General features: G+C 71.7%; 46 protein-coding genes (1 of these 46 only partly in view). 19 read left to right on the forward strand and 27 right to left on the reverse strand.

Features of this window, described 5'->3' with window-relative positions:
- Window positions 1-559 precede the first annotated feature (559 nt).
- Window positions 560-892: an STAS domain-containing protein gene (locus tag ACIBW6_RS09380; RefSeq protein ID WP_399058425.1), complete on the forward strand. Its 333-nt coding sequence runs from the start codon at window positions 560-562 to the stop codon at window positions 890-892.
- A 183-nt stretch (window positions 893-1075) separates the two neighbouring features.
- On the forward strand, window positions 1076-4903 hold the full coding sequence (locus ACIBW6_RS09385) for a GH92 family glycosyl hydrolase (protein ID WP_399058427.1): 3828 nt from the start codon (window positions 1076-1078) through the stop codon (window positions 4901-4903).
- A gap of 106 nt (window positions 4904-5009) precedes the next feature.
- On the opposite strand, the gene ACIBW6_RS09390 is transcribed toward ACIBW6_RS09385, so the two are convergent.
- The 4 genes from ACIBW6_RS09390 to ACIBW6_RS09405 form a co-directional block, all read right to left on the reverse strand.
- Complete coding sequence (locus tag ACIBW6_RS09390; RefSeq protein WP_399058429.1) at window positions 5010-6590, reverse strand: ABC transporter substrate-binding protein; 1581 nt, start codon at window positions 6588-6590, stop codon at window positions 5010-5012.
- A complete protein-coding gene (locus tag ACIBW6_RS09395) occupies window positions 6587-8794 on the reverse strand; it encodes an ATP-binding protein (protein WP_399058431.1) in 2208 nt (735 codons plus the stop codon). Before ACIBW6_RS09395 ends, ACIBW6_RS09390 begins: the two co-directional genes overlap by 4 nt.
- 90 nt (window positions 8795-8884) lie before the next feature.
- The gene (locus tag ACIBW6_RS09400) at window positions 8885-12094 is read right to left on the reverse strand and encodes an NACHT domain-containing protein (RefSeq protein ID WP_399058433.1); all 3210 of its coding nucleotides are present in this window, start codon (window positions 12092-12094) and stop codon (window positions 8885-8887) included.
- A gap of 24 nt (window positions 12095-12118) precedes the next feature.
- Window positions 12119-12580 carry an ATP-binding protein gene (locus ACIBW6_RS09405; protein ID WP_399058435.1) on the reverse strand — a complete coding sequence of 154 codons (462 nt, stop codon included), beginning with the start codon at window positions 12578-12580 and terminating at the stop codon, window positions 12119-12121.
- A gap of 114 nt (window positions 12581-12694) precedes the next feature.
- On the opposite strand from ACIBW6_RS09405, the gene ACIBW6_RS09410 reads away from it, so the two are divergent.
- The 5 genes from ACIBW6_RS09410 to ACIBW6_RS09430 all read left to right on the forward strand — a co-directional run bounded on the left by ACIBW6_RS09410 (window position 12695) and on the right by ACIBW6_RS09430 (window position 15314).
- Entirely contained in the window at window positions 12695-13519 is an 825-nt protein-coding gene (locus tag ACIBW6_RS09410; protein WP_399058437.1) for a Scr1 family TA system antitoxin-like transcriptional regulator, read from the forward strand.
- Window positions 13516-13755: a DUF397 domain-containing protein gene (locus ACIBW6_RS09415; protein WP_399058439.1), complete on the forward strand. Its 240-nt coding sequence runs from the start codon at window positions 13516-13518 to the stop codon at window positions 13753-13755. The genes ACIBW6_RS09410 and ACIBW6_RS09415 overlap by 4 nt, the downstream gene beginning before the upstream one ends.
- Before the next feature lie 179 nt (window positions 13756-13934).
- A complete protein-coding gene (locus ACIBW6_RS09420; protein ID WP_399058441.1) occupies window positions 13935-14699 on the forward strand; it encodes a GNAT family N-acetyltransferase in 765 nt (254 codons plus the stop codon).
- Window positions 14699-14917, forward strand: coding sequence for a translation initiation factor IF-1 (gene infA, locus ACIBW6_RS09425; protein WP_356492940.1), 219 nt, complete (start codon window positions 14699-14701; stop codon window positions 14915-14917). The genes ACIBW6_RS09420 and infA overlap by 1 nt, the downstream gene beginning before the upstream one ends.
- Before the next feature lie 58 nt (window positions 14918-14975).
- Entirely contained in the window at window positions 14976-15314 is a 339-nt protein-coding gene (locus ACIBW6_RS09430; protein WP_399058443.1) for a lysine transporter LysE, read from the forward strand.
- A gap of 100 nt (window positions 15315-15414) precedes the next feature.
- On the opposite strand, the gene acnA is transcribed toward ACIBW6_RS09430, so the two are convergent.
- Entirely contained in the window at window positions 15415-18129 is a 2715-nt protein-coding gene (acnA, locus tag ACIBW6_RS09435) for an aconitate hydratase AcnA (RefSeq protein ID WP_399058445.1), read from the reverse strand.
- Window positions 18130-18520: 391 nt separating this feature from the next.
- Here acnA and ACIBW6_RS09440 point away from each other — a divergent pair, with 391 nt between their 5' ends.
- Window positions 18521-18730: a DUF4236 domain-containing protein gene (locus ACIBW6_RS09440; RefSeq protein WP_399058447.1), complete on the forward strand. Its 210-nt coding sequence runs from the start codon at window positions 18521-18523 to the stop codon at window positions 18728-18730.
- 113 nt (window positions 18731-18843) lie between these two features.
- Entirely contained in the window at window positions 18844-20373 is a 1530-nt protein-coding gene (locus tag ACIBW6_RS09445) for a helix-turn-helix domain-containing protein (protein WP_399058449.1), read from the forward strand.
- Window positions 20374-20836: 463 nt separating this feature from the next.
- Here the strand turns inward: ACIBW6_RS09445 and ACIBW6_RS09450 are convergent, their stop codons facing one another.
- The 6 genes from ACIBW6_RS09450 to ACIBW6_RS09475 all read right to left on the reverse strand — a co-directional run bounded on the left by ACIBW6_RS09450 (window position 20837) and on the right by ACIBW6_RS09475 (window position 28379).
- The gene (locus ACIBW6_RS09450; RefSeq protein ID WP_399058451.1) at window positions 20837-21790 is read right to left on the reverse strand and encodes a PfkB family carbohydrate kinase; all 954 of its coding nucleotides are present in this window, start codon (window positions 21788-21790) and stop codon (window positions 20837-20839) included.
- Window positions 21791-21808: 18 nt separating this feature from the next.
- A complete protein-coding gene (locus ACIBW6_RS09455) occupies window positions 21809-24010 on the reverse strand; it encodes a carbamoyltransferase C-terminal domain-containing protein (protein WP_399058798.1) in 2202 nt (733 codons plus the stop codon).
- Window positions 23986-25005: a hypothetical protein gene (locus ACIBW6_RS09460; protein ID WP_399058453.1), complete on the reverse strand. Its 1020-nt coding sequence runs from the start codon at window positions 25003-25005 to the stop codon at window positions 23986-23988. The genes ACIBW6_RS09455 and ACIBW6_RS09460 overlap by 25 nt, the downstream gene beginning before the upstream one ends.
- Before the next feature lie 732 nt (window positions 25006-25737).
- Window positions 25738-26859: a hypothetical protein gene (locus tag ACIBW6_RS09465; RefSeq protein ID WP_399058455.1), complete on the reverse strand. Its 1122-nt coding sequence runs from the start codon at window positions 26857-26859 to the stop codon at window positions 25738-25740.
- Between the two features lie 219 nt (window positions 26860-27078).
- Window positions 27079-27795 (reverse strand): isochorismatase family protein, encoded by a 717-nt coding sequence (locus ACIBW6_RS09470; protein ID WP_399058457.1) that lies wholly within the window; start codon window positions 27793-27795, stop codon window positions 27079-27081.
- Entirely contained in the window at window positions 27795-28379 is a 585-nt protein-coding gene (locus ACIBW6_RS09475; protein ID WP_399058459.1) for an isochorismatase family protein, read from the reverse strand. Before ACIBW6_RS09475 ends, ACIBW6_RS09470 begins: the two co-directional genes overlap by 1 nt.
- 155 nt (window positions 28380-28534) lie before the next feature.
- On the opposite strand from ACIBW6_RS09475, the gene ACIBW6_RS09480 reads away from it, so the two are divergent.
- Window positions 28535-29533 carry a GlxA family transcriptional regulator gene (locus tag ACIBW6_RS09480; protein WP_399058461.1) on the forward strand — a complete coding sequence of 333 codons (999 nt, stop codon included), beginning with the start codon at window positions 28535-28537 and terminating at the stop codon, window positions 29531-29533.
- A gap of 67 nt (window positions 29534-29600) precedes the next feature.
- Here ACIBW6_RS09480 and ACIBW6_RS09485 read toward each other — a convergent pair whose 3' ends face one another.
- Window positions 29601-30032, reverse strand: a complete 432-nt coding sequence (locus ACIBW6_RS09485) for a RidA family protein (RefSeq protein ID WP_399058462.1) — start codon at window positions 30030-30032, stop codon at window positions 29601-29603.
- Window positions 30029-31228, reverse strand: coding sequence for an acyl-CoA dehydrogenase family protein (locus tag ACIBW6_RS09490; RefSeq protein ID WP_399058464.1), 1200 nt, complete (start codon window positions 31226-31228; stop codon window positions 30029-30031). Before ACIBW6_RS09490 ends, ACIBW6_RS09485 begins: the two co-directional genes overlap by 4 nt.
- Before the next feature lie 149 nt (window positions 31229-31377).
- Here ACIBW6_RS09490 and ACIBW6_RS09495 point away from each other — a divergent pair, with 149 nt between their 5' ends.
- Together ACIBW6_RS09495 and ACIBW6_RS09500 are read left to right on the forward strand one after the other, a co-directional pair.
- Window positions 31378-33096: an AMP-binding protein gene (locus tag ACIBW6_RS09495; protein ID WP_399058466.1), complete on the forward strand. Its 1719-nt coding sequence runs from the start codon at window positions 31378-31380 to the stop codon at window positions 33094-33096.
- Window positions 33097-33100: 4 nt separating this feature from the next.
- On the forward strand, window positions 33101-33967 hold the full coding sequence (locus tag ACIBW6_RS09500; protein ID WP_399058468.1) for a PaaX family transcriptional regulator C-terminal domain-containing protein: 867 nt from the start codon (window positions 33101-33103) through the stop codon (window positions 33965-33967).
- A 332-nt stretch (window positions 33968-34299) separates the two neighbouring features.
- On the opposite strand, the gene ACIBW6_RS09505 is transcribed toward ACIBW6_RS09500, so the two are convergent.
- Window positions 34300-36588 carry a bifunctional salicylyl-CoA 5-hydroxylase/oxidoreductase gene (locus tag ACIBW6_RS09505; RefSeq protein ID WP_399058470.1) on the reverse strand — a complete coding sequence of 763 codons (2289 nt, stop codon included), beginning with the start codon at window positions 36586-36588 and terminating at the stop codon, window positions 34300-34302.
- A gap of 7 nt (window positions 36589-36595) precedes the next feature.
- Entirely contained in the window at window positions 36596-37426 is an 831-nt protein-coding gene (locus ACIBW6_RS09510) for an enoyl-CoA hydratase family protein (RefSeq protein WP_399058472.1), read from the reverse strand.
- A gap of 310 nt (window positions 37427-37736) precedes the next feature.
- Here ACIBW6_RS09510 and ACIBW6_RS09515 point away from each other — a divergent pair, with 310 nt between their 5' ends.
- Window positions 37737-38189 carry an ATP-binding protein gene (locus ACIBW6_RS09515; protein ID WP_399058474.1) on the forward strand — a complete coding sequence of 151 codons (453 nt, stop codon included), beginning with the start codon at window positions 37737-37739 and terminating at the stop codon, window positions 38187-38189.
- Window positions 38190-38246: 57 nt separating this feature from the next.
- On the opposite strand, the gene argF is transcribed toward ACIBW6_RS09515, so the two are convergent.
- The 5 genes from argF to ACIBW6_RS09540 form a co-directional block, all read right to left on the reverse strand.
- Window positions 38247-39263 (reverse strand): ornithine carbamoyltransferase, encoded by a 1017-nt coding sequence (argF, locus tag ACIBW6_RS09520; protein WP_399058476.1) that lies wholly within the window; start codon window positions 39261-39263, stop codon window positions 38247-38249.
- A 93-nt stretch (window positions 39264-39356) separates the two neighbouring features.
- The gene (locus tag ACIBW6_RS09525; protein WP_399058478.1) at window positions 39357-40586 is read right to left on the reverse strand and encodes an arginine deiminase; all 1230 of its coding nucleotides are present in this window, start codon (window positions 40584-40586) and stop codon (window positions 39357-39359) included.
- A 225-nt stretch (window positions 40587-40811) separates the two neighbouring features.
- Window positions 40812-43406, reverse strand: a complete 2595-nt coding sequence (locus ACIBW6_RS09530; RefSeq protein ID WP_399058480.1) for a polynucleotide kinase-phosphatase — start codon at window positions 43404-43406, stop codon at window positions 40812-40814.
- Entirely contained in the window at window positions 43403-44956 is a 1554-nt protein-coding gene (locus ACIBW6_RS09535) for a 3' terminal RNA ribose 2'-O-methyltransferase Hen1 (protein WP_399058482.1), read from the reverse strand. Before ACIBW6_RS09535 ends, ACIBW6_RS09530 begins: the two co-directional genes overlap by 4 nt.
- Before the next feature lie 187 nt (window positions 44957-45143).
- Window positions 45144-46064 carry an LLM class F420-dependent oxidoreductase gene (locus ACIBW6_RS09540; RefSeq protein ID WP_399058484.1) on the reverse strand — a complete coding sequence of 307 codons (921 nt, stop codon included), beginning with the start codon at window positions 46062-46064 and terminating at the stop codon, window positions 45144-45146.
- Between the two features lie 248 nt (window positions 46065-46312).
- Here ACIBW6_RS09540 and ACIBW6_RS09545 point away from each other — a divergent pair, with 248 nt between their 5' ends.
- Window positions 46313-46570, forward strand: a complete 258-nt coding sequence (locus ACIBW6_RS09545) for a hypothetical protein (RefSeq protein WP_399058486.1) — start codon at window positions 46313-46315, stop codon at window positions 46568-46570.
- 31 nt (window positions 46571-46601) lie between these two features.
- Here ACIBW6_RS09545 and ACIBW6_RS09550 read toward each other — a convergent pair whose 3' ends face one another.
- The 7 genes from ACIBW6_RS09550 to ACIBW6_RS09580 all read right to left on the reverse strand — a co-directional run bounded on the left by ACIBW6_RS09550 (window position 46602) and on the right by ACIBW6_RS09580 (window position 52607).
- Window positions 46602-47093: a DUF6099 family protein gene (locus tag ACIBW6_RS09550; protein WP_399058488.1), complete on the reverse strand. Its 492-nt coding sequence runs from the start codon at window positions 47091-47093 to the stop codon at window positions 46602-46604.
- 118 nt (window positions 47094-47211) lie between these two features.
- On the reverse strand, window positions 47212-47607 hold the full coding sequence (locus ACIBW6_RS09555; protein WP_399058490.1) for a nucleotide pyrophosphohydrolase: 396 nt from the start codon (window positions 47605-47607) through the stop codon (window positions 47212-47214).
- Window positions 47604-48773 (reverse strand): AAA family ATPase, encoded by a 1170-nt coding sequence (locus tag ACIBW6_RS09560; protein ID WP_399058492.1) that lies wholly within the window; start codon window positions 48771-48773, stop codon window positions 47604-47606. The genes ACIBW6_RS09555 and ACIBW6_RS09560 overlap by 4 nt, the downstream gene beginning before the upstream one ends.
- A 182-nt stretch (window positions 48774-48955) precedes the next feature.
- On the reverse strand, window positions 48956-49342 hold the full coding sequence (locus tag ACIBW6_RS09565; protein WP_399058494.1) for a cell division protein SepF: 387 nt from the start codon (window positions 49340-49342) through the stop codon (window positions 48956-48958).
- A gap of 95 nt (window positions 49343-49437) precedes the next feature.
- Window positions 49438-50775, reverse strand: coding sequence for an FtsX-like permease family protein (locus tag ACIBW6_RS09570; RefSeq protein ID WP_399058800.1), 1338 nt, complete (start codon window positions 50773-50775; stop codon window positions 49438-49440).
- A gap of 12 nt (window positions 50776-50787) precedes the next feature.
- Entirely contained in the window at window positions 50788-51633 is an 846-nt protein-coding gene (locus ACIBW6_RS09575) for an ABC transporter ATP-binding protein (protein ID WP_399058802.1), read from the reverse strand.
- Window positions 51634-51776: 143 nt separating this feature from the next.
- Window positions 51777-52607: an ABC transporter ATP-binding protein gene (locus ACIBW6_RS09580; RefSeq protein WP_399058496.1), complete on the reverse strand. Its 831-nt coding sequence runs from the start codon at window positions 52605-52607 to the stop codon at window positions 51777-51779.
- A 178-nt stretch (window positions 52608-52785) separates the two neighbouring features.
- Between ACIBW6_RS09580 and ACIBW6_RS09585 the strand changes: the two genes are divergently transcribed.
- From ACIBW6_RS09585 to ACIBW6_RS09605, 5 genes are all read left to right on the forward strand, one after another.
- Window positions 52786-54945 carry an MMPL family transporter gene (locus ACIBW6_RS09585; RefSeq protein WP_399058498.1) on the forward strand — a complete coding sequence of 720 codons (2160 nt, stop codon included), beginning with the start codon at window positions 52786-52788 and terminating at the stop codon, window positions 54943-54945.
- 4 nt (window positions 54946-54949) lie between these two features.
- Entirely contained in the window at window positions 54950-56149 is a 1200-nt protein-coding gene (locus ACIBW6_RS09590) for a sensor histidine kinase (protein WP_399058500.1), read from the forward strand.
- A complete protein-coding gene (locus tag ACIBW6_RS09595) occupies window positions 56146-56802 on the forward strand; it encodes a response regulator (protein WP_399058502.1) in 657 nt (218 codons plus the stop codon). Before ACIBW6_RS09590 ends, ACIBW6_RS09595 begins: the two co-directional genes overlap by 4 nt.
- Before the next feature lie 95 nt (window positions 56803-56897).
- Complete coding sequence (locus ACIBW6_RS09600) at window positions 56898-57596, forward strand: FadR/GntR family transcriptional regulator (RefSeq protein ID WP_399058504.1); 699 nt, start codon at window positions 56898-56900, stop codon at window positions 57594-57596.
- On the forward strand, window positions 57593-57671 hold the start of the coding sequence (locus ACIBW6_RS09605; RefSeq protein ID WP_399058506.1) for a creatininase family protein. The gene runs 695 nt beyond the window's last position; 79 of the gene's 774 nt are visible here — the first part of the coding sequence; its start codon is at window positions 57593-57595; its stop codon lies beyond the right edge, outside the window. The genes ACIBW6_RS09600 and ACIBW6_RS09605 overlap by 4 nt, the downstream gene beginning before the upstream one ends.

The raw sequence follows: 57671 nt of genomic DNA on the forward strand, positions 1-57671 counted from the left end.
GTTTGGGCGTCGGTCTTTTCCGAGTTGAGACCTCCCGGAAATAAGCCGCAGCCCGGTAGATGTCGTTCTCCGCAACTCCGCTGCCTACAAAGCATGTAGTGGCAGGGCGCGAGCCAGAAGCCGCCGACGCGTCCAGGTGGGGAGAAGCGGCGCGAAAACATATCCGTGGGGCATCTCGGCGCACTTTCCGGGCCCCTTGCGTTCGGGCAATGAACGAACGGCGGGGAATCCTAGAGGTGTTCCGGCCAACTTGGCCGTCGCTTCCCGCACCCCCCATATCACCCCTCCCCCGCAGAACCGCGCAGGTGTTCTGGACCCAGCAGGACTATCCGGGCACCACCCGGCACCGGTACGCTCCGTAGCAGTCCGTGGACTCTTTGTCGCCGTCAGCGCGGTGGCACCCGTCCGGCGACCACTCGGGCCAGGGAGGCCCCTCACGCCAGCGGCTGCCTTTCGCGGGTACTCGAACCCGCTCCATACGTGCCGTTCGCCGACGGGCCCGGTCCAGCCGGCTCATCTCGCTCCCGGCCGGACGGCGCACGGCCCCCGGGACCCCCGCATGCGCGGCTATTTCGTCGACGAACTCCTGCTCATCACCCCCCTCCGCCACGTCCCCGGCGTCCGCCTCTCCGGCGAGCTCGTCGGGGCCCACAAAGCCCCCCTGGCCGTCGCCGTGGCCGAGGTCGCCCGCGACGCCGAGGAGGTCACCATCGACCTGACCCAGGTCAAGTACCTCGCGAACAGCGCCCTGGAGACCATCGTCGCGCTCGCGCGCAACCTGACGCCTCCGCAGTACCTGAAAGTCCTGGCCGCGCCCGAACTGCGCGTCCAGGAAAGGCTCGCGGCCGCGGAGTGGGACCGGATCGAGACGCTGCGGCTCAGCCCCGCGTGACGGCGCACTCCCCGCCGCCGCGGCGGCGGGGACGCCCGTCCCTGCGGGCCGTGCGGAGGAATCGGCCCCTGCCTGCTCCCGGCACACGCCAACACCCTTGACACCACTGTCCCCTTGGCTCCCTACTGGACGTTGCGCAACGAACTGACAACGTTGTCGGAAGCTCCGGGAGGGTGCTCACCCATGCAGGGCAGATCGATCCGATCCAGACACAAACTCGCCAGTACGGCGGCCCTGGGGGCGGCCGCACTGGTACTGACCGCGGTCGGCCAGGGGGCGGCGGCCGCGAGCCAGGCCCACAAGCCGCGGCCCGCAACGGAGTTCAGCTCCTCCTTCGAGGAGGGCCAGCCCGCCCCGGACTGGCTGAACACCGTCGACACCGCCCCGGACGGCGGCAAGCGGGCGAGCGGCGTCGACGGCGGCTACAGCGGCGGCATCCCCGGCAGCGTCAACAGCCACGTCACGGAGGTCCGCGCCAGCGACGAGAACGCGGGCGGCGGCGAGACCAAGGAGAACCTGCTCGACGGCGAGTCGAGCAGCAAGTGGCTGGCGTTCACCCCGACCGCCTGGGTCGAGTACGACCTGGACGAGCCGGCCGAGGTCAGCCAGTACGCGCTGACCTCCGCCAACGACCACGACGAGCGCGACCCGAAGGACTGGACCCTCAAGGGCTCGGCCGACGGGACGGAGTGGACCACGCTGGACACGCGCGCCGGCGAGACGTTCGACAAGCGGTTCCAGACGAAGACGTACACGATCGCCAAGCCGGCCAAGTACGCCCACTTCCGCATCGAGTTCACCAAGAACAACGGCGCGGCCGACGCCACCCAGCTCGCCGACCTCCAGCTGTCGACCGGGGGCGACCAGGCGCCCGCGCCCGAGGACATGCTGTCGCTCGTGGACCGCGGGCCGAGCGGCTCGCCCACGGCCAAGGCGAGCGCCGGCTTCACCGGCAAGCGCGCGCTGCGCTACGCGGGCACGCACAAGGGTGACGGGCGCGCGTACTCGTACAACAAGGTCTTCGACGTCGACGTGGCGGTGCGCAAGGACACCGAGCTGTCGTACAAGGTCTTCCCGCAGATGGCCGACACGGACCTGGACTACGACGCCACGAACGTCTCCGTCGACCTCGCCTTCACCGACGGCACGTACCTGAGCGACCTGAAGGCCGTCGACTCCAACGGCGGGCTGCTGACGCCGCAGGGCCAGGGCGCGGCCAAGCGGCTGTACGTGAACCAGTGGAACGCGGTGCGCTCGGGCATCGGCTCGGTCGCCGCGGGCAAGACCATCGACCGGATCCTGGTCGCGTACGACTCCCCGAAGGGGCCCTCGAAGTTCCGCGGCTGGGTCGACGACATCAGTGTCGACCAGGCCGAACCGGTGCGTCCCAAGGCGCACTTGAGCGACTACGCGTCCACGACGCGGGGCACCAACTCCAGTGGCGGCTTCTCGCGCGGCAACACCTTCCCGGCGACGGCCGTGCCGCACGGCTTCAACTTCTGGACGCCGGTGACCAACGCCGGTTCGCTGAGCTGGCTGTACGACTACGCGCGGGACAACAACGCGGACAACCTGCCCACGATGGAGGCGCTGGCGGCCAGCCACGAGCCGAGTCCGTGGATGGGTGACCGGCAGACGTTCCAGATGATGCCCTCGGCCGCGGCCACGGTGGACACCTCCCGCACCGGTCGCGCGCTGCCCTTCAAGCACGAGAACGAGACGGCGAAGCCGTACTACTACGGCGTGCGGTTCGAGAACGGCGTGAAGGCGGAGATGACGCCGACCGACCACGCCGCCGCGCTGCGCTTCAGCTACCCGGGCGACGACGCGAGCGTGGTCTTCGACAACGTCTCCGAGCAGGGCGGCCTCACGCTCGACAAGGCCAACGGGGTCGTCACCGGCTACTCGGACGTGAAGTCGGGCCTGTCGACGGGCGCGACGCGGCTGTTCGTCTACGGCGTCTTCGACAAGCCCGTCAAGGACGCCGAGTCCTCCGGCGTGAAGGGGCACTTCACCTTCGACGCGGGCAGGGACCGCACGGTCACGCTGCGCCTGGCGACCTCGCTGATCGGCCTGGACCAGGCGAAGGCCAACCTGGCGCAGGAGCTGCCGCAGAAGAAGTCCTTCGACTCCGTGCGGAACGCGGCGCGCGCCCAGTGGGACGCGCTGATGAACAAGGTGGAGGTGGAGGGTGCCACCGAGGACCAGCGGACCTCGCTGTACTCCTCGCTCTACCGGCTGTACCTGTACCCGAACTCCGGTTTCGAGCAGGTCGGTTCCAAGTCGCAGTACGCCTCGCCGTTCTCGCCGATGACGGGCCCCGACACGCCGACACACACCGGCGCGAAGATCGTCGACGGCAAGCCGTACGTCAACAACGGCTTCTGGGACACCTACCGCACCACCTGGCCCGCGTACTCGCTGCTGACGCCGGACAAGGCGGGTGAGCTGGTCGACGGGTTCGTGCAGCAGTACAAGGACGGCGGCTGGATCTCGCGCTGGTCCTCGCCCGGTTACGCGGACCTGATGACCGGCACGTCCTCGGACGTCGCCTTCGCCGACGCGTACGTCAAGGGCGTCGACTTCGACGCGGAGGACGCGTACAAGGCGGCGGTGAAGAACGCGACCGTGGTGCCGCCGCAGTCGGGTGTGGGCCGCAAGGGCATGGAGACCTCGCCCTTCCTCGGCTACACGAGCTCCGACACGCACGAGGGCCTGTCGTGGGCGCTGGAGGGCTACCTCAACGACTACGGCATCGCGCAGATGGGCCAGGCGCTCTACAAGAAGACGGGCAAGAAGCAGTACAAGGAGGAGTCGGAGTACTTCCTCAACCGCGCCCGTGACTACGTGAACATGTTCGACGACAAGGCCGCCGGGACGGGCTTCTTCCAGGGCAAGGACGCCAAGGGCGACTGGCGCGTGGCCTCCGACAAGTTCGACCCCGCCATCTGGGGCTACGACTACACGGAGACCAACGCCTGGGGCTACGCGTTCACCGCCGTCCAGGACAGCAAGGGCCTCGCGAACCTCTACGGCGGCCGCGGCGGCCTGGCGAAGAAGCTCGACACGTACTTCTCCACGCCGGAGACCGGCTCGTCGGACGTCGCCGGTTCCTACGGCGGTGTCATCCACGAGATGACCGAGGCGCGGGACGTGCGGATGGGCATGTACGGCCACTCCAACCAGGTCGCGCACCACGTCACGTACATGTATGACGCGGCGGGCCAGCCGTGGAAGACGCAGGAGAAGGTCCGCGAGGTCCTCTCCCGGCTCTACACGGGCAGCGAGATCGGCCAGGGCTACCACGGCGACGAGGACAACGGCGAGCAGTCGGCCTGGTACCTCTTCTCCTCTATGGGCTTCTACCCGCTGGTCATGGGCAGCGGCGAGTACGCCATCGGCTCCCCGCAGTTCACGAAGATGACGCTGCACCTGGACAAGGGCAAGAAGCTCGTCATCAAGGCGCCGAAGAACAGCGCGAAGAACATCTACGTGCAGGGCCTGAAGGTCAACGGCAAGGCGTGGAACAAGACGTCGCTGCCGCACTCCGTCGTCGCCAGGGGCGGGGTCATCGAGTTCGCGATGGGCTCGAAGCCGTCGGCGTGGGGCACCGGCAAGGACGCGGCGCCGACCTCGATCACGCAGGACGACAAGGTGCCCTCGCCGCGCAAGGACGCGATCACCGGGTCGGGGGCGCTGTTCGACAACTCCTCGGCGACGAGCGCGAGCGTGGCGCAGCCGGTGGAGCTGCCGGTCGGCGCGGACGGCACGAAGGCCGTGCAGTACACGCTGACCTCGGCCGACAAGGCGAAGGCCCCCACGGCCTGGACCCTGGAGGCCTCGGACGACGGCACGTCCTGGAAGCCGGTGGACAAGCGCTCCGGCGAGTCCTTCGCGTGGGACAAGCAGACGCGGGCCTTCACGGTCGCGGCGCCGGGCGCGCACCGGCACTACCGCCTGGTCTTCACCGGGGACGCGCCGACGGTGGCGGAGGTGGAGCTGCTGTCGTGACGCGCTCGCCGTGAGCGCGTGAGGTGGGTCCAGGGGCGGGCGTGGCGGGTCCACGTCCGCCTCTGGCGTGCGTGCGGGGGCGGACGGGCTGCGGGCCGCAGAGACCTCAGGAGGGGCAGGCGCCCGCCTTGTCGCCGCGGTACGTCCGGTACGGCGCGCGCCGCTTCGAGGCGGCGGTGTCCGGCGCCGGGGGGAACGTGACGACCGGGACGGGCTTGCAGAGCGCCCACTGATTGTTCTCCCCCGGGCCCGTGAAGCCGTAGGTGCCGCTCGCGCCCACCAGGCAGCCGCTGCACGTCGCCTTGTCGACGGTCGACGTGGTCAGGGTGCTGTACACGTCTTTGGCCGTCGGGAGCCGGGTGGGCGCCGGGGTCGCCGGCCCGCCCTCGTAGATCTCCCGGTAGGTGCGGTCGACGGCGCCGGCGAGCAGGCCGAAGCCGTCGTAGTACATCGCCGCGTAGCCGTCAAAGAGCGCTGAGCGGCCGAGGCCGTGGGCGGCGGCGAGCTGCTGGAAGCGGGTCAGGAAGGCGGCGGAGCCCCGGGGCGGGTCGCCCTTGCCGTCGGCCCAGGCGGGGTCGTAGGCGGCGGCGTCCACGATCGTCGCGTGGACGGTGTCCAGGCTGTGCTCGATGGCGTCCGTGCTCAGCGTGGGTTCGAGGCCGATGCCGATCTTCAGGATGCGCAGCTTCCAGCTCCCGTCGCAACTGCCGGTCTGTGCCAGGCGGTCGATGAACGCGGGCAGGTCCTGGTCGCGGCCCGCGAAGAAGACGGTGTCCACCCGGCTGCGGCAGATCTTCTCGGCCGCGTCGGCGAACCGCTGCGGGATGCCCTGGTCGTCGCCGGAGGAGCCGATGAAGTGGGACGTGTTCGTCCTGAGGTCGTAGGCGGCGTCGAAGCGCTCCTCGAAGACGGCCCGCAGGTTCTGTGAGTAGACGTCTCCCTCGTGGCTGTCCCAGACGAGGAAGCCGCGGCGCTTCTCCGGGTGCGCCGTCAGGTACCGGGCGAGGGCCTCGGCGAACTGCTCGTTGTTGGGCGAGGTCTTGAAGAAGTACGCGGAGTTCATCGAGGCCGCCGTGATCACGGGCCCGACGGTGGGGATGGCGCGGGCGGACAGCTCGGCGACGGCCTCCTTGGTCTCGGTCGTGCTGCTGGGGATGCCGGTCACGCCGACCAGCGGCGCCTTCTCGTCGCGGGTCAGCGCGTCGAGGCGGTCGACGAGCTCCTCCCACCGGTCGAGGTCGCGGCCGTCGGGGGCGAGGAGCAGCTGGTAGTGCGGGCCCGCGGCCCGGTTCGCCTGCTGCTGCGCGGCGAGGGCCCCGGCCAGGCCGCGCTGGATCATCTCGCGGGTCATGGCGCTGGTGGAGTCCGAGGTGAACGGCATCATGAGCGCGATCCGCACGTACGGGATGCGGGCCGCGCCGTCCTGGGGGTCCTCCCACTGGCGGCGCACCCGCGCGTTCTCGTCGGCCACCGCGTCCACGAGCCGGTCGGTGGTGGCGTCGCCGGTGTCGAAGGCCCGCTCGGTGACGCCGACGCAGTCGTCGCCGCGCAGGTCCATGCCGTCGCCGCACGGGCCCGGCCGGGTCTGCTGCCACAGGACGACGCCGCCGGTCAGCGCGAGGACGACGACCAGGGCGACGCACCAGTCGAGCGGGCCCCACTCCTTGGGCCGGCCACTGAACATCATGATCCTTCGCTGCCGGGGACGGGCAGGGGCTGTTTCCTGCGGGCGGCGGGCGGCCAGTCGCGGGCGCCCCTGCCGAGCGCCGCGTACCACGTGGGGTGGCGCCGGGAGAGGAAGCCGAGTTCGTCGCCGACGGCCTGGCAGAGCAGCTCGGCGTCGGGGTCGATGGCCGCGTCGGCGTACGGCTCGGAGAGGTACCACAGGGCGTGCAGGAGCCGGTTGATGCCCCGGCCCGCCTCGTCGAGGTGGGTGTAGCGGGCGGCGTGCTCGCCGAGCGCGATCTCCACGCGCTGGTCGGTCCACGGGGTGCCGCCGTCGGAGGCGCTGCCCGGGGGCGGTGTCGGGGCGCCGGCGCAGCGCCGCAGGCACCTCAGCCAGTGCTCGACGCTCTGTTCGGCCTCCTCCGCGCCGAACTCGTCGGCGAGCATGTCCACCACCTGCGCCGCGTCCCCGGCGGCCAGGCTGTGCCGCAGCGCGTCGGCCTCCCCGGTGTCGGCGCGCCGCACATGGTGCAGGTGCAGGAAGCGGTGGATCTCGTGCCAGCTGTGCGGCGCGCCGCCGGCCGGCAGGCTCCGCCGGGCCTCGTGCACGAGCACCGTCTGGAGCAACGCGTGTGCCACGAGCGGCTGTTCGGGCGGTACGGGATGCTGCCAGCGCCGCTCCACGAGGTAGCGGGCCGCCGCGTTCACCGGCAGCTGTTCGGGGCCGTCGAGGCCCAGGTCCTCGGCGAGCGCCTCGGCGGCCCGGTGGTCCCGGGCGAGGCAGAGGACGACGAGCCGCTCGCGCCGGCGCCGGTCGGGGAGCAGGTGTTCCAGCAGGACCTGCGTGACGGGCCGGCCGCTCGCGGTGCGCAGGTCCAGCAGGTCCTTGGGGGTGACGGTCCGGTCCTCGCCCGCGGCGTGCACCACCGCGTCGCACAGCACCGTCGCGGCCAGCGGGTGGCCGCCGGTCAGCGCGTGCAGCGCGGAGGCCAGATGGGGGTGGAGCAGCCGGGGCGAGGCGCGGTCGAGCATGGCCAGGACGTCGTCGCGGCCGAGCGGGGTGAGCGGCACGACGAGCAGTCCGGCGGACGGATCGTGGCCGGTGCGCCGCCAGACATGCGCGGTGTGGCCGCGGCCCGGGCCGCCGGCCGGGGGCAGCAGGTCGTCGAGGCCGCGGCGCACGGCGTGCGGGGCCTCTTCCTCGGGCACCTCGCCGAGGCGGGTGGCGACGAGCGTGATCCGGTCGCGGACGGGGCGGCCCGGCGCGGCCCGGTGGTCCAGGAGCAGTTCGAGGAAGCGCCGGCCCGCGGCGGTGTGCGCCTCGTCGAGCAGGATCAGCGGCCAGGGCTCGCGGTTCCAGCGGCGCACCCCGCTGTAGGCGGCGGCGACCTCCTGGAGGAGGGCGGCCATGAGGTCGTGCTCGGCGGCGCGCCGGTAGTCGCCGCCGCGGTGGAAGCGCCGGCCCAGCTCGACCAGCGCGTCCCGCGGGTCCGCGGCGGCGCCGGACGGGACGCGGCGGCGCTCGTACCACTGGCGGGCGGGGCCCAGCGGGCGCAGCGTCTCCAGCTGCCGCAGGATCGCCCGGGTGACGGGGAGGGAGTCCGCTTCGTCGGCCGCGTCGGCCGCGGGGGCTTCGCGGGCCCCGTCGGCCGCGGAGGTCGCGTCGCCGGTGGTCCCGGCGTGCGCGGCGATGTCGGCCTCCACCTGGGCGGCCCAGGCGCGGGCCACCTGCCGCTCGTCGCCGGTGCGCAGGCCGCAGGCGATGAGCAGGCGGGCGTGGCGGGCGCAGACGGCGTCCCGCTCCTCGGCGTCGCCCGCGTGCCAGCCGGAGACGGCGAAGAGACCGGGCTGGAGCACGGGGAAGCGGCCGAGGGCGGCGAAGGCGCACACCAGCTGCTCCATGATCTCGACCAGGTCCGCGGCGCGCGCCGCTTCCGGGCCGCCCGCGGGGACGGGCCGCGCGTCCCGCGGCTCGCCGGGGGTGCCGGCGGGGGCGATCCGGACGTGGGCGAGGGGCAGACGCCGGTGGTAGTGGCGGGCCAGGGCTTCGAGGACGGCGCTGCGGCCGGTGCCGTGCTGGCCCGTGAGCAGGACGACGGGCACGTCGTCGCCGAACTCCCGCTTGCTGCGCGCCCGTTCGGCGTAGGCGAGACCGGTGAGCGAGGGGACGAGCCAGCGCACCACGGGGTCGCGTGCGTACAGAACTGGCCCTGCCGACCTGCTCATCAGAGTGCCCCGGTTCCCCTCGGTCTGCTCCGGCCCGCCCAACTGCCGTGTACATGGATGAACTTACCGGTGGGGACGGATCCCCGGCGGTCACGGTTGCGGATAGACCTCCAGGGCGACCCCGGCGGGCAGGTGTTCGGCCGCGCTCACGCCGCGGGTGTAGGCGAGTCGTACGCGGCGCAGGGCGCCCATGGCCTTCAGGGACGACAGGTCGATGTCGCTGCCCTGGGTGACGTGCAGCTCCACCAGGTTCGGCAGCCGGCGGGCGATGCGCCGCAGCGAGACGGGGGCGCCGGGTCTGGCGTACACGTACAGGTGGGTGACGGCGGGCAGTTGGGTGGGCCGGCCGAAGAGCAGCACGCTCAGCTGCTCCGCCGAGAGGGTCAGGGTGCGCAGGGCCGCGGCCCGGGCCAGCGCCCCGCCCCAGTCGTCGGGGGACAGCTTGTCGCCTGCCTCGTGCAGGCGCAGCTCCACCAGGTGTGTGCCGCGGGCGATGTCGCCGAGTTCGACGGTGCCCGGGGGCAGCGCGAGGGTCCGCAGCCGGTCGAGGTAGGGCAGGTCGGCGATGCCGCGCCAGGGGACCTCGGCGCCGACGTGCAGGGCGTCGAGGCGGCGGCAGCCGGTCAGGTCCGACAGCGGTTCGAACTGCGGCAGGTCGGCGAGGGCCAGGCTCCGCAGCCGGGGCAGCCGGGTGAGCGGGGCGGGGTCCGTGAGGTTGCGGCAGCCTTGCAGGGTCAGCCCTTCGAGGGCGGCGAAGTCGCCGAGGAAGGTCAGCTCGGTCAGGCGCGGTGCGCCGCGCAGCCGCAGTTCGCGCAGGCGTCCCGGGTCGAGGGCGGCGCGCACGGCCGCGGGGTCGAAGTCGCCGTGGACGCCGACGTGCGCGCAGCCGGGCATGGTGGCCAGGGCGGCCAGCTCGGCCGCCGAGCGGACGGTGACCGGCTCGTGCGGGCCGGTGGCGAGCAGCGGGCGGATGATCTCGTCCGCGTAGGTGTCGGTGTCGAAGCGGTCCCAGTGGCCGAGGAGCTGCGCCCGCACGGCGGACTGGCCGGTGGTGAGGAACTCGCGCAGCCGCGGGATGGCGGCGTCCCCGCCGATCTGGCAGATCGCGTGCACGGTGGCCAGTTCCTCGTCGCCGTCGAGTTCCGCGGCGCCGGGCAGCAGGCCGAGCAGGAGCGGGCCGGTGCGGGCGAGCACCCGGGCCTGGCGCAGGCTGCGGGGCGGCAGCAGGCGGGCCGCCTCGGTCTCGATGGTGCGCCGGACGGCGGGTTCCAGGCGGGTCGCCTGCTCCAGGGAGGCGAGGGCGAGCAGCCGCAGCCGGGTCTGGACGGTGACGTCCTTCTCGCGGCTGCCGCGGTCGCTCAGCCGCATCAGCAGGTCGGCGCGGCCGTTGTGATCGGCCTGGGCGACGGCCATCTGCACCACGTCCTCCCACTGGTCGGCGTGGGCGTTCTTCACCAGCAGCCCGAAGTCCCGCTCCTCCAGTACGGCCTTGGCGCCCAGGTAGTCCTGGAACGTCCGGTGCACGAAGTCGACCGCGCCGACGGCGGGTTCGTGCAGCAGCCCGGAGCGCTCCAGCAGGTACTGGAGGGCGTCCTCGGGCGCGCCGAGACCGCCGAGGCTCGGTACCTGGGGCTGGAGGCGGCGCACCACCTCCACGGCGTCGGCCCGCTCGATCTGCGTGCGTTCGTTGCGGATCAGCCAGTACGCGAGGCGCTTCAGCGGCTCGGTGGCGGCCTCCTCGTCCAGCTCGGGGGCGCCGCCTCGGCCGTACACCTCCCGCTCCATGTCGCGCCGTTCGAGCAGCATCGACAGGGCCGCTTTGTAGAGGGCGGCGCGGCCGCGCGGCAGGAAGCCGCGGCGCTCGCGGTGCAGGGCGCAGATGAGGCTGCACATCAGCGGGTTGGTGGCGAGCCGGCTCAGGCCGGGTCCGGCGCGCAGGGCCTGGATCAGCTCCTCGTCGAGGCCGGGGCGGGCGCCCGCCGCCGCGTGCCAGCGCCGGATGAAGTGCCGCAGGTCGCCGGGGCGCAGCGCGTCCAGGGTGATCTCGTGGAACCCTTCGGCGCTCAGCCAGCCGGGGCCGAGCGCGGCGGGACGGGTGGTGGCGAGCCACAGGTTGCCGGGGAAGACGCCGAGCAGTTCGCGCAGCCAGGTGCGGGTGCGGGCCCGGTCGTCCCTGGGGATCTCGTCGAGGCCGTCGATGAGGAGCAGCCCCCGGCCGTTCAGCAGGACGCGGGTGGCCCAGCCGTCGGGCGCGGTGCCCACCAGCGGGCAGTCCATCCAGCGCAGGAAGTCGTCGGGCAGCGGGAGCCGGGCGCCGTCGCGGGCGAGGGTGCGCAGCGGCAGGACGAAGGGGACGCGGCCCAGAAGCTGGGGCAGGTGGCCCGGCACGCTGTCCTGCTGGGCGGTGGTGAGCGCGAGCCACTGCACGAGGGTCGTCTTGCCGGTGCCCGCGAGGCCGTGCAGCAGGACGCGTCCGCGGGTGGCGAGGGCGGCTTCGACGCTCTCCTCCGCGCCGCTCCCCCGCTCGTCGTCGGGTGCCTCGGAGGTGCCGTCGTCGGGGGCCGGGGTGGCGACGGCCCGCAGGCTCAAGTAGGCGGACTCCAGGGGCCATTCCTGGCCTCCGGGGTCGCGCAGGTCGATGCCGTGGATGGTGAGCCTGCCGTGCCGCCGGACGACGTAGCGCGCGTAGTCCTCCTCGAAGCGGGCGTCGGCCGCGGCGTGGTCGTCGCCGGAGACGCGGCGCAGCACGACGTCCAGGGTGGCGTGGATGTCGCGCAGTTCGCGGGAGTCCTCCAGCCGGGCCCGCGCCTCGAAACCGGGCCGCTGGGTGAAGAACCGCACCAGGTGGACGCAGGCCGTCTCCAGGAGCCGGTCGTGGAAGAGCGCGGCGTCCTGGGTGAGCAGCCTGCGGGTGTCGGGCCCGGCCTGCCGGGAGAGGGCGGCGGCGAGTTTCGCCGGCCCGAGCAGGAAGACGCCCACGTCGTCCATGTCCAGCTCGCCGAAGGCGTACAGGGTGCGGGTCAGGGCCTGGCCGACGGCGTCATGCTCGTCGTCCTGCACGGGCCGCTCGTGCGGTCCCGCCGCGCGCACCGCGCGCCGTACCAGTTCGCGGGCGAGCCGGTGCAGGTCGTCGCGGCTGACCGTCGGGTGGTCGCCCACGAAGGAGAGCACGTGCCGGATGCGGACGGGCCGCTCGGTGAACTCGGCCCCCGGCGCCGCGGGCGGCGGCAGCACGAGCCGCTTCAGCAACGGCACCACCACCGCGGACGCGATCCGCAGCCCCACCGCACCCGGTTCCACCGCCCACCCCCGTCGGCGCGCGCCTCAGGGTGCACACGCACGCCGTCCACCATAGGGCCCCGCACCGTCGGTCGCGGGCGACCGCGCGGACCGGCCGGCGGGGCCGAACACGCACCACACCACCTTGCCGGGGTCCCGCTCCCCCACGCCCCACGCGTCGGCCAGCGCCGCCACGAGCAGCAGCCCGCGCCCGTGCTCGGCGGTGGCGCTCCGCCGGGGGACGGCCGGGGTTCCGGTGCCGCTGTCGTGGACCTCCACGCGGACGGAGCCGTCGGCCTCGTCGCGCGTGATCCGCAGCAGGAAGCCCCGGCCGGGCGGTACGCCGTGGAGCAGCGCGTTGGTGGTGAGTTCGCTGACGCAGAGCAGGATGTCGTCCGCGCGGGCCGTCTCTCCCCAGGCGGTGAGGGCGGCTCGGGTGAACTCCCGGGCCGCGGGGACCGATTGACGTTCACGGCGGTAGAAGCGCTCGCGGGTTGGCTCGTTCATGGGCGCCAATGTCGCGGAGGGTGATTCACTCGGGACAGTGAGTCGACCCCGACAGATTATTTGTCGGGGTTCCCGTGGGGTCGAGTGGGAGTGGGGGCGGGGAGATTGACCGTCATGAGCCCTGGGAAGCGTCCGCCGAAGAATCCGTCGGCGTTGAGGATGGTCGGTGAGCTGCTCGCCCTGTTCCGCAAGGCGGCCGGGTACACCCAGGCGACGCTGGCCACCGAACTGGTGATCGCGGAGTCCACGATCGCGGCGTATGAGCAGGGCAGGCGGCCGCTGCTCCTGGACACCGCCCAGCAGATGGATCGGCTCCTGGACACCAAGGGCGCGTTGGCCACCGCGGTGCGGGCCATGCCGGAGATCGACCAGTTCCCGCTCTACGCCGAGCAGTACATGGCGCATGAGCGGGAGGCTATCGCGTTGTCGTGGTACGACATGGCCGTCGTACCTGGCCTGCTCCAGACTCCCGAGTACGCCCGCGCCTTGTTCCGGCAGCGCGTACCCGCGTACAGCACGGACGAGTTCGAGACCAGAGTGTCGGCGCGCATCGACCGTCAGGACATCCTGCACCGCAAGTACCCGCCGACACTGAGCTGCGTCGTGTGGGAGCCGGCACTGAGAATGGCATTCGTCGAACCCGCTGTGCGTACAGCGCAGTTGCGGCACCTCCGCGAGCAGGCGAACCTGCCCGGTCTGTCTTTGCAGGTCATGGCGCTTGATGCGGAAGAGAATGCCGGAGACTCGGGCCCGTTCACCCTTTTGGAAACGCCGGAGCACCAACACCTCGCCTACACCGAGTCGCAGCGCGGCAGCCAGTGGGTTTCCGACCCCGGCGAAGTGTCCATCCTGCAACGGAAATATGCGATGCTGCGCTCGCAGGCTCTCAGTCCCCAGGACACCAAGGGCCTGCTGGATCGGCTTACAGGAGAGCAATGAGCACCGCACTGAACTGGTTCAAGTCGAGCTACAGCAGCGACGAAGGCGGCCAGTGCCTCGAAGTGGCGTACGACTGGCGGAAGTCGAGCTACAGCAACAGCGATGGCGGCCAGTGCGTAGAGGTCGCCGCCCACCCCACCACCATCCATATCCGCGACTCCAAGAACCCCGAAGGCCCCCACTTCACGGTGGCGCCCCGCGCCTGGGCGGCCTTCCTCCAGTTGCCCCGCGCCTAATTGCGTGGACGCAGCGGCAGCACGTCGCCTACAGTCTGGCGCGAACCGTGACGCACTCCGAGGAGGTGGGACCCATGACAGCAGTACGCACGTGGGTGCTCTCCTCCTTCTCACGGGCCGGCCACTGACATAGGTCGCCGGGGGCGCCCGTACTGGGCGATTCCGAGAGGCAGAGACCTATGGACACCACAGAGATCACCCGCGTGGCCGACCGGCACTGGCACGCGCTGGAGGACGACCAGGTGGTCGGCCGGGGCGAGACCTGGCGCAGGCACGACGGCCGGACCTTCCTGAGCATCGACGCCTGGCACGACTCGGCGTTCGACCGGCTGGCCGCCACCATGCTGGCGGAGCTGCCGAGGCCGCTGTACACCCTGGTCGACACCGCGGACACCGCGCTGGCGTCCCAGTGGGAGCGGGCGGGGTTCACGCCCGCGCGCACCGAGCACGTGTACCGCGTACCGACCGACCCGCGGATCACCGGGCTCGGCGCGGCGCGCCCGCCCGAGGGCGTGACGATCCTCCCGCTGGGTGCGGCGGAGAAGGCCCCCCTGCGCGCGTTGGACCGTACGATCAGGGCTGAGGTCGAGGGGACGCTCGGCTGGCGGGAGATGCCGGCCGAGGTGCTGCCGCGCCTGGACGACGCCACCGTGGTCGACCCGACGAAGTACGCGGTCGCCGCCGAGGGCGCCCGGTACGCGGGGCTGCTCCGGGTGGCCCCGGTCCCCCGGCAGCCCAGGATCGGGCTGCTCGCCGTACGGGCGGACCGGCAGCGGCGCGGGATCGCGCGGGCGCTCCTGGCGGACGTACTGAACTCCCTGCACCGGTCCGGAATCCAGCGGGCCACGGCCGAGATCGGCGCGGCCAACACGGCCGCCGCCGCACTGTTCGACGGCATCGGCGCGGAACGCGTCGGAACCAACCTGGAGGTCGTACTTCACTGATGTCAAAGACCGGTATCGAGATCGAGGGCACCGTCACCGAGTGCCTGCGCAACGCCACGTTCCAAGTGGAGCTGACCAACGGGCACAAGGTGCTCGCCCACATCAGCGGCAAGATCCGCAAGAACTACATCAAGATCCTGCCGTTCGACCGGGTCCTGGTGGAACTGAGCCCCTACGACCTGACGCGCGGCCGGATCCTCTACCGCTACCGCAACTGACCCGACGCACGGTGCTGTCCGGGAGCAGGTGGTGACCGAAACGGTGGGGTGGATGGGGATGCGCGTAGAAGGATTCTGGAAGGGCCTTGGGGAGTTCCTGACGGACACCGTGGGGGACGCCGTGGCCGAGGTGGTGCTCACGGTACTGGCGTGCGCCCTCCTGGCGGCCTTGGCGGGAATCGCGTACCTGAGCTGGTCGTTCAGCCCGCGCGGCACGCTCGCCGGAGCCGGGGTGTTCAGCCTGCTGTTCGCCCATGGTGTGTGGCGCCTGTACCGGAAGTCCGTACCTGGGCGCGGCCACCGCGTCCTGGCCGCCGTCACCACCACCCTGGTCGTGGTGACTGCCTGCACGGTGGCGTTCTTGCTGTTCTACGCGTCCGGCTGCGGCTGCGTCTGACCCGACCGCTTTTCGCGAAGCACCACGCGTGACGGCGCGACGCGAAGGGCCGCGCCCCGGGCAACCCCCGGGCGCGGCCCCAACTACTGCGACCTGTCGCCTACTTGCGGATCAGGCTGCGCAGCACGTACTGCATGATGCCGCCGTTGCGGTAGTAGTCCGCCTCGCCGGGGGTGTCGATGCGGACGACCGCGTCGAACTCCACGCCGGTGTCGGTGGTGACCTTGACCGTGCTCGGGGTGGTGCCGTTGTTCAGCTCCTCGACGCCGGTGAAGGAGAAGGTCTCCTCGCCGGTGAGGCCGAGCGAGGACGCGGACTGGCCCTCGGGGAACTGGAGCGGCAGTACGCCCATGCCGATGAGGTTCGAGCGGTGGATGCGCTCGTAGGACTCGGCGATGACGGCCTTGACGCCGAGGAGCGCGGTGCCCTTGGCGGCCCAGTCGCGGGACGAGCCGGAGCCGTACTCCTTGCCGGCCAGGATGGCCAGCGGGGTGCCCTGCTCGATGTAGTTGCGCGAGGCGTCGTAGATGAAGGAGACGGGGGCGTCCTCCTTCGTGAAGTCGCGGGTGTAGCCGCCCTCGGTGCCCGGCGCGATCTGGTTGCGCAGGCGGATGTTGGCGAACGTGCCGCGGATCATGACCTCGTGGTTGCCCCGGCGCGAGCCGTAGGAGTTGAAGTCACGACGCTCCACACCGTGCTCGGTGAGGTACTTGCCGGCCGGGGTGTCGGCCTTGATCGCGCCGGCCGGGGAGATGTGGTCGGTGGTGACCGAGTCGCCCAGCTTGGCGAGGACGCGGGCGCCCGTGATGTCGGAGACCGGGGTGGTCTCCATCGTCATGCCCTCGAAGTACGGGGGCTTGCGGACGTAGGTGGACTCGCTGTCCCACTCGAAGGTGTCGCCGGTCGGGATCGGCAGCGCCTGCCACTGGGCGTCGCCCGCGAAGACGTCCTGGTAGGACTTGTTGAACATGTCCTCGCCGATGGCGTTCGCCACGACGTCGTTGACCTCGGCCCCGGTCGGCCAGATGTCGGCCAGGTGGACGGGCTTGCCGTCCTGGTCGACGCCGAGCGCGTCCTTGGTGATGTCGACCTTCATCGAGCCCGCGATGGCGTACGCGACGACCAGCGGCGGGGACGCCAGGTAGTTCATCTTGACGTCGGGGTTGATGCGGCCCTCGAAGTTCCGGTTGCCGGAGAGGACCGAGGTGACGGCGAGGTCGTGGTCGTTGACGGCCTTCGACACCTCCTCGGGCAGCGGGCCCGAGTTGCCGATGCAGGTGGTGCAGCCGTAGCCGACGAGGTTGAAGCCGACCTTGTCGAGGTAGGGGGTGAGCCCCGCCTTGTCGAAGTAGTCGGTGACGACCTTGGAGCCCGGGGCGAGGGTGGTCTTGACCCACGGCTTGCGGGTCAGGCCCTTCTCGACGGCCTTCTTCGCGACGAGCGCGGCGGCGACCATCACGTACGGGTTCGAGGTGTTGGTGCAGGAGGTGATGGCCGCGACCGTCACCGCGCCGTGGTCCAGCTCGTAGGTGGAGCCGTCGGGGGCGGTCACCAGGACCGGGTTCGACGGGACGCCGTCCGTGGTGGCCGGGGCGTCGGAGGCCGGGAAGGACTCCTTGCCGGCCTCGTCGACCGAGTCGACGTAGTTGCGCACGTCGGTCTTGAACTGCTCGGCGGCGTTGGCGAGGACGATGCGGTCCTGCGGGCGCTTCGGGCCGGCGATCGAGGGGACGACCGTGGCGAGGTCGAGCTCCAGCTTCTCGGAGAAGTCGGGCTCGGCGGCCGGGTCGAGCCAGAGGCCCTGCTCCTTGGCGTACGCCTCGACGAGCGCGACCTGCTGGGCGTCGCGGCCGGTCAGACGCAGGTAGTTCAGGGTCTCCTCGTCGATCGGGAAGATCGCGGCGGTGGAGCCGAACTCCGGCGACATGTTGCCGATGGTGGCGCGGTTGGCGAGGGAGGTGGCGGCGACGCCCTCACCGTAGAACTCGACGAACTTGCCGACGACGCCGTGCTTGCGCAGCATCTCGGTGATCGTGAGCACGAGGTCGGTGGCGGTGGTGCCGGGCTTGAGCTCACCGGTCAGCTTGAAGCCGACGACGCGCGGGATGAGCATGGAGACCGGCTGGCCGAGCATCGCGGCCTCGGCCTCGATGCCGCCGACGCCCCAGCCGAGCACGCCCAGGCCGTTGACCATCGTGGTGTGCGAGTCGGTGCCGACCAGCGTGTCGGGGTACGCCTGGCCGTTCCGCACCATGACCGTGCGAGCCAGGTGCTCGATGTTGACCTGGTGGACGATGCCGGTGCCCGGGGGGACGACCTTGAAGTCGTCGAAGGCGGTCTGGCCCCAGCGCAGGAACTGGTAGCGCTCCTTGTTGCGGCCGTACTCCAGCTCGACGTTCTGGCCGAAGGCGTCCTTCGTGCCGAACTTGTCGGCGATGACGGAGTGGTCGATGACCAGCTCGGCCGGGGAGAGCGGGTTGACCTTGGCCGGGTCGCCGCCCAGCTCCTTGACGGCCTCACGCATGGTGGCGAGGTCGACGACACAGGGCACGCCGGTGAAGTCCTGCATGATCACGCGGGCCGGCGTGAACTGGATCTCCTGCGCGGGCTGGGCCTGGGAGTCCCAGCCGCCGAGGGCACGGATGTGGTCGGCGGTGATGTTCGCGCCGTCCTCGGTGCGGAGCAGGTTCTCCAGCAGCACCTTGAGGCTGTAGGGAAGGCGAGCAGAGCCCTCGACCTTGTCCAGCCTGAAGATCTCATACGACTCGTCGCCCACGCGCAGCGTGCTGCGGGCGTCGAAGCTGTTCGCCGACACGACAGTCTCCTTCATTTATGTGCGCGTTCCACCGCAATCCTGCCGCCACGCCACGTTGCCGATCAGCTGAGGTAAGGCTAAGTTAGGTAACCCTTACTACCCTTGCCGTCAGAAGTTCGGCGGTGCCAAGCGGCCGCGGTGCGCCTCGGCAGATATCTCGATGTCGAGATAACTCTAGTACATCACCCCGTGGTGCCTTCAAGCGGTGCCGTCCGCGCCCCCGTGCGCGCGCCCCCACACACCTCTCCCATCGTCGTACGCGGCCGGGGGAAGCACCAGCGCGCCCGGCCGCCGGGCCGCCTGCCACCCTTCGGCCCGGCCGACTGATCGCGGCGCGCCGGGGTATGCGGAGCGCACGGACGGACGGACCGTACGGAAGGAGCCCGCACCCATGCCGCTCACGTTCCGCAAGAGCTTCCGGATACTGCCGGGAGTGCGCCTCAACATCAACCGCAAGTCGTGGTCGGTCACGACGGGCGGCGGTTCGCACGGGCCGCGGCACACGCACAGCAGCACCGGCCGCCGCACAACCTCGATGGACCTGCCGGGCCCCTTCGGGTGGCGCAAGACGACCAAGGCCCGCAGGACCCGGCAGCGCTGAACCGGTCCGGCCGGTCCGTGCCCCACACGGATCCCCAGCTCCGGGTCCCCCGTACGGAGTCCGGAACGGACCGGCCGAGATGCGGCATCTCATATGTGAGATAGCCTTCCGGCATGGCAGACGATTACCTCGTACGCATCGGCAAGCTCATCCGTGACGCCCGCCAGCATCGGGGCTGGACACAGAGTCAGCTCGCCGAGGCGCTCGGCACCAGCCAGAGCGCCGTCAACCGCATCGAGCGCGGCAACCAGAACATCAGTCTTGAGATGATCGCCCGGATCGGCGAGGCGCTGGACAGCGAGATCGTCTCCCTGGGCTACGCGGGCCCGATGCACCTGCGGGTGGTCGGCGGCCGGCGGCTGTCCGGCGCGATCGACGTGAAGACGAGCAAGAACGCGTGTGTCGCGCTGCTGTGCGCCGCGCTGCTGAACGACGGGCGCACGGTGCTGCGCCGGGTCGCGCGGATCGAGGAGGTCTACCGCCTGCTCGAAGTGCTCAGCTCCATCGGCGTGCGCGCCCGCTGGATCAACGACGGCGTGGACCTGGAGATCGTCCCGCCGGCCCGGCTCGACATGGGCGCCATCGACGCGAGCGCGGCCCGCCGCACCCGCTCGATCATCATGTTCCTCGGCCCGCTGCTGCACCGCATGGACCGCTTCCAGCTCCCGTACGCGGGCGGCTGCGACCTCGGCACCCGCACGATCGAACCGCACATGATCGCGCTGCGCCGCTTCGGTCTGGACATCACGGCGACCGAAGGGCTCTACCACGCAGAGGTGCAGGCGGACGTCGCGCCGGACCGCCCGATCGTGCTGACCGAGCGCGGCGACACGGTCACGGAGAACGCGCTGCTGGCCGCCGCCCGGCACGACGGCACCACGGTGATCCGCAACGCCTCGTCCAACTACATGGTCCAGGACCTGTGCTTCTTCCTGGAGGCCCTGGGCGTACGGGTGGAGGGCATCGGCACCACGACCCTCACCGTGCACGGCGTCCCGCACATCGACGTCGACGTCGACTACTCGCCGTCCGAGGACCCGGTCGAGGCGATGAGCCTGCTGGCCGCCGCCGTCGTCACCGAGTCCGAGCTGACCGTGCGCCGGGTGCCGATCGAGTTCCTGGAGATCGAGCTGGCGGTCCTGGAGGAGATGGGCCTCGACCACGACCGCACGGCCGAGTACCCCGCCGACAACGGGCGCACGCGCCTGGTGGACCTCACCGTCCGGCCCTCCAAGCTGGAGGCGCCGATCGACAAGATCCACCCGATGCCGTTCCCCGGCCTGAACATCGACAACGTGCCGTTCTTCGCGGCGATCGCGGCGGCCGCCCAGGGCCAGACCCTCATCCACGACTGGGTCTACGACAACCGCGCGATCTACCTGACGGACCTCAACCGCCTCGGCGGCCGCCTCCAGCTCCTCGACCCGCACCGCGTCCTGGTCGAGGGCCCCACCCGCTGGCGCGCCGCCGAGATGATGTGCCCCCCGGCGCTGCGCCCCGCGGTCGTGGTGCTGCTGGCGATGATGGCGGCGGAGGGCACGTCGGTGCTGCGCAACGTGTATGTCATCAACCGGGGTTACGAGGATCTGGCGGAGCGGCTGAATTCGGTGGGGGCGCAGATCGAGACGTTCCGGGACATCTGACCCTCAAGCGCCGACCCAGCCCCTCCCCGGCCTTCCGCTCGAGGGTGGGGCGGGGAGGGGTGCAGAGGCGCCCTCGGCGACCTCTCGGGGGGAACTTGTGATCCACCAGCCTCCAGTTCCTCGTTCGACCATTGCCCTCCTCTCAAGTCCTGTTGCGCAGACTTGGCCGACAGCCGCCGGAAAGCTTGGTCTGCACCCGTATCGGGTCACCCACGCATGTCACTTCTGTAGCCACCGGTCAGCGGGGCTGCACGCGATGAGCCTTGCCTGCCAGTGATCACACAGGGCTGTGAGCCAGCACCGCCTCGGCCCTAGCGAGGAAACCACGTCCCCCTCTTCCGGTGTTCTGGCTGGGCCCAGCGGCTATACGGCGGGCCCACTGCGGCTGCGTGGCGACTTTCTACTTCCACCACGCACAACATCCGTGCCAGACACGGCCATTTGTGCCGATGCACCCTCTGTGTCAGCCGTTGTAAGCCGCAGCAAACCGGGCCGCAATCTCAGCGGGGCGTACCGGGAACGTCTGCGTGCCCTTGTGCGCTGCGTTAAGCGACCCCATCACCGAGCCGTACATGGCAGCGGTAACGAGGTCCAAGCCACTCAGCACTCCGTGGGCGAAGCCGGCCGCGTAGAAATCCCCGCTCCCCGTCGGGTCCTGGACCGTGGCGGGGACGGGGGCAATATGCTGCACCCGGCCGTCGGCACGCAAGACGGACCCCCGGTCGCCAAGCGTGACGATGTAGGCGCTGAGGAGCCCGGACACTTCGTCCGCGCTCGCTTGCAATGAAGCCCGAACCGTTCTGTCCTCCGTCTCGTTGACGATCACGTAGTCCGCAGCCCCCAGGAGCTGTCGAAGCTGTTCGTTCCGGTAGTCGGCGACGGAGTGGGAGGGCAGCCAGAGTACTGGGATGCCCTGATGTTTGAGGGACTGCATTTGCCGGATCACCGACGTGGTGGTGCTGGGAGCCAGCATCGCCAACGAAGCACCAGCCGCGCTGGTCGGCACCGGGGCGTGCCTGGCCACTGCCCCCGGATGGAAGGCGATCAATTGGGCACCGGCGACGTCCGTCAACACCACGCATCGCGCGGTCAGAAGATCGGGGTGCTCCATGACGGCCGACAGGTCGACCGATTGATTACGCAAGTGTCGTGTATACGCACCCGCGTCGCGTCCGATGGACGCAACCAGGATAGGAGTGTGTCCAAGACCTGCAAGCGCGTATCCGATCGTGCCGGCGCAGCCACCGAAAGCGGTGTGCGCCTTCACCGCGACAAAGGACCGGCGTACGGAAGCCGGGTGATCATCGGTCGGCCACAACGTTCCTTCGACCTGGAGAATCTCGTCGAAAGCCAAGGCTCCGCACACCACGACCCGCGCGCCGGACAATGATGACTTCTCGTCGACGCCCCTCTTCATCGGTGCGCCGACATCTGGTCACGACCGGTCAGCGAGTTCGATATCATAAACGGTGACCCAGTCGTTGTCCTGCATTGTAGGGTAGATCGTCTTCAAATCATGTCGCATGTGTGCGACGTCCCGGAAGCCGTCTTTTTCGGCGTCTTCAAGCGTCAGTTCCCCGAAGCGGTGGTAACGCACTCCGTTAATTTGGACATGCTCTGCGGGGTGAGTCCGATCACCAGGTCCGTAGTCACTAGTTTCAAAAAGTGGAAGACGCTTACTGAACGGAATCTCAACGGCGTCCCGCCGGAAACGGATTGTTGTGTGTTTCTGCCCTTGACGCATCCAATCCAGATACTGTCCATACAAGGGGAATTGGGTACGTACGAAAACAACAGATTCGGTGTAGTCCTGGAGCTGGCGGATGACAGACCGCACGGAGGGAACGGACACGTCGACAGCAGTGGGTGATCCCGCTCGGAAAACTTGCATGCTCAGATCATCGAACGAACCTTCCAGAGGGAGGTCGGAGGGGGCAGGGGACAGGGACTTCACAACGATGAACCTTCCGAGGACAAGCACATTGACAGGCATGGAGCTGAACGAATCAACGGCTTGTTCCATGGTCTGAACGATGGGCGAACCACCGTGATTGAAGCTGGTGTTCAGCAATACCGGAATCCCCGTCATGCCGTAGAAGCTGTAGAGAGTGCGGGACAGCGGGCTGTTCTCGCCGTCCTCGACAGTCTGGACACGCGCCGTACCGTCCGCGTTGACCACGGCCGGGATCTGCTGCAGCGCCCGCGGTGTCGCTTGCAGCGCGAAGGACATGAAGGGACTCGAAGCCACCGGAGCGAACCAGTCCTGCATGTGCGACGCCAGCGCTGCAGGCGCGAAGGGCATAAACCAGTCCCGCCGTTTGAGGGCGTTTAGTTCATGCACGACGTCTGCTCGCCGCGGGTCCGCGAGGATACTCCGGGCGCCCAACGCCCGCGGCCCGAATTCTGACTGCCGTTGGAAGACACATACAACCGATCCCGCCGCCAGGAACTTCGCAGCGATGTCGGAAAAATCAGCCGTTTCGAATACGACGTAGGACGTCAGTCCGCACTTCTTCAGGGTCCCCGCGACAGCCGCAGAATCAATCTTGTCCCCCGGTCCGACGCAGGCGTCCAAGCTTGTGTTGATTGATGGCACTGCAAATCCTCGGTTTCCATCTGCCGTCAGAGCGGCATACACGTTTCCAAGACACTGGCCGTCGTCACCAGGGGCGCTGGGAACATAGACACCACCCGGGAAGACTTCGAGTAAGGTGCCGTTGGCCACAACATTCAGCGCCGTGCCGCCGGCTAGACACACCCGATCCACACCGTGCTTCTTCGCCAGCACGGTGAGTTTTTTCCGTAATGCATCTTCGATGCTACGTTGAATAAACGCGGCTAAATCGCGATGGATGCGAAGAATCGCTCCTTTGGGTGACCTCGGCTCGCCAAAGTTAACCCCGAGGGCCCGCCCCAGTCGCGTGATCATTCCGATCGGATCGCCAGGATCGTTCCTGATGGGTGCAGACAGGTGGTGGCCGTCGAAAGAGAAGAGCTCCGCGGGTACGGCATCTCTGTCGCCGTGGCCGGCCAGGGCCATCGTGTAGGAAGAGTAAACGGAGGACGTCCAGCCAAGGTAGTGGGTGAAGGCGCGGTACATCTCTCCTAACCCGACGTCGAACGGCTTGTCAAAGTCACGATCGATGAGCCTGATGCCGCTCCTCTTGTCCGCCAAGTAATAGGACGCCTGTTCCCGGGGGTGTTCCCACCATCGTGCGGTCACCTCCGGGCCGCTCAGGGTGTTTCCGCCAGCGTCGTTGATCACGACCAGGGAGCGGTCGTACCCCGACGCATGAAATGCCAGTGCCGCATGGGAGAAATGGTGGTTGACAGAGACCAGTTTCGGGTGCGCCTCGAGAGGGTGCCCCTTCAGCGCCGCCGTTTCGGGTTCGCAACAAGTGCTCACGGCAACGATGTCGATGTCCCGGTCGAGGTCCAAGCCGGTGTGGCGGAGCAGGGCCGACAGTGACTCCTCATAGCCGCAGGCATATTTCCTGCCTTGCGCCTTATCCTCCGATAGAGCGAATATCTCACCGTCGACATAGAGCGCTGATCCGCCGTTGCGAATACGCTGCCCTCCGAGAGTCTGCTGCTTGCTGACTCCTAATACCTTCATCTGCTGCCTCCCCAGGGCCATGACGGCCACACGGTGGAAAGGGTCCGGGTCGGCCCGGTCAATGTCAGGACGAAAATAACCGTAGCGACGTTGCGCACGACGTCCTCCGGGAGTCGGCCGACATGAGGCCAGAACATGAGGGCCGCGCATGCCAGGATCAGGCACAACATGGCGATGAAGCGAGCTGGTTCTGGATTGGTCACCGTGAGAGGCAGATAGAGCGACGTCAGGGCGTTATTGGTGGTCGCTGCATCGGGCCGGTGCGGAATTTCCATAGAGGTCCGCTCACCAGGGCTGAGATGCAGGACCCGCAGCACGAAGGTGAGCATGTCGTACTTTCCCACGGCCTGCTGACGGGACCGCAATGCAGTGACATGTGCATCGAACGTGTTCACCTCTATGCTGTGAGACGGAATCGTCCCGACTCCCGGCCGGGGGACATGCTGGAAGACCCGGAGGGAGTACACGGTGTTCGACTGGACGAGAAATGACTCGGCCCGCACCCCGGCAGCTTTACCGTCGGGCCCGAAGAGCCCGACGACCTTCAAAAACTCGATCCCTTCGTACACCGGCGCCGTCGCAATCGCAGAGATGGCGTTGCCCCACGCGGTCAGATCGCTGGAATCGACGCGGTTGAATCCGTTACCGACCGTGCTGCGGAAGACTGAGGCGTCCTGCATGGGCTGCCCGGCGGCGCCTGGCAGCCAATTATGTTGCGCAGCGAAAGTGGCGGTATGGTCGATCACCTCTTGCTGTCGCACGTTCTCCGCGGTGGAGTACTCCACTAGGTCGCCCAGGTGGTACTCAAAGTAGACGATGCGGCCCACTGGTTGAACCGTGACTATCTTGCCCCACCGCACGGGAATCAACTTGTTGTTGTCCGGGTCTCGCAGAGTTATGAGTACTGCGCTTCCGAGCAGGCTCTGGATGTCGTTCCTTAACTGTGGGGCGATCCACAGGGCGTCGAATCTGTTCCTGTATCGCATTCCAGCGGGTAACGCCATGATCTCGTTCATGTCGAAGCAGTACGGCGGATGAGCGTGAATAATGAAGCAAAGGTGCTCGACTCCGGTCCCCCCGTTTGCCATGATCGTCCCCCAGTCGCATGCTCGGCATGACCGACCGGCGGCCCGCGGGCCGCCGATGAAATGAGCATAGCGACAGAGGTGGCTGGTCAGGCAGTGTTCGTAGCAAATCCCCTTACCCTGCCTGCACGGAAAGATCGACTTTCCGTGCCGCTGACCATGTGCGCGCTGGCAGGAACGTATCTTCCGCCGACAAACTGTTCCTATCGCTGATTGCGTACAGTGCCGACGAGGCGCCCGGACCGAGAGGGCGGTTCGTCCGGCAGCAGGTGGACCGCTTGCAACGGCCGTCGTCAATGGCCGGGTTGTCGAGGGAGGAGACACAGGCGCGTTCGAAGGATGTCGCGTGCCTCTCGCCTCGCTGGTCTCACCGGATGGGAAATCAGCGGCAGATGGGGGTGGTCAAGATCAGGATGTCCGCGCTCAGTACGGCGGCCCGGAGTCGCTGCCTGGCGCCGCGGTCGCCCATTCGCGACCGCGCGCGGCGGGGCGGGCTAGTCGGGTTCCATCGCGGTGGGGCACACGGGCCGTCCGCTCCTCTATCGGTTGGCGTGATGATTCGCTCCGATAGTGTCGCGCTGCTACGCGGCGCACCGGGCATGGCCAGTGCGAAAGGTCGCGCCCCGCGTGGTCATCGCAGGGCGCGAGCGGTCTCCGCGGGATCTAGTGCGGGACCGGGCACACCCCCGCCGCCGTGGCGACCGTGTTGTAGGTGGGGGTCGCCGGCGTCGTCACCGTGGTGCTGCCGAGTTGCTTGAGGATCTCGTCGGAGAGCAGGTCCTGCTGGCCCTTGAGGGCGTCGGCGACCGTCGTGTCCTTGGGGAAGACCAGCTCGGCGGCGATGTTGTCCTGCACGATGCGGGCGAGGTTGTCGAGCGCGGTGAAGATCGGGTCGGCCGGCGGCTCCAGGCCCGGCAGGTCGATGAGGTGCGTCGAGACCTTCGCCGCGTTCATGCAGTCCTTGAGGATGATGGTGTTCTGGTTGAGGACGCTGGTCGTCCACTGGGAGAGCACCACGCAGTAGAGGTCGGACCAGGCCGCCTCGCCGACCTTGGCGCGCCACGTCTTCATGATCTCCCGTACGCCCTTGATCTGGGCCTGGGAGGCGTGCTCCATGTTGGTGCGGATCGCCGGGTAGACGCTCCCGGAGAAGTCCTCGAAGGACTTCATGTCGAAGCGCTTCGCGGCGATCGACGCGTTGATGAACTTCAGGCCGCCGTCGAGGATCGTGGCGCAGGACGTGGTCAGCGCGGCGGGCAGCGCCGCCGCGGTGAGGTTGGCGCGCGCGGTGGTGAGCTTGGCCGCGTAGGCCTTGAGGGGTTCGATCCAGGCGGTCGACGCCTCGTCGTTGAAGGCGACCATCACCAGGTCGTGCGGGTCGATGCGGTTCGCGTTCGGCAGGTTCGGGATCTTGTCCGCCAGGTAGGAGGCGATCACCGAGAAGATGCCCAGCGGGACGTGAGCGATGGACTTGGCCAGCTCGAACGTCTGCGGGACCGGGTTCGCGGACTCCTGCCCGTCCTTGGTCACGAGGGTGAAGCGGCCGCCCTTGGCGTCGTTCTGGACCACGACCACCGGGGCGAGGTGCTTGATCAACTCGGCCTTCAGCGTGGCGTAGTTGGCCCGCATGCCGGCGTTGACCGCGAAGAGCGAGTCGCGGGCCTGGGTCTGCGTGACCGCCGCCGTCGTCGTCTCCGCCGCCGCGCTCGGGGCCGCCGTGGCGCCGATCAGCGCGGCCGTGCCGATACCGGTGGCGCCGCCTATGAATCCTCTGCGCGTAGCCATCTTCGTTCTCTCCCTGGGGATTTGAGGTGCGGTTTCTTGTGGGGCGGGGGGATCACGTACATGGGGGGACCTTCTTTGGGGGGATTGGGGGGATTGAGGGATTGGGGGGAGTGTGGTTCTTCTGGGGGGCGGGGGGTGTCAGGTTCGGAGGGGCGCCCGGGCCCTGGGCGCCCCTTTCCGGTGCGGCCGGGTCGCTGCGTCAGCCGGCCGCGTGCCGCGTCACTTGATGTCGCTCTGCTCCGGCACGACGACGCCGAACCGGTCCTGGATCGTGGCGAGCGCGGCCTCGTGCACCTGGCGGGCCGGGATGCCCCGGGGGTTGCCCCGCACCGGCAGCGGCCGGGTCGCGGAGGCGTCGCCGACCACGGTCGGGGCGTAGCCGTGGTAGACGGCGCCCTCCGTGGTGAACAGGGTGCACATGTGCGTCATGAAGCCGGAGATGATGACGTTCTTGCGGCCGGTCTTCTTGAGCACCGCGTCGAGGTTCGTCTCGTGGAAGCCGTTCGGGACGGCCTTCTCCACGACGGTCTCGCCCTTGGCCGGCTTGAGCGCGGGGATGATCTGCCCGGCCTTCGACGAGAGGTCGTAGCCCTTCTCGACGATGTGGACGACCGGGGTGTGGGCCTTGCGGGCCCGCTCCAGGAGGGCCTTGGTGTTGTCGACGGCATCGCGCCAGCCGGTCAGTTCCATCGCGCCACCGGTGTAGACGTTCTGGTAGTCGACGAGGACCAGCGTGGCGTTCGACAGCTTCGCCGGGGTCTCGTCGGCCTTCGTCAGCTGCCGCAGTGTCGTGGTGTCCTGCGCGTAGTTCTTCTCGGGCCGGCGGTCGCCGTCGTCGGTGCGGGTGGCGGCCTCGGAGCTGCCGCCGCACGCGGTCATGGTGGCCGCGAGGACGGCGGCGGCGCCCAGGGCGGCGGCGGAACGGAGCAGCTTCATCAGACGATCTCCTTCTGCGACTGGACGACGACGCCGTACAGGTCGGCGATGGTGGCCAGGGCCCCCTGGTGCACCTGCTCGGCGGGGACGTCGGTGCCCGAGACCGGGAGCGAGCGGGTCGCGGAGGCCTCGGCGACGACGGTGGGCCGGTGCCCGGCGAGGAACGCGCCCTGCGCCGTGAACGCCACGCACATGTGCGTCATCCAGCCCGCGATGACGACGTCCTGGCCCTCGGTGAGGTGCGTGGCGAGGTCCGTGCCGACGAAGGCGTTCGGGACCTGCTTGACGACGACGGGCTCCCCGTCGACGGGCGCGACCTTCTGGTGGATCCGGCCGATCTCCGCGCGGATGTCGTACGGGGTGCCCTCGCCGCCGTCGTTGATGACGTGCACGACCTTGGTGCCGGCCTCCCGGGCCCGGGCGAGGAGCAGCGCCGCGGCGTCCAGCGAGGCCTCCCAGCCGTCGAGCTCCATCACGCCCTGGGTGTAGGTGTTCTGGAGGTCGATGAGGATCAGGGTCGAGCCGGCCAGCGTCGCGGGGGTCTCGTCGAAGCCGTTCAGCTCGCGCAGCGTGGTTCGGGACATGGGTGTACCGCCTTCGAAATCCGGGTGGAGTCGCGGTCCGGGGTGATCGCCCGGCCACGTCCTCAAAGCTATGACCCCGCTGTGACGTCGGCAATGACGTCTAACATGCAGATACCGACATGCGCGGTGTCGGCTCGTCGCGGAGGGGGAAGCTCGTGCCACAGACCGCAGGACGGCTCATCGTGATCGTGCTCTTCGAGGGCGTCGACCTGCTCGACGTCACCGGGCCGCCGGAGGTGTTCTCGCTGGCCCTGCGCGAGACCGAGGAGGCGGCCGGCTACCGGGTGCTGCTCGCGGCCGAGACCCTGGACCCCGTCACCACGGGGGCGGGGGTGCGCATCCTGCCCGACATCACCTTCGAGCGGGCCGCCGCGGGCAGCATCGACACCCTCATCGTGCCGGGGGCGGTGGAGTTCGACGAGGAGCGCCGGGTCCATCCGCTCGTCGAGCCCCGGCTCGTCGAATGGGTGCGGGTACTGGCCGGGCGGACGCACCGGATCACCTCGGTCTGCGTGGGGGCGCACCTGCTCGCTGCCGCCGGGCTGCTCGACGGCAAGCGCGCCACCACGCACTGGTCCACCGCACAGCAACTCGCGGCCGACCACCCGGCCGTGGAGGTCGACGCCGACCCGATCTTCATCCGCGAGGGCAACGTGTGGACGGGCGCCGGGATCAGCGCCTGCCTCGACCTCTCGCTCGCGCTGATCGCCGACGACCTGGGCGAGGCGGTCGCCCTGCGGGTCGCGCGCCAGCTGGTGATGTACCTGAAACGGCCCAGCGGGCAGAGCCAGTTCAGCGTCCCGCTGGAGCAGGTGTCGACGACCCGGCGCATCGAGGACCTGCGCCATCACATCCTGCGGCACATCGGCGAGCCGCTCACCGTCGTGGACCTCGCCGCGTACGCCCATGTCAGCGACCGGCACCTGACCCGGCTCTTCAAGACCGACCTCGGGACGACACCGCACGCGTACATCGAGTCCGTGCGGGTGGAGAAGGCGCGGCACGAGCTGGAGTCGTCCGACGCCACGGTGGAGCGCGTCGCGACGCTGTGCGGGTTCGGCACGACGGACACGCTGGTACGGGCCTTCCGCCGGCGCCTGAACACGACACCGACGGAGTACCGGCGCCGGTTCCGGGTGCCGCAGGTGCCGTGAGCCCTCCGGGGAGCCCGCGGAAGGGGGCGGGCCCGGGGTCGCCCGGCGCCTTCTGCGGCCGCGTCCCTCAGGGCAGGAGCGCCATGCCGTCCAGTTCCACCAGGGCCCGCTCGTCCCAGAGGCGGGTTACGCCGATCACCGCCATCGCCGGATAGTCGCGGCCGGCCGACTCCCGCCAGATGCGGCCCAGTTCGCGGGCGTGGGCGCGGTAGTCCGGTACGTCCGTCGCGTAGACCGTGACGCGGGTGAGGTCGGCCGGGGTGCCACCCGCATGGCGCAGGGCGGTGAGCAGGTTCCGCAGGGCCCGTTCGAACTGCTCGGGCAGCGTCGTGCCGCGGATCTCGCCGTCGGCGTCCAGGGACGTCTGCCCGGCGAGCAGGACCAGGCGGCTGCCGGTGGCGACGACGGCGTGCGAGAAGCCCGCGGGCGGCGCGAGCCCGGCCGGATTGATCCGCTTGATCCGCTCGGGCCCCTGGCCCGCCGGAGCCGCCCCGCTCATCGGGATGCCTCCTGCCGCGCCTGCTGCTTGTACAACTCGCGGGCGATGACGGCCCGTTGCACCTCGCTGGCGCCCTCGTAGATACGCGGCGCCCGCACCTCGCGGTACAGGTGCTCCAGGAGGTGGCCGCTGCGCAGCGCCCGCGCCCCGTGCAGCTGTACCGCGGTGTCCACGACGCGCTGCGCCGTCTCCGTCGCGAGGAGCTTGGCCATCGCGGCGCGCCGCGCCACCCCTTCGGCGTCCCCGCCACCCGTACCGCCCCGGGCGGCACCCTCGGCGCCCGCGCTCCCGACGCCCCCGGCCCCCTCGTCGTAGGCCGCCGCGGCCGCGTACACCATCAGGCGGGCCGACTCGACGCCCAGCGCCATGTCCGCGACCTGGTGGGCGACCGCCTGGAGGTCGCTCAACGGGCCTCCGAACGCCTCGCGCCGGGCCGTGTGCGCGAGCGTCGCGTCCAGGGCCGCCTGCGCCATGCCGACGGCGAACGCGCCGACGCTGGGCCGGAACAGGTTCAGGGTGCGCATCGCGACCCGGAAGCCGCCGCCGGGCTCGCCGAGCACGTCCTCCTCCCCCACCGGTACGCCGTCCAGGACGAGCGAGCCGATCGGGTGCGGGGCGAGCATGTCGAGGTGGTCGCCGCTCAGCCCGGGACGGTCGGCGGGCACCAGGAAGGCGGTGATCCCGGCGGCCCCGGGGGCCGGGCCCGTACGGGCGAAGAGCGTGTAGAAGTCGGCCTCCGGGGCGTTCGAGATCCAGTACTTCTCGCCGGTCAGGCGCCAGCCCGCGCCGTCCCGCCGGGCGCGCAGCGTGAGCGCCGCCGCGTCGGAGCCCGCCCCCGGCTCGCTCAGGGCGAACGCGGCGACCGCCCGGCCCGCCACGACCTCCGGCAGCCACCGCGCGCGCTGCTCCTTCGTGCCGTACGCGTGCACGGGGTGCGCCCCGAGACCTTGCAGGGCCAGGGCGGTCTCGGCCTCGGTGCAGATCCGGGCGAGGGATTCGCGCATCAGGCACAGATCGAGCGCGCCGGAGGTGAACAGCCGCTCCAGCAGGCCGAGTCGGCCGAGGGCCGCGACCAGGGGGCGGTTGACCCGGTCCGGGGCGCCCTGTTCGGCGAGCGGTGCGAGGTCGTGCTCCGCGAGCGCGCGCAGCTCGGCGCACCAGGTGAGTTGGTCGGGTGCGAGCGAGAATGTGCCCATGCGCCGGAGCTCCTCCCACGACGGCGGCCGGCCGGGGAATCGCGGACGGCCGGCCTCGACTCCATGAACCGTATCGCGCCCCGTTGACTGCCGTCACCATCACGATACGCTCGGTGCGCGACCACGCCACGGCAAGGGGGCGCTCCACGATGCGGCCACAGTCCCAGCAGTCCCTGCACCCGTCCGCCCACACCGACACGTTCGCGCGCGACCATCTGCCGCCCGCGGACCAGTGGCCGCGGCTCTCGTTCGACCTGCCCGAGCTGCAGTATCCGCAGCGGCTGAACTGCGGCGCCGAGCTGCTCGACACGACTGTGCGCCGGTTCGGCGCGGACCGTCCCGCCTTCCACGCTCCCGGCCAACCCCCATGGTCATACGGGGAGTTGCTGAGCCGGGTGAACCGGATCGCGCACGTGCTGACCGAGGACCTCGGGGTGGTCCCGGGCAACCGCGTCCTGCTGCGGGGGCCCACCACGCCGCAGCTGGCGGCCTGTTGGCTCGCCGTCATGAAGGCGGGCGCGGTCGCCGTGACCGTGCTCGCGCAGACGCGGCCCGCCGAGCTGGCCACGGTGTGCGCGATCGCGCGGATACGGCACGCGCTGTGCGACGTCCGGAGCGTCGAGGACCTGGTGAAGGCGGACGTGCCCGAGCTGCGCGTCACCACGTACGGCACCACGTACGACGGCACGTACGACAGCACGGACGGCACGTACGACAGCACATGCGACGGCGCGCCCGGTGGCCCGATCGGCGGGGGCGGGCCGGAGGACCTCGGCCGCCTGGCCGCCTCGAAGCCGCCGTCCTACGAGGCCGTACCGACCGCCGACGACGACGTGGCACTGATCGCCTTCACCTCGGGGACGACCGGGCGGCCCAAGGGCTGCATGCACTTCCACCGGGACGTGCTGGCGATCGCCGACACGTTCGCGCGGCACGTCCTGCGGGCGACGCCGGACGACGTGTTCGCGGGCAGCCCACCACTGGGTTTCACCTTCGGGCTCGGCGGCCTGGTGATCTTCCCGCTACGAGCCGGGGCATCGGCCCTGCTGCTCGAACAGGCGGGCCCGCGTCCCCTGTTGGCAGCCGTGACCGAGCACCGGGTGTCGGTCCTGTTCACCGCGCCGACCGCGTACCGCGCGATGCTCGCGGAACTGCCCGCCGGCGCGTACGACACCGCCTCGCTGCGCCGGTGCGTCTCCGCCGGGGAGAACCTGCCCGCGGCCACCTGGCACGCCTGGCACGACGCGACCGGCCTGCGGATCATCAACGGCATCGGGGCGACCGAGCTGCTGCACATCTTCCTGTCCGCCGCCGACGACGCGATCCGCCCGGGCACCACCGGGCTGCCGGTGCCCGGCTGGCAGGCCCGCGTCATCGATGCCGGGGGCGCCGAACTCCCGGACGGCGAGCCCGGGTTGCTCGCCGTACGCGGCCCGGTCGGCTGCCGCTACCTCGCCGACGAGCGCCAGACCACGTACGTGCGCCACGGCTGGAACATCACCGGGGACACCTACGTCCGCGAGCCCGACGGCTACTTCCGGTACGTCGCCCGCGCCGACGACATGATCATCTCGGCCGGGTACAACATCGCGGGCCCGGAGGTGGAGGACGCGCTGCTGCGCCACCCGGACGTGGCGGAGGCCGCGGTCGTCGGCCGGCCCGACGTGGCGCGCGGGCAGATCGCGGTCGCGTACGTGGTGCCGCGGCCCGGCGCGCGGCCGGAGCCGGACGCGCTGCGCGCCTTCGTGCGGGGGGAACTGGTGCCGTACAAGTGCCCGCGCGAGATCGTGTTCCTCGACGCGCTGCCGCGCACCGCCACGGGCAAGCTCCAGCGGTTCCGGTTGCGCCGGTCCGCGACCGTAGAGTGACCGGGTGTCCGAGCAGCAGACCTCGCCCACCGGCCAGGCCCACACCCCCCGCTCCCTGATCGTCACGCTGTACGGCGCCTACGGGCGCGGCTTCCCGGGGCCCGTCCCGGTCGCCGAGCTGATCCGGCTGCTCGGCGCGGCCGGGGTCGACGCGCCCGCGGTGCGTTCGGCGGTCTCGCGGCTGAAGCGGCGCGGGCTCCTCGTGCCCGCGCGCGCCGCGTCGGGCGCCGCGGGGTACGCGCTGTCGGACGACGCGCGGCAGCTGCTCGCCGACGGTGACCGGCGGGTGTACGGGGGCCCCGCCGATCCGGCCGCCGACGGCTGGGTGCTCGCCGTGTTCTCCGTGCCCGAGTCGCAGCGGGCCAAGCGGCACGTGCTCCGCTCCACGCTGGCGGGCCTCGGCTTCGGCACGGCGGCGCCCGGGGTGTGGCTCGCCCCCGCGGGCCTGTACGAGGAGGCGCGGCACACGCTGGAGCGGATCGGCTGCGCCGGGTACGTCGAGCTGTTCCGCGGCGAGCACCTGGGGTTCGCGGCGACGGCCGACGCGGTGGCCCGCTGGTGGGACCTGTCGGCGCTGGCCAAGCTGCACGAGGCGTTCCTCGATGAGCACGAGCCGGTGCTGCGGGCCTGGGAGGCGCGGGGTGACACCCCGCCGCGCGAGGCCTACCGGGACCATCTGCTGGCCCTGGATTCGTGGCGCCATCTGCCGTACGCGGATCCGGGGCTTCCTGCGTCGCTGCTGCCTCGGGAGTGGCCGGGGGTGCGGGCCGCGCGGGTTTTCTGGGCCTTGCACGGGCGGTTGCGCGAGGCGGGCGGGCGGTTCGTCACCGGGCCCGGGCCCGGGCCCGGGAGTGTGGCGGTGTCGACGTGACCGGGGTGCGTTGCGCGGCGGGGGCGACGTGGTCGCCGTGGCGGTCCGAGGTTCATGGTCCACGGCCGCCCGGTGGGGGCCGATCGCGCAGTTCCCCGCGCCCCTGAAAGACCTCGTCTGCGGCTCCGGTGGGGCTTCTCGCGCAGTTCCCCGCGCCCCTGAGAGGCGCACTGCGTGCGCACTCTCCCCGGGGGCTGCGGCGAAGCCGCATGCTCCAGGGGCGCGAGGAACTGCGCGAGAAGCCCCACCGGCCGGACAGCCGAACAACCGGCCCTCAGGGGCGCGGGGAACTGCGCGAGAAGCCACGACGCGGGGCGCGCCCGGTGATGGGGTCAGTCCGGCAGGACCAGGCGGGGCTTGGGCGCGTCCAGGCGGCCCGTCCGGGGGCGCCGGCTTCCGGCCGCGTACGGCGGGGGCCAGGACACCCCGGGCCCCGCATACCCCTGCTCCGCGGCAGCGTGCAGCGTCCAGTTCGGGTCGTACAGATGCGGCCGGGCCAGCGCGCACAGATCCGTACGGCCCGCCAGAATGAGGGAGTTGACGTCGTCCCAGGACGAGATCGCCCCGACCGAGATCACCGGGACACCGGCCTCGCCCCGGATCCGGTCCGCGTACGGCACCTGGTAGGAGCGCCCGAACGCGGGCCGCTCCTCGGCCACGACCTGCCCCGTGGACACATCGATCGCGTCGGCCCCGTGCGCGGCGAAGGCCCGCGCGATGGCGACGGCGTCCTCGGCGCTCGTGCCGCCCTCGGCCCAGTCCGTCGCGGAGATCCGCACGGTCATGGGCCGCTCCGCGGGCCAGGCGCCGCGGACCGCGTCGAACACCTCCAGCGGGAAACGCAGGCGGCCCTCCAGCGAACCGCCGTAGGCGTCGTCCCGCCGGTTCGTCAGCGGCGAGAGAAACCCGGACAACAAGTAGCCGTGCGCGCAGTGCAGTTCGAGGAGGTCGAAGCCGCACTCCGCCGCCCGGCGGGCCGCCGCGGTGAACTGCTCCCGGATCAAAGCGAGTTCGGGCCCCGACAGTTCGTGCGGCGTCTGACTGTCCGGCCGGTAGGGCAGCGCGGACGCCGCCACCACCGGCCAGTTCTCCTCCGGCACCGGCAGCGGCTCGTCGATGCCCTCCCACATGAGCCGGGTCGAACCCTTGCGGCCCGCGTGCCCGAGCTGGACGCCGAGCGCGGTGCCGGGCGCCTGCTGGTGCACGAAGCCGGCGATCCGGCGCCAGGCCGCGGCCTGCTCGGAGGTGTACAGGCCCGTGCAGCCCGGGGTGATGCGGCCCTCGGGGCTGACGCACACCATCTCCGTCATGACCAGACCCGCGCCGCCGAGCGCCCGCGCCCCGAGATGGACGAGGTGGAAGTCGCCCGGGACGCCGTCCACCGCCGAGTACATGTCCATCGGGGAGACGACGACCCGGTTGCGCAGGCGCAGCCCGCCCAGGGAGAACGGCGTGAACATCGGCGGCGTGCCCGCGGGGCACCCGAACTCCTCCTCCACCGCCGCGGTGAAGCGGGCGTCGCGCAGCCGCAGGTTGTCGTGGGTGACGCGGCGGCTGCGGGTGAGCAGGTTGAAGGCGAACTGCCGCGGAGGCTGGTCGAGATGGCGCGCCAGGTCCTCGAACCACTCCAGGCTGGCCCGCGCCGCGCGCTGCGTGGAGGCGACGACGGGCCGCCGCTCGGCCTCGTACGCCGCGAGCGCCGCGTCGGTCGTGGGCTGTTCGTGCAGACACGCGGCGAGGGCCAGCGCGTCCTCGACGGCGAGCTTGGTGCCCGAGCCGATGGAGAAGTGCGCGGTGTGCGCGGCGTCGCCGATGAGGACGCAGTTGCCGTGCGACCAGCGGGCGTTGGTGACCGTGCGGAAGGTGAGCCAGGACGAGTCGTTCGACTTCAGGGGGCGGCCGCCGAGGGCGTCCGCGAAGATCTTGGCGGCGCGTTCGACGGTCCCGGGCACGTCCGGCGCGTCGAGGCCGGCCGCCCGCCACACCTCCTCCCGCATCTCGACGATGACGGTGGACGCGTGGTCGCTGTACGGGTAGCCGTGCAGCTGCATCACACCGTGCTCCGTCTCCGCGATCTCGAAGCGGAACGCCTCGAAGGAGGTGTCGGCGGCGAGCCAGATGTACCGGTTGCGGTGCTCCTCGACCCGCGGACGGAACACGTCGGCGTACGTCTCGCGGGTCCGGCTGCGCACCCCGTCGGCGGCGACGACGAGGTCGTAGGCCGTGCGGAGCCCGGCGACCGGCGGGGCCTCGGTGCCGAAGCGCAGGTCGACCCCGAGCCGGCGGCAGCGGTCGCGCAGTATCTCCAGGAGCCGGCGGCGGCCGAGCGCCGCGAACCCGTGACCGCCCGAGGTGTGGCGCGTCCCGCGGTGGACCACGTCGATGTCGTCCCAGCGCACGAACTCGTCCCGCAGGGCCGCGTACACGACCGGGTCGGCGTGCTCGATCCCGCCGAGCGTCTCGTCGGAGAGGACGACGCCGAAGCCGAACGTGTCGCGCGGCGCGTTGCGCTCCCAGACCGTGACCTCCCGGTCCGGGCCGAGGCGCTTGAGGAGCGCGGCGGCGTACAGGCCGCCCGGGCCGCCGCCGATGACGGCGATGCGCCGCGCCCGGGCGGTCACGCCCGCCTCACTTCCCCTGCCACTTCGGCGGCCGCTTCTCGGTGAAGGCGGCGTGGAACTCGGCGTAGTCCTCGCCGTGCATGAGCAGCGCCTGCGTCGCCGCGTCCAGTTCGACGGACGCGGCGAGCGGCATGTCCAGCTCGGCGGTGAGCAGGGCCTTGGTCTGGGCGTGGGCGAGGGCGGGTCCGTCGGCCAGGCGGTGGGCGAGGGCGAGGGCCGCCTCGTCCGCCCGGCCCGCGTCGGTCAGCTCGCTGATGAGGCCGATCCGCTCGGCCTCCGGGGCGTGGACGGGCTCGCCCAGCATGAGCAGGCGTGTGGCGTGGCCGAGGCCGACGAGGCGGGGCAGCAGATAGGCGGCGCCCATGTCGCCGCCGGAGAGCCCGACCCTGGTGAACAGGAACGCGAAGCGGGCGCTGGGATCGGCGACCCGGAAGTCGGCGGCCAGGGCGAGGACGGCTCCCGCGCCCGCGGCGACGCCGTGCACGGCGGCGATCACCGGGAACGGTGCCTCGCGCACGGCCCGGACCACCTGTCCTGTCATCCGGTTGAAGTCGAGCAGCTGGGCGGTGTCCAGGGCGAGGGTGGCTCCGATGATCTCGTCGACGTCGCCGCCCGAGCAGAAGCCGCGGCCCCGCCCGCCGAGCACGAGGGCGCGGACCGTCCTCTCGCGGCTCAGCTCGGCGAGCAGGTCGCGCAGATCGGCGTAGGCGCCGAAGGTGAGGGCGTTGAGCTTCTCGGGCCGGTCGAGCGTGACCGTCGCGACGCCGCGCGTGTCCACGGCGTAGGTGAAATTGCGCCAGCTTTCGGTGCGCGGGGCGGAGCCGGTGAAGGGACTCATACGCGTGCGGCCTCCTGTCGGGGCGGGCGTGCGCGACGGCTGCTCCTCGAAGTTATCACCGCTTTGTGACCGCCGTCAGTAGTACGCGATAACCGTGCGGCGGCGGCGCGGTGACCGTGCGGCCCGGACCCGCGTGTATCGCTCACCTATCCCCATAGGCCGCATATCAATCCATAGGGCCCAATGTCCCGAGGAAGACCACCGGGAGCCTCTATCGGCACACGCCGTACCATTCATAAGGTTGAAAGCAGGACGGCGGCCCCCAGTCGTCCTGCCGCCCGTCCCCGAGCCATCCCACTCAGGACTCGCCTTGCCTCCTCCCGCCGGCCCGCCCACCCCCGCCCTGTGGCGCCTGGCCCTGCCGCACAGCGCCGCGGCCGTGCCGGTCGCCCGCGCCCTCGTCCGCACCGCCCTGGCCGAGATCGAGTCACCCGCGACCGACACGGACACCGCCGAACTGCTCACGGCGGAGCTGGTGGCGAACGCGGTGGAGCACACGACGGGCGAGACCCCGATCGAGCTCGTGGTGGAGCTGCTGGAGACCGGCTGCCAGGTCGAGGTGCACGACCCGGACCCATCGCCGCCCGCGGACCTCACCAACCCGGACGACCCGGAGATGCCCGACCCGTGGCAGGAGCACGGCCGGGGCCTGCTCCTCATCCGCACGCTCAGCTCGTCGTGCGGGCACCGCCCCACCGAGTCCGGCAAGGCGGTCTGGTTCACCCTTCCCGCGGTGCCGCGCCAGCGTCCGCCGTCGGAGTAGCGACCGGCCGGGGCGCGCGCACCGGCGGCCGAGGTCAGGCGCGCGAGGCGCCCCTGATCACTTCCCGGCGAGCGTCGCGACCATGACGGCCTTGATGGTGTGCATCCGGTTCTCGGCCTCGTCGAAGACCACGGAGTGCGCCGACTCGAAGACCTCGTCGGTGACCTCCAGCGACTCCAGGCCGTACTGGGCGTGGATGGCCCGGCCGACCTGCGTGCCCAGGTCGTGGAAGGCGGGCAGGCAGTGCAGGAACTTCACGTCCGCGTTCCCCGTCGCCCGCAGGACGTCCATCGTCACCGCGTACGGCACGAGGGCCTTGATCCGCTCGGCCCAGACCTCCTCCGGCTCGCCCATGGACACCCACACGTCGGTGACGACGAAGTCGGCGCCCGCGACGCCTTCCCCGACGGTCTCGGTGAGGGTGATGCGGGCCCCGCTGGCGGCGGCCAGCTCGCGCGCCCGAGCGACGACCTCGTCCGCGGGCCAGTAGGCGCGGGGAGCGACGATCCGCACGTCCATGCCCAGCAGGGCGCCGGTGACGAGGTAGGAATTGCCCATGTTGAACCGGGCGTCGCCGAGGTAGGCGAAGGCCGTCTCCGTCAGCGGCTTCGGGCAGTGCTCGGTCATCGTGAGCACGTCGGCGAGCATCTGGGTGGGGTGCCAGTCGTCCGTCAGACCGTTGTAGACGGGGACGCCCGCGTGCGCGGCGAGCGTCTCGGCGGTCTCCTGCGCGTCGCCCCGGAACTCGATGGCGTCGAACATCCGGCCGAGCACCCGCGCGGTGTCCTTGCCGGACTCCTTCTTGCCTATGTGCGAGCCGGCCGGGTCGAGGTAGGTCGTGGTGGCACCCTGGTCAGCGGCGGCCACCTCGAAGGAGCAGCGGGTGCGGGTCGAGGACTTCTCGAAGATCAGGGCGATGTTCTTCCCCCGCAGGTACTGCGTCTCGGCGCCCGCCTTCTTGGCGGCCTTCAGCTCCGCGGCCAGGTCGACCAGAGCGCGGAACTCCTCGGCGGTGAAGTCCACCTCTTTGAGGAAGTGGCGGCCGGTGAGGTCGGGACGCTGGTCAGTCGCCATGGGGCGCTCCTGGGATACGACGAGGACAGGGCAGAACAGATGACGAGTGGAAGTCTATACGACGTCCCACATTTCTATACAAGCCCGCCATGCTCAGGGTGCCACCGGGTCCCGCTCGACCGGGCAGCTCATGCACCGCGGCCCGCCCCGCCCGCGGCCCAGCTCGCTGCCGGGGATCTCGATGACCTCGATGCCCTGCTTGCGCAGGTGCGTGTTGGTGGTGGCGTTGCGCTCGTACGCGACGACGACGCCGGGCTCCACGGCCAGCACGTTGCATCCGTCGTCCCACTGCTCGCGTTCGGCGGCGTGCACGTCCTGGCTGGCGCTCAGGACGCGGATGCCGCTCAGCCCGAGCGCGGCGGCGATGGCCCGGTGCATGTGCTCGGGCGGGTGGTCGGTGACCTTCAGCTCCCGAGCCGAGCCGCCCGGCTCGATGGTGTACGAGCGCAGCATGCCGAGCCCGGCGTACTGCGTGAACGTCGCGCCGTCGACCATCGTCATCACGGTGTCCAGATGCATCAGGGCCCGCCGCTTCGGCAGGTCGAGCGCGACGATGGTCCGCGCCGAGCCGGCCGCGAACAGCTTGTGGGCGAGCATCTCGACCGCCTGCGGCGTGGTGCGCTCACTCATCCCGATCAGCACGGCGCCCCGGCCGATCACCAGCACGTCGCCGCCCTCGATCGTGCTCGGGAAGTCGGCCTGCCCCTCGGACCACACGTGGAACTCCTCGTCGCGGAAGAGCGGGTGGTGCCGGTAGATCGCCTCGAAATGCACGGTCTCGCGCTGCCGGGCCGGCCACCGCATGGCGTTGATGGAGACGCCGTCGTAGATCCACGCGGAGGTGTCGCGGGTGAAGAGGTGGTTGGGCAGCGGGCCGAGCAGGAAGTCGTCGAGGTCCATCACGTGGAACCGCACGGACGTCGGCTCGGCGTGCCGCTCCAGGAACTCCCGCTTGGTCATCCCGCCGATGAGCGCCTCGGCCAGCTCCTGCGCCGACAGCGTCTCGAAGGCGGCCCGCAGCGCGTCGGTGGCCAGCGGGCCGTACTCCTTCTCGTCGAAGACCCGGTCGAGGACGAGGGAGCGGGCGGCGCCGGACTCCAGCGTCTCGGTGAGCAGGTCGCCGAAGAGGTGCACGACGACGCCCCGGTCCCGCAGCACGTCGGCGAACCCGTCGTGTTCCTGGCGGGCCCGGCGCACCCAGAGCACGTCGTCGAAGAGCAACTGGTCCTTGTTGCTGGGCGTGAGCCGCTTCAGCTCCAGATCGGGCCGGTGCAAGATGACGCGGCGCAGCCGCCCGGCCTCGGAGTCGACGTGAAATCCCATGCGACATCCTTGCCCCGCCAACCCGAAGAGGACGCGCCCCCGCCAGGACCCGAGGGGCCGCGCCCCGTCAGGGGCGCGGGGAACGGCGCGAGCAACCCCAGCGAGGCGGCACCCGCACACACTCCCCACCCCCGACGGCGCCCATCGGGGGCGCGGGGAACTACGCGAACAACCACGACGCGGCAGCACCCACACACGCCCCCGACCCGACACGCCCCCAAGAACTCAGAGCCGAGGATCAACCGGCTCGGACTCCAGGGCCAGCACACCGAACACCGCTTCATGCACCCGCCACAACGGCTCCCCACCGGCCAACCGCTCCAACGCCTCCACCCCCAGCCCGTACTCCCGAACCGCCAGACTCCGCTTGTGCCCGAGCCCCCGCCCCCGCAGCTTCGCCAGATTCTCCGGCCGCGTGTACTCGGGCCCGTAGACGATCCGCAGGTACTCCCGCCCCCGGACCTTCACCCCGGGCTGCACGAGCCGCCCCTTCGCGTCCCGCACCAGCGCCCCGAGCGGCTTGACGACCATGCCTTCACCGCCCCGCCCGGTCATCTCCAGCCACCAGTCCACACCGGCCCGCACGGACTCCGCGTCCCCCGTGTCGACGTACAGCCGCCGCGTGGTCCGCAACAGCCCGCTCCCGTCGTGCTCGACGAGCCGGTCCACGAGCGCGAGCTGCTCGTCGTGCGGCAGCCCGGCGAGCGAACGCCCCTGCGCGGCGAGCACCTGGAACGGGGCGAACCGCACCCCGTCGAGCCCGTCCGTGCTCCAGCAGTAGCGCCGGTACGCCTCCGTGAAGGCACCCGCGTCCGCGGCCCGCCCGCGCTGCCGCGCCAGGAGGCCCCCGACGTCGACGCCGCGCGCGGCCGCCGCCTCCAGCGCGCCGAGCACCGGCGGGAAGACGGCACCGGCGGCGGCGCCGACCGCCGCGTACTGCGAGCGCAGCAGGCCCGACGCCTTGAGCGACCAGGGCAGCAACTCGGCGTCCAGCAAAAGCCAGTCGGTGTCGAGCTCCGCCCAGAGCCCTGCCGCCGTCGCGGCGTCCCGGATCCGTCCGAGCACGGCCTCGGTCATCACGGGCCGGTCGAAGAACGGCCGTCCGGTACGCGTGTACAACGAACCGCTGACCACCCCGCCCGCGCCGGACGCCCCGACCGGACCGGCACCTGAGCCCACCCCGAAGCGCTCGACCGCGACCGCCGCGTCCTTGCAGACCAGCGCGACGGCCCGCGACCCCATGTGCTTCTCCTCGCACACGACGCGGCCCACCCCGTCGGCGGCGTACTGGGCGAACGCCTCGGCCGGGTGCTCCAGATATCCGGGCACCTCGGACGTCGCGGTCGGCGCCATCGTCGGCGGCAGGTACGGCACCAGGCGCGGGTCGACCGCGAACCGGCTCATCACTTCGAGCGCCGCCGCCGCGTTCTCCTCGCGCACCGTGACCCGCCCGGCGTGCCGGGTCTCCACGGTCCGGCGGCCGTGCACGTCGGCCAGGTCGAGGGGACGGCCCTCGTGCCCGCCCGGCGCCTCGGTCGCGAGCGGCCTGGCGGGCTCGTACCAGACCCGCTCGGCCGGTACGGCGACCAGTTCGCGCTCCGGCCAGCGCAGCGCGGTCAGCTTGCCGCCGAAGACGACACCCGTGTCGAGGCAGATCGTGTTGTTGAGCCAGCTGGCCGAGGGCACGGGGGTGTGCCCGTAGACCACGGCGGCCCGGCCGCGGTAGTCCTCGGCCCACGGGTAGCGCACGGGCAGCCCGAACTCGTCGGTCTCCCCGGTCGTGTCCCCGTACAGCGCGTGCGACCGCACCCGGCCCGAGGTCCGCCCGTGGTACTTCTCGGGCAGCCCCGCGTGGCACACGACGAGGTCGCCGCCGTCGAGGACGTAGTGGCTGACGAGGCCGCGCACGAACGCGCGGACCTCGGCCCGGAACTCCTCGCTCTCCTGCCCCAACTGCGCGACGGTCTCGGCGAGTCCGTGCGTGTGCTGCACGCTCCTGCCCTGGAGCCAGCGCTCCAGCTTGTTCTCGTGGTTGCCCGGCACGCACAGCGCGGTGCCGGCCCGCACCATCCCCATGACGCGCCGCAGCACGCCGGGGGTGTCGGGGCCGCGGTCGACGAGGTCGCCGACGAACACGGCGGTCCGCCCCTCGGGGTGGACGCCGTCCACGTATCCCAACGCGGCGAGCAGCGTCTCCAGTTCGCTCGCGCAGCCGTGGACGTCGCCGACAATGTCGAAGGGACCGGTGAGGTGACGCAGGTCGTTGAACCGCTTCTCGCGCACGACGCTCGCGCCCTCGACCTCCGCGACGCCCCGCAACACGTGCACCTTGCGGAAACCCTCACGCTCCAACTGCCGCAAGGAGCGCCGCAGTTCGCGGACGTGCCGGGTGATGACGCGGCGCGGCATGTCGGCGCGGTCGGTGCGGGCCGCGTTCCGCGCGGCGCACACCTCCTCCGGGACGTCGAGGACGACGGCGATCGGCAGCACGTCGTACGTCCGGGCCAGTTCCACGAGCTGCCGGCGGCCGTCCTGCTGGACGTTGGTCGCGTCGACGACGGTCAGCCGGCCCGCGGCGAGCCGCTTGCCCGCGATGTAGTGCAGCACCTCGAACGCGTCGCGGCTCGCGCTCTGGTCGTTCTCGTCGTCGGCGACCAGGCCGCGGCAGAAGTCGCTGGAGATGACCTCGGTGTGCGCGAAGTGGGCGCGGGCGAAGGTGGACTTGCCCGAACCGGACGCGCCGACCAGCACGACGAGCGAGAGGTCGGTGACGGGCAGCGCCCGCCCACCGGTCCGCTCCACGCTTTCGGACGTACTCATGCCGCCTCCTCCTTCTCCTTCTCGGCCCCTCTCGGCCCGGCCCCGTCCGACCCGGCCAGGGTGAACACGGCCATCTGCGTGGGCGGCCCCACCTCCGCGTCGTCGGGCCCGACCGGCACGTACCGCACCCGGTACCCGTGCCGCCCGCCGACCCGTTCCGCCCACTCGCGGAACTGGGCGCGTGTCCACTCGAACCGGTGGTCGCTGTGCCGGGAGTGCCCCGCGGGCAGCGTCTCCCAGCGCACGTTGTACTCGACGTTCGGCGTCGTCACCAGCACGGTGCGGGGCCGTGCGGCCCCGAACACCGCGTATTCGAGCGCCGGCAGGCGCGGCAGGTCGAGGTGTTCCACGACCTCGCTCAGCACCGCCGCGTCATACCCCTTGAGCCGCTTGTCGGTGTACGCGAGCGAGCCCTGGATCAGCCGCACGCGCGCGGCCTGCCGCTCCCCCAGCCGGTCGAGCCGGAGCCGGCGCCCGGCGATGGTGAGCGCCCGCACGGACACGTCGACGCCCATGATCTCGCGGAACCGGGCGTCCTTCAGCAGCGCCTGCACCAACTGGCCCTGCCCACAACCCAGATCGAGCACCCGCGCCGCGCCGCAGGCCTCCAGCTCGGCCAGGATCGCCGCCCGCCGCCGCACCGCCAGCGACTCGGTCCGCTCCTCGGCCACGCTCATCTCGCAGGCGGCGCCGCCCCCTCCCCCGGCGCCCCCGGCTTCGCCCGGCTCCGTGTCCGCATCCGCGGCCACTGCATTGTCGAGATCCTCGACCTTTATGTCGTCGGCGTCCGCGAGCCGCACCAGTTCGAGCCGCTCCTGCGCCTGGCGGGTCAGCGACCAGCGCCGCGCCAGGTACCGGCTGGTGATCAGCTTCTGCTCGGGGTGCCCGGCGAGCCACCCTTCGCCCGCGCGCAGCAGCTTGTCCACCTCGTCGGCCGACACCCAGTAGTGCTTGGCGTCGTCGAGGACCGGCAGCAGCACGTACAGGTGCCGCAGCGCCTGCGCGAGCCGCAACTCGCCCTCCAGCACGAGCCGCACGTACCGCGACGCCCCCCACTCGGGGAACCGCTCGTCCAGCGGTACGGCCTCCGCCTCGACCGCCCAGCCGAGCGGTTCGAAGAGCGCCCGTACGAGGTCGGGGCCGCCGCGCGCGGGCAGCGCGGGCACCTCGACGCGCAGCGGCAGCGCTTCTTCGGCGCGCTCGGGGCGAGCCGCGCAGACCCCGCGCAGCGCGCTGGAGAACACCGTGCGCAGGGCCACCGCGAGCAGCGACGACGCGGCGTACGGCCGGTCGTTCACGTACTGCGCGAGCGCCGCGTCGGGAGCGCCGCCGCGGCCCTTGCCCTTGCCCCGCCGGACCAGCGCCACCGGATCGACCTCCAGGAGCAGCGCGGCCGTGCAGCGCTCCGCGCTCGCCTCGGGGTAGAGGACGTGCGCGGTGCCGTAGGAGGTCGGGAACGCCTGCGCGCTCTCGGGGTGCTTGTGCAGCAGGAACCCGAGGTCGGTCGCCGGGCGGTCCGGGGTGCCGGTGGTACTGATCGTCAGGAACACATGGCCGAGTCTCCCGCGCGGCCCCGCCTCTGGCCAGCGAGTTTCCCGTGCCAGGCCCACCGCGACACCCTGCCCCTGGCCGGCGAGTTCCCGTGCCTGACCCGCCGCGGCTCCTCGGCCCGGGCCGAGGAGTCGTCCGGAGCGGACCGCCCCGGCACCCTGGCTCCGGGCCCGCCTCCGCCCCGCCCTACACCTGTGACTGCACCTGTGCGGAGATCAGCTCCAGGTGGTCCAGGTCGTCGAGGTCGAGCACCTGGAGGTAGACGCGGCTGGAGCCGGTCGCCGCGTACCGGCCCAGCTTGTCGACCACCTCGGCCGGTGACCCCGCGAGCCCGTTGGCCTTGAGGTCCTCGACGTCCCGCCCGATCCGCTCCGCCCTGCGCGCGACCTCCTGGTCGTCCTTGCCGACGCAGACCACCAGCGCGTTCGAGTACACCAGGTCGTCCGGTGCCCGCCCGGCCTGTTCGGCGGCGGCCCGCACCCGGCCGAACTGCCGCTCGCTGTCCTCGACCGACGCGAACGGGATGTTGAACTCGTCCGCGTACCGCGCCGCCAGCCGCGGTGTGCGGGTCGCCCCGTGCCCGCCGATCAGCACCGGGACCTTCTCCTGCGCGGGCTTGGGCAGCGCAGGGGAGTCGGTCAGCTGGTAGTACGTGCCGTCGTGGCTGAACGTGGAGCCCGGCTTCGTCGACCACAGTCCGGTGACGATCGCCAGCTGCTCCTCCAGGCGCGCGAACTTCTCCTTCGGGAACGGGATCCCGTACGCCTTGTGCTCCTCCTCGAACCAGCCCGCGCCCAGGCCCAGTTCGACCCGGCCGCCCGACATCTGGTCGACCTGCGCCACCTGGATGGCGAGCACGCCCGGCAGCCGGAAGGTGCCGGCGGTCATCAGCGTGCCGAGCCTGATCCGCTTCGTCTCCCGGGCGAGACCGGCCAGGGTGATCCAGGCGTCCGTCGGGCCCGGCAGCCCGTCGGACGTGCCCATGCGCAGGTAGTGGTCCGAGCGGAAGAAGGCGTCGAAGCCGAGGTCCTCGGTGGCCTTGGCGACGGCCAGGAGCGTGTCGTAGGTGGCCCCTTGCTGGGGTTCCGTGAAGATTCGAAGATCCATACCTCCCATCCTGCACGGTCGACCGTGCGTCAACCCCGCTGGTACCGCCGGTCCTCCTCACCCACGGTCGGGTGAAATCACGGTGGTGCGGTGCGCGGTGCCGGGCCGTCCCAGTGACCCGGCGCCCCGCGTGATCGTTGGCCGGGGCGGAGCCGGACCGCCCGGCCCCCGCGCCGGCGGTCGCCGCCGGGCGTCACCTGCGTCACCAGCCGACCCTCAGCGGGACGGCGTAGGCCGAGGAGGCCGTCATGTCCCAGGAACCCGTGCCCGAACAGGCCCGGCCCGCCGAGACCGGGCCCGCGTCGCCCCTGCGGGAGGCCTCCGCGCACGACGCGACCGCGCCGGAGCGGCAGGGCACCGTGCCGGAGCAGCAGGGCGCGCCCACCGGGCTGCTCCAGCAGATGGAGGCGCTGATGGCGGCTCTCAACGCCGATCTGTCCCAGCTCGACGCCGACTTGCAGCAGGCGCCCGGCGGCCTCTCCCGGTCCGGCCCCGAGGACGCCTGAGCCCCGCCGTCCCGCCGAGCGCGCGGGCCGGTCAGGCCGCCGAGTCCGAGCCGGGCTCGGCTTCCGGTCTGCGCGGGCGGGTCTCCCACTGCGGAAGCCGCCGCAGTATCTCCAGGACGTGGTCCCGCGACTCGTCCGCCGCGTCGATCGCTTCCATGCACTGCCAATAGGCCCCCTCCTCGAAGGACGCGCTCGCCACGGCGACGAGCGCGATCCCCACGTCGCCGAGGAGTGCGCCGAGTCCGCGCAACGCCTCGGGTACATCGCAGAGTCCGGTCAGCTGCGCCGCCCGTATGCCTCCCGCTCCCACGACCGGGATGGCCGATCCGCCGCTGCCGCGTGCTCCCGCCTCGGTGAGGGCGCGCGCCTCGCCCCGCAATTCCGGTGGCCCCTGCAGCGCGATTCGACTGCCGATCGCCTGGGCCAGTGCCTGTGCCTGCCACGCCTCTCTCATGATGTCCGGCGCGTCCTGGCTCTGCGCCAGGGCCCGTCGGCCGACCCCGATGAGCCGCACCGCATCCATCCGCGTCCCCGTCCGTCCTATCTGAACTCCCTTGTTCACTACCCAGCGTGAGGGTCTGCGAGACGAAAAGCCAGAGGAAGCCCGAAATCTGTGGACCCCAGAGGCGTTGTGGATATTTCTATGACTCCGGAGAGTGACGATCCGTCGTCGCGGGGAAGCGGTTCTCGTTGCGTTCGATCTTCGCCGCGAGTGCGGCGAGCGCGTCGATCCCGAGGACCTCGCACAGTTGCAGGAGGTACGCGAGGACGTCGGCGACCTCGTCCTCGACGCGGTGCGCCGATCCGGGGTCGTCCATCACCCGTGCCGACTGCTCGGGCGTCAGCCACTGGAAGATCTCGACGAGTTCGGAGGCCTCGACGCTGAGCGCGATGGCCAGGTTCTTCGGGGTGTGGAAGGGCTCCCAGTCCCGGGCGGCGGCGAAGCGCGCGAGCCGGGTCTGGAGCGTCACCACGTCGAGCGGGCGGGAGTCGTCGGTTGCATCGAGCGGGCGGGAGTCGTCGGTTGCGTCGGTCACGGCCCCAGGTCTACCACCGTCGCGCCGTGCGTCCGCGCCGCCCGCTCCGCCGGGCCGTCCTCGCCGACCGCGGCGACGAGCCGGATGTGGCCGCGGGCGCACATCCGGCCGGCCAGCGCGACGAGTTCGGCGCTCTGGGCCGGGTCGAGCCCGCGGTCGAGGCCGTCCGCGAGCACGGTCAGGCTCTGGTACGCGTCGGGCACCTCGGCCACCGTGTCCACGTCCAGGACGCCGGGTCCGGTGAGCAGGACGAGGGCGTGGGCCAGGTACCTCAACTCGCCGTCCGCGAGCCGCTCGACCGGGGTGTGCGTGCCGTCGCCGCGGTCGATGACGGTGCGCACGGCGCCGTCCGGGCGTCGTTCGGCGCGCACGTCCGTCACGGGGCCCGCGAGTCCCGCGCGCGCCGTGGCGACGAGGAGGGAGTGCCGGATGGCGCATTCGGCGCGGGTGCGGCGCAGCACCGTCGCGAGGTTGTCGCAGCTGCCGCGGAGCCGGTCGGCGCGGGTCGCGGCCGGGGTGCGCATGCGGGCCGGGACCGGGTCGCAGGCGAAGACCGCGCGCAGCCCGACCACGGCCTGCTCGGCGGCGGCGAGGACGCGCCGCTGCCCCTCCGTGCGGCCGGCGACCCGCAGCGGCAGCAGAGCCGTGCCGAGCAGGTCGTCGGGGAGCGGGCCGCGCGTCACGGGCACGGAGCCCGCGGTGTGCCAGGCCGCCTGGACGTCGCGCCTGCCCGGGTCGCGCAGCGCGGTCTCCAGGTAGGTGATGCCGGGGCCGGTCAACCGCTCGCCGACGATGCGCAGTTCGGGTTCGGCCTGGACGGCGAGGTCCAGGCGGACCGGTCCGGCCGGTCCCTCGACGGTGCAGCCGATGCGGAAGCCCCGGCGCTGCTGGGCGTCGGGCCGGGCGCTCTCGGGGACGTACCGCCCCGGGTCGGGGAACGCCTCCGCCAGGCTCGCTCCCCCGCCGAGCCCCGCGAGGGCCTCCAGGGCCCGCAGCGCGGTGGACTTGCCGGTGCCGCTGGGGCCGGTCAGCACGGTGAAGGGGCCGAGCGCGAGGGTGGTGCCGCGGTGCCGGCCGAAGGCCGACAGGCGCAGCTCGGTCACGCGCGGGCGGTCCGGGGAAACACCGGGGGGCGTCGGGGGCGTGCCCCGGTGGAGCACGGTCATGCGCTGAACGTAGGGCCCCCGCCGCCCGCAGAAACCGTTCAGCCCCCGGACCTTCCTACGATCGGGGGACTATGCCGCCCGGGCTTGCCGCGTGGGGCGGGCGTCGCCGGGGTCAGGGGCCCGGGGACTTCGGGCGTCGCGGGTCGGGGCGCTGCGGGCGTGATCGGGCCGGCGGCCCGCCCTCAGGAAAGCGCCCCTGCCCCCGCCACCAACCCCTGCACCTCGGTCCCGGGCGGGGCCAGGAGGAAGACGTTGCGGTCGACGCGGTGCATGCCGCAGCCGAGGCCGAGGACGACGCCGCTGCTGAAGTCCAGGACGCGCTTGGCCGTGTCGCTCTCGGCGCCCGAGAGGTCGAGCAGGACCGGGATGCCGGACATGACCGTCTCGGCGACCTCGCGCGCGTCGCCGAAGACGTTGACCCGCAGGACGACGAACCGGCGGCGCGGTTCGGTCTCGGGTCCGGGGATCGCCCGGTGGCCGACCGCCGACGGCCACTCGTTGCGGCTGCGCAGCGGTACGACCTGGGCGAGCCCTTCCCACTGTTCGTCGGTGACGTCGTGGCCGTTCACTGCCCCCACCCCGTCCGGGCTCGCACTGATGTCTGCACCGGACAATTCTTACGCCATGTCACCCGTTCAGCCCAACAACGACACGGACCGGAGTCTCACGCGGCCAGATCGACGGCGTCGACCGCGGGCACCCGGATCCCGCGCCGCGCGGTGAGCAGGCTGGTGGCCAGCGTGGCCGCGGCGGCGGTGGCCACGACGGCCAGCCAGATGCCGGGGCCGCGTCCGGGCAGCAGCCCGTCGGTGCGTACGGCGGTGAACGGGAGGATGCCGGCCAGCGCCGCGAGTGTGCCGAAGAACACTCCGGTGACGGTCAGGACGACGCCTTCCAGGGCGACGGTCCCGAGCACCTGAGCGGGGGTCGCTCCGGCCAGCCGCTGCTGGCCGAACTCGCGGACGCGGTAGGCCGTGGCGGCGTAGAGAGAGTTGACGAGCATGACGCAGGCGAAGACGACGATGACGCCGACCACGGTGAGGTTGAGCGTCTCCAGGCTCTTGTCCGCCACCGACCGGGTCAGGCCCGAGGCCGCGATCGCGTCGTTCTCCACGCCCTGCATGTACAGGGTCGCGGTGGCCATACCGGTGAAGAGGATCAACGGCATGAGGATGCCGGAGAGTTCGGGGGCGCGGCGGCGCAGGGTGCGCACGGCCAGGTAGCCGCTCGCGCCGGTGAGCGCCGTGAGGAGGGGCTCCACGTGGCCGAGGACCGTGCGCAGCAGGCGCGTGGAGACGAGGGCGAAGCCGACCGAGAGGAGGATCGCCCCGTAGGCGGGCGCCGCCATCAGGGCCGCGTCGGTGGAGTTCATGGCGAAGGTGCTGGCCACGGCGAGCGCGCCGGTCAGCAGGGCGGCCCAGGAGGCGAACCGCCGTTTCCGGTCCGTCCTGCGCCGCCGGCCGGTCGCCGCGTCCGTGGCGCGGCGCACCGCGAGGAGGGCCGCGCCGGTGGCGGCGAGGAGCGAGACGCCGAGGCCGGAGATGAGGGCGACCGGGCCGAAGGAGTGGTGGACCGTGCCGGCGACCTGGCCGCTGTCCTGGAACACGTCGAGCAGGACGGTGCCGCCGAGCACGGCGGGGCCGGTCGCGAGGAGCGCGCCCGCCAGCGCGACGGCCACGGACTCGCCGACGATCATGCCCGTGATCTGGGCGGGGGTGGCTCCCGTGGTGCGCAGCAGGGCGATCTCCTCGGTCCGCTGGCGCACGTTGACCGTCAGGGTCGACGCGATGGCGAAGAAGACGAGGAGGGTGCCGTAGCCGCCGACGACGCTCGCCGCGGTGGTCAGGGTGTCCGCGCTGGCCTTGTCGACGCCGGGCGCGTTCGCGGTGTCGTGCAGGGAGTTGAACGTCATGATGATCGCCGCGCCGAGGAACGCGGACAGGAGCGTGGCGAGGAAGCGGCCGGGGCGCTGCCGTACGGAGCGTGCGGCGAGGCCGAGCATGGTGACCATGGTTCACACCCCTGTCGGTGTCGTGGCGGTGGTTCCGTCGATGTCGTCGCCGAGGTGGGCGAGGCGTTCGGCGATCCGGTCGGCCGTCGGGGCCCGCAGCCGTCCGGCGAGCCGGCCGTCGGCGAGGAACTGCACGGTGTCCGCGTACGAGGCGGCGACCGGGTCGTGGGTCACCATGACCACGGTCCTGCCGTGCAGCCGCACCGCTTCCTGGAGCAGCCGCAGCACGTCGCGGGCGCCGCGGGTGTCGAGGGCGCCGGTCGGTTCGTCCGCGAAGATCACGGAGGGCTCGGTGACCAGGGCGCGGGCGATGGCGACGCGCTGGCGCTGGCCGCCGGAGAGCTGGTCGGGGGTGTGCCCGAGCCGGTCCCCGAGGCCCACGTCGGTGAGGATCCGCTCGGTCCGCGCCCGGTGCACGCGCCGGCCGGCGAGCCGCAGCGGCAGGACCGTGTTCTGCGCGACGGTGAGGGTGGGCAGCAGGTTGTACTGCTGGAAGACGAAGCCGACGCGGGTGCGGCGGAACCTGGTCAGGGCCGCTTCCCCGCGGGCCGGGCCCGGTCCGCCCGTCATCTCCTCGCCGTCGACCACGACGAGGCCGCTGTCGGGCCGGTCGAGCCCGGCGGCGCAGTGCAGCAGCGTCGACTTGCCGGAGCCGGAGGGTCCCATCACGGCCGTGAAGCTGCCGGTGGCCAGGGTCAGGGTGACGTCGTCGAGGGCCCGGACGAGCGGGGCGCCCGCCGGGTCCGCGCCGCCCGTCGCGGCGCCGTACGTCTTGGTGACCTTGACGAGGCGCAGTGCCTCGTCCCGGCCGTGGTCGGAGGTCTGTTCCCGCCGATGGCTGTCGCGCATGTCGCCGCTCCCCTCGTCCGGCGCCCGGTGCGCCTCGTCCATGACGCTAGGGACGACGGGCGCGCGGGACACTGGGCGTACGGCCCGGATCGGGGGTGTCGCTACGTACACCCGGGCGCGGGCCCAGGTGTAGGCCGCGGGCGCTACACGAGCCCGCCCGAGCGGGCCAGCCACCGGCCCGCGTGCCGCGTGACCTCGATGGGGCGGCCGAAGCAGGCCGTCATGCGCTCGGCCGTCAGGACCTCGCCGACGGCGCCCCGCGCGAGGACGCGCCCCTCGCGCAGCAGCAGCGCGTGGCTGATCGCCGGGGAGAGCTCCTCCAGGTGGTGGGTGACGGTCACGGTCGCCAACTCGGGCCGGTTGGCCGCCAGTTGCCGCATGGTGTCGATGAGGTCCTCGCGCGAGGGCAGGTCGAGCGCGTTGAACGGCTCGTCGAGCAGCAGCAGCGCCGGGTCCGCCATGAGGGCGCGGGCGATGAGGATGCGGGCGCGCTGGCCGCCGGAGCAGACGCCGTAGGCGCGGTCGGCGAGGTCCTTGATCTGGAGTTCGGCGAGCAGTTCGCGGGCGCGTTCGCGCACCGCGCCGTCGTAGGACTTCCAGAGCGGCTGGACGGTGCCGCTGTGGCCGGTGAGGACGACGGTGTGGCCGGTGAGGTCCTGCGGGACGCGCTGGGAGGTGGAGACGTGGCCGATGTGGGCGCGCAGCTCGCGGACGTCGACGCGGCCGAGCCGGTGGCCGAGGACCTCGACGGTGCCGGTGGTGGGGAAGGCGGTGGCGCCGATCAGGTGCAGGATGCTGGTCTTGCCCGCGCCGTTCGGGCCGAGCAGCGCCCAGTGCTCGCCGGTCCTGACGCTCCAGTCGATGGCGTCGAGGATGACCTGGCCGGTGGTGAGGCGGCGCATGCTCGCGCCGTCGAGGGCGGCGACGACGCGTCCGCCTTGTGCGCTGCCGACCCGCTCGTCCGTCCCGTCCATAAGTGCCTCCCGCCGTGTCGCGTATCGGACGCAGAGTAGCTGTAGGCGGCATTTATCCGGGGCCGCGTCCGAGTCGTGGACGGGGTCCGGTGGACAGGGCCGTCCACCGGTCGGTGGACCCCGGGTTCCACCGGCCGCCGCTGTCGCCGGGGCACCTGCCGCGACCAGCATGGACGCCATGACCAACTACCCCGTACGTATGGCTCGTTGGAGCGCCGGACACCCCTGGCGGGCGATCTCCGGCTGGTTCCTCTTCGTGGTGCTCTGCCTCGGCGCCGGGATCGCCGTCGGCGGCACGGCCGCCACCTCGGCGGACTTCGGTGTCGGTGAGGCCGGCCGGGGCGAGGCGATCGCCCGGGACGGCGGCCTGGAGCAGAGACCCGTCGAGCGGGTGCTCATCGAGCACCGCGACGGCCGGGCCCCGCTCGACCGGGCGGCCGCCGGCGCCGCCGCCCGCGACGTCTCGGCGCGGATGCGCGCACTGCCCGAGGTGCGCTCGGTGGCCGCGCCCGTCTGGTCGAAGGACGGCACGGCGGTCCGGGTCGACGTGACCATGAAGGGCACCGAGCTCGACGGCAAGAAGCACGTCGATCCGCTGCGCGCCCGGACCGCGGCCGTCCAGAAGGCCCACCCCGGGCTGCGCGTGGAGGAGACCGGCGGCCCGACCATCAGCCAGGGCGTCGACAAGCTGCGCGGCAGCGACCTGTCCCGCACGGAGCTGATCGCGCTGCCGATCACCCTGCTGACGCTGTTCTTCGTGTTCCGGTCGGTGGCGATGGCGGCGGTGCCGCTGCTGCTCGCGCTGACCTCGATCGCCGCGTCCGTCGGCCTGTCGATGCTGGCCTCGCACGTCTTCCCGGACGCGGGCGTCGGCACGAACATCCTCCTGCTGATCGGACTCGCGGTCGGCGTCGACTACACGCTCTTCTATCTGAAGCGGGAGCGGGAGGAACGGGACCGGGCCCAGGGCCGGTTGAGCCCCCAGGCACTGGTGGAGCTGGCGGCCGCCACGTCCGGCCGGGCCGTCGTGCTCTCCGGTCTCGCGGTCGCCGTCTCCAGCGCCACGCTCTACCTCGCGGACGACGTGATCTTCTCGTCGATCGCGACCGCCGCGATCGTCGTGACGCTGGTCGCCGTGGTCAGCTCGCTGACGGTGCTGCCCGCGCTCCTCGCCAAGCTCGGGGCCCGGGCCGAACGCACGCGTCGCGGCCGGCGCGTGCGCCCGGCGAAGCGCCCGCACGCCCTGATGCGGCTGACCGCCCGGCGGCCCGCCGCGGTGCTGACCGTCGCCGTCGTCGCGCTGCTCGCCCTTGCGGCGCCGCTGCTCGGCATGAGACTGACCGACATGGGCCGCGAGACGCACTCCCGCCAGACCCAGGGCATGCCCGCCTTCGACCGACTCAACGCGGCGTTCCCCGAGGTCAAGGCCGGGCATCAGGTGGTCGTACGGGCCGGGGCGGGCCGGGCGGACGAGGTCCGGGACGCGCTGCGCTCGCTGGCCGCGCGGGCTCAGGACGACCCCGGCATGAACGGCACCTACACCCTGCGCACCTCCGCCGACCGCCGCGTCACCTCGCTCGGCCTGCCGGTCCCGCACTACGTGAGCACGCGGCCGGCCCAGGAGTCGCTGGAGCGGCTGCGGGAGCGCTATCTCCCGGCCACCGTGGGGGCGTTGGGCGTCGAGACGGCGGTCACCGGTGACGTCGCCCGCTACGCCGACTACCCCGCGCACCAGAAGCAGAAGCTGCCGCTGATCATCGGGGCGCTGCTGCTGGTGACGTTCGCGATGACGGTGTGGGCGTTCCGCTCCGTGGTGCTGGGCCTGGTCGGCATCGTGCTCAACCTGCTGTCGGCCGCCGCGTCGCTGGGTGTCCTCACCCTCGTCTTCCAGGGGAGTTGGGCCGAGGGGCTGCTCGACTTCGACTCCACGGGCACCATCGGCTCGCGCGTGCCGCTGTTCCTCTTCGTGATCCTGTTCGGACTGTCCATGGACTACCAGGTGTTCGTGATCAGCCGGATCAGGGAGGCGGTGCTGCACGGGGTGCCGACGCGGCAGGCGGTGCTGGACGGCATCGGCAGTTCGGCGGGGGTGGTGACCAGCGCGGCGTTCGTGATGGTCACCGTGTTCGCCAGCTTCGTGTCGCTGCACTTCATCGAGATGAAGCAGATCGGCTTCAGCCTGGCGGTCGCGGTGCTGCTGGACGCCTTCGTCATCCGGGTGCTGGTCCTGCCCGCGCTGCTCCTGCTGCTCGGCGAGCGCAGCTGGTGGCCGGGGCGCCACCGGGCCGTGCGGGCAGCCGGAACCCCGGCGGAGCCGATCACGGCGACCGTAGGCTGAACCGATGTTGCGACGACCACGGCGCGGCGATCCGTTCTGGATCTGGCTGCTGCACTCCTGGGACCTGTTCTCCTGGGCCGTCATGGGCCTGTTGGCCCTGATCACGGCCCTGGGGGACCTTCCGGACGGGCGGCGGTACGGGTCGCTCGCGCTGCTGGCCGCGCTCGGCGCCGCGAACGCGGCGGTCCGCAGGTGGGGCCGGCGCGGCGCGGCCGGCGGGTACGCCTACCTCGGCCTGCTGATCGCCGTCCTCGGCGAACTCGCCTACCTCCGCGACGGGTTCGGGGTGCTGTTCACCGTGGCGCTCGCCCAGTTCGTGGTCTACGCGGACAGCAGGCGCGGCGCGCTGCTCAGCAGCGCCCTGGGCGCGGTCGCCATCACGGTGGGCGGGGTGCTGCGGGAGGGCGGCGGCACGGACACGCTCGTGCGGAACACGATCTCCACGGGCGCGGTCTACGCGGCGGCCGTGCTGCTCGTGGTCCTGACTCCGCGGGCCCTGGCCCTGCGCGACGAGCGGGCCCGCCTGCGCTCCGAACTGGCCGACGCGCAAGCGGAGTTGGTGGAGGCCCACCGGCGCCAGGGGGCCGCGGAGGAGCGGGAGCGCATCGCGCGGGAGATCCACGACACCCTCGCCCAGGGGTTCGCCTCGATCATCGTGCTCGCCGAGGCGGCCCGGGCGAGTCTCGCACCCGAACAGGGGTGCACGAGCCAGCAGTTGACGTCCATCGAGCAGACGGCGCGGGAGAACCTGGCGGAGGCCCGCGCCCTGGTCGGCGCGGCGCCGCCACCGGACGGCGCGGTGCAGGGGCCGGTCGCGGGGACCCTGCGGCGCGTCCTCGACCGGTTCGCCGAGGACACCGGCATCACGGTGGACGCGGAGCTCGGGGACGCCGACTGCGACCAGCGGACCCGGATCGCGCTGCTGCGCTGCACGCAGGAGTCCCTGGCCAACGTCCGCAAGCACGCGGGGGCCTCCACGGTGAGCGCGGTGCTCACCCCGGGCCCGTACGGCATCGAGCTGGAGATCACCGACGACGGGCGGGGCTTCGACGTCGGCGCCGCGCACGGCTTCGGGCTCGACGGGATGCGCAAGCGGCTCGCGGAGCTCGGCGGCGAGCTGACCGTCACCAGTTCGCCCGGCGACGGCACCCGGGTCCTCGCCTCCCTCCCCATTTCCGTCTTCGGCCACGAGGAGCTCGTATGACCGTCAAGGACCCGGCCCGGCTGCGGATCGTCGTGGTCGACGACCACACGGTGATGCGCGCCGGAGTCGTCGCGCTGCTCGCCCCGGAGCCCGGGATCGAGGTGGTCGGCGAGGCGGACGACGGCCGGGCGGGGGTGGCGCTGGTGGAGGAGCTGCGCCCCGACGTCGCCCTGCTGGACCTGCGGATGCCGGTCCTGGACGGCGTGGAGGCGACCCGCCGGATCGTCGCGGGCCCGGCCGGGACCCGGGTGCTGATCCTGACGACGTACGACACGGACACCGACATCGAGCATGCCGTGGAGGCGGGCGCGATCGGCTATCTGCTCAAGGACACCTCGCGCGAGCAGCTGGTCGACGCGATCCGGTCGGCGGCGCGCGGCGAGACGGTCCTCGCGCCGCGCGTCGCGCAGAAGCTGGTCGCCAAGATGCGGCGCCCCGCGCAGGCCGCGCTGACCGCCCGCGAGGTGGACGTCCTCCAGGCGGTCTCCGACGGCCTTTCCAACGCCGACATCGGCAGGCGGCTGGTGATCGGCGAGGCGACCGTGAAGACGCACCTGCTGCGGGTGTTCGCGAAGCTCGACGTCAGCGACCGGACGCGGGCCGTCGTGGTGGCGATGGAGCGGGGCCTGCTGGGGCGGCCGGGCGCCGGCTGAGCCGGGCGGGCCCGCACGGGTGCCCGCGGGACCCCGGTGGAACAGGGCGTGCACGACCGTTGACACCCCCAGCGACCAAGTGATCTATTCACTTTATGAGTTACGCGGATCAGCCCTCCCTGTCCGAACGCCTCGCGGACGACATCGTCGAGATCATCCGGACCGAGCACCTCACGCCCGGCGACGCCCTCGCCTCCTCGCGCGAGCTGGCCCGGCGGTTCGAGGTGACGACGCCGACCGTGCGGGAGGCGCTGCGGCGCCTGGAGGCCATGCAGGTCGTGGAGTTCCGGCACGGCTCGGGCACGTACGTCGGGCCCGGCATCGAGCGGCGGCTGCTCGCCAATCCGCACCGGCCGCGCAGCAGCCGGCAGTCGGTGCTCGAACTGGTCGAGGCCCGCCTCGTCGTCGAGCCGGCGGTGGCCGCCGAGGCCGCCCGCGTCCGTCTCCCCCAGGCCGTCGAGCAGTTGGAGTACGCGGCGGCCAACGCCCTGTACCCGCCGGAGGAGTCGCTGCGCCGCTCGGTGCACTTCCACGTCGCGCTCGCCACCGCCAGTGGCAACGCGCTCCTCAAGGAGACCGTCGAGGCGCTGCTCCAGGTGCGTGCGCGCGACCAGGTCGAGATCCGGCACCGCTACAACGACCGGGAGCGGGACCACGCCGAGCACCTGCACATCCTGGAAGCGGTGCGGGACGGCGACGCGCGCGCCGCCGAGACGCTCACCCGGGACCACCTGGGCGCCATCCGCGACGCGGTCCTCGCCGCCGACTTCCCCGACGGAGGCGAGACCGCATGAGCGCCGAACGACCCCTGTTCCTGGCCGATTTGACGACGGAGGAGGCGGCCGAGGCCGTCGGGCGGGCCCCGGTCG

Source organism: Streptomyces sp. NPDC049813 (genome assembly GCF_044465085.1).
Lineage (GTDB): Bacteria > Actinomycetota > Actinomycetes > Streptomycetales > Streptomycetaceae > Streptomyces.

Excerpts from the sequence above, each read along its gene's own strand:
- ACIBW6_RS09510 (WP_399058472.1), bottom strand. The coding sequence starts at position 37,426 with ATGAGTCCCTTCACCGGCTCCGCCCCGCGCACCGAAAGCTGGCGCAAT.
- ACIBW6_RS09485 (WP_399058462.1), bottom strand. The coding sequence starts at position 30,032 with ATGAGCGGGGCGGCTCCGGCGGGCCAGGGGCCCGAGCGGATCAAGCGG.
- ACIBW6_RS09385 (WP_399058427.1), top strand. The coding sequence starts at position 1,076 with ATGCAGGGCAGATCGATCCGATCCAGACACAAACTCGCCAGTACGGCG.
- ACIBW6_RS09430 (WP_399058443.1), top strand. The coding sequence starts at position 14,976 with ATGCGCGTAGAAGGATTCTGGAAGGGCCTTGGGGAGTTCCTGACGGAC.
- ACIBW6_RS09450 (WP_399058451.1), bottom strand. The coding sequence starts at position 21,790 with ATGAAGAGGGGCGTCGACGAGAAGTCATCATTGTCCGGCGCGCGGGTC.
- ACIBW6_RS09570 (WP_399058800.1), bottom strand. The coding sequence starts at position 50,775 with ATGCTCGGCCTCGCCGCACGCTCCGTACGGCAGCGCCCCGGCCGCTTC.
- ACIBW6_RS09410 (WP_399058437.1), top strand. The coding sequence starts at position 12,695 with ATGAGCCCTGGGAAGCGTCCGCCGAAGAATCCGTCGGCGTTGAGGATG.
- ACIBW6_RS09405 (WP_399058435.1), bottom strand. The coding sequence starts at position 12,580 with ATGAACGAGCCAACCCGCGAGCGCTTCTACCGCCGTGAACGTCAATCG.
- infA (WP_356492940.1), top strand. The coding sequence starts at position 14,699 with ATGTCAAAGACCGGTATCGAGATCGAGGGCACCGTCACCGAGTGCCTG.
- ACIBW6_RS09545 (WP_399058486.1), top strand. The coding sequence starts at position 46,313 with ATGTCCCAGGAACCCGTGCCCGAACAGGCCCGGCCCGCCGAGACCGGG.
- ACIBW6_RS09415 (WP_399058439.1), top strand. The coding sequence starts at position 13,516 with ATGAGCACCGCACTGAACTGGTTCAAGTCGAGCTACAGCAGCGACGAA.
- ACIBW6_RS09460 (WP_399058453.1), bottom strand. The coding sequence starts at position 25,005 with ATGAACGAGATCATGGCGTTACCCGCTGGAATGCGATACAGGAACAGA.
- ACIBW6_RS09580 (WP_399058496.1), bottom strand. The coding sequence starts at position 52,607 with ATGGACGGGACGGACGAGCGGGTCGGCAGCGCACAAGGCGGACGCGTC.
- ACIBW6_RS09590 (WP_399058500.1), top strand. The coding sequence starts at position 54,950 with ATGTTGCGACGACCACGGCGCGGCGATCCGTTCTGGATCTGGCTGCTG.
- ACIBW6_RS09455 (WP_399058798.1), bottom strand. The coding sequence starts at position 24,010 with ATGGCCCTGGGGAGGCAGCAGATGAAGGTATTAGGAGTCAGCAAGCAG.
- ACIBW6_RS09440 (WP_399058447.1), top strand. The coding sequence starts at position 18,521 with ATGCCGCTCACGTTCCGCAAGAGCTTCCGGATACTGCCGGGAGTGCGC.
- ACIBW6_RS09530 (WP_399058480.1), bottom strand. The coding sequence starts at position 43,406 with ATGAGTACGTCCGAAAGCGTGGAGCGGACCGGTGGGCGGGCGCTGCCC.
- ACIBW6_RS09595 (WP_399058502.1), top strand. The coding sequence starts at position 56,146 with ATGACCGTCAAGGACCCGGCCCGGCTGCGGATCGTCGTGGTCGACGAC.
- ACIBW6_RS09525 (WP_399058478.1), bottom strand. The coding sequence starts at position 40,586 with ATGGGATTTCACGTCGACTCCGAGGCCGGGCGGCTGCGCCGCGTCATC.
- ACIBW6_RS09380 (WP_399058425.1), top strand. The coding sequence starts at position 560 with ATGCGCGGCTATTTCGTCGACGAACTCCTGCTCATCACCCCCCTCCGC.
- ACIBW6_RS09395 (WP_399058431.1), bottom strand. The coding sequence starts at position 8,794 with ATGAGCAGGTCGGCAGGGCCAGTTCTGTACGCACGCGACCCCGTGGTG.
- ACIBW6_RS09475 (WP_399058459.1), bottom strand. The coding sequence starts at position 28,379 with ATGTCCCGAACCACGCTGCGCGAGCTGAACGGCTTCGACGAGACCCCC.
- ACIBW6_RS09550 (WP_399058488.1), bottom strand. The coding sequence starts at position 47,093 with ATGGATGCGGTGCGGCTCATCGGGGTCGGCCGACGGGCCCTGGCGCAG.
- ACIBW6_RS09540 (WP_399058484.1), bottom strand. The coding sequence starts at position 46,064 with ATGGATCTTCGAATCTTCACGGAACCCCAGCAAGGGGCCACCTACGAC.
- ACIBW6_RS09470 (WP_399058457.1), bottom strand. The coding sequence starts at position 27,795 with ATGAAGCTGCTCCGTTCCGCCGCCGCCCTGGGCGCCGCCGCCGTCCTC.
- ACIBW6_RS09390 (WP_399058429.1), bottom strand. The coding sequence starts at position 6,590 with ATGATGTTCAGTGGCCGGCCCAAGGAGTGGGGCCCGCTCGACTGGTGC.
- ACIBW6_RS09600 (WP_399058504.1), top strand. The coding sequence starts at position 56,898 with ATGAGTTACGCGGATCAGCCCTCCCTGTCCGAACGCCTCGCGGACGAC.
- ACIBW6_RS09465 (WP_399058455.1), bottom strand. The coding sequence starts at position 26,859 with ATGGCTACGCGCAGAGGATTCATAGGCGGCGCCACCGGTATCGGCACG.
- ACIBW6_RS09585 (WP_399058498.1), top strand. The coding sequence starts at position 52,786 with ATGACCAACTACCCCGTACGTATGGCTCGTTGGAGCGCCGGACACCCC.
- ACIBW6_RS09420 (WP_399058441.1), top strand. The coding sequence starts at position 13,935 with ATGGACACCACAGAGATCACCCGCGTGGCCGACCGGCACTGGCACGCG.
- ACIBW6_RS09575 (WP_399058802.1), bottom strand. The coding sequence starts at position 51,633 with ATGCGCGACAGCCATCGGCGGGAACAGACCTCCGACCACGGCCGGGAC.
- ACIBW6_RS09560 (WP_399058492.1), bottom strand. The coding sequence starts at position 48,773 with ATGACCGTGCTCCACCGGGGCACGCCCCCGACGCCCCCCGGTGTTTCC.
- ACIBW6_RS09495 (WP_399058466.1), top strand. The coding sequence starts at position 31,378 with ATGCGGCCACAGTCCCAGCAGTCCCTGCACCCGTCCGCCCACACCGAC.
- ACIBW6_RS09445 (WP_399058449.1), top strand. The coding sequence starts at position 18,844 with ATGGCAGACGATTACCTCGTACGCATCGGCAAGCTCATCCGTGACGCC.
- ACIBW6_RS09490 (WP_399058464.1), bottom strand. The coding sequence starts at position 31,228 with ATGGGCACATTCTCGCTCGCACCCGACCAACTCACCTGGTGCGCCGAG.
- argF (WP_399058476.1), bottom strand. The coding sequence starts at position 39,263 with ATGGCGACTGACCAGCGTCCCGACCTCACCGGCCGCCACTTCCTCAAA.